Genomic DNA, 47,525 nt, shown 5'->3' with positions numbered 1-47,525 from the left:
CGCTTTCGTTTCGGCGCTGCGTCGTGCAGCGAGGGGCGAATATTAGGGGGGTTTCCGGAGCTTGGCAACACCTTTGTCGTGACGCGCTGATGACGCAGCCATGAAAAAAGCCCGCGAGCCCAGTCCAGAGCTTGGCTCGCGGGCTTTCCAGCCGCCCCAAAACCGCACCCAGCATACCCGAGACAGTTACTCGGGTATTCCCGAAGAGACGCTTCGCCGGCCCTGCTTATTGGTGCTTGAAGGCGGCCGCCCGTTTTTCGAGGAAGGCGCGCATGCCTTCTTTCTGGTCTTCCGTGGCGAACGTGGCATGGAACAGGCGGCGCTCCAGGTGCACGCCCTCGGTCAGCGTGGTCTCATAAGCCGCATTGATGGACTCCTTGATCATCATGACGGCGGGCAAGGAGAAGCCAGCGATGGTTTCCGCGGCCTGGATGGCTTCGTCGAGCAGCTTGTCGGCGGGAATGACGCGGGAGACCAGGCCGGCGCGCTCGGCCTCCTCGGCGCCCATCATGCGGGCCGTGAGGCACAGGTCCATGGCCTTGGCCTTGGATACGGCGCGCGGCAGGCGCTGCGTACCGCCTGCGCCCGGCATGGTGCCGAGCTTGATTTCGGGCTGGCCGAACTTGGCGGTGTCGGCGGCGAGGATGATGTCGCACATCATGGCGAGCTCGCAGCCGCCGCCCAGCGCGTAGCCGGCCACCGCGGCGATCACCGGCTTGCGGATGCGGCGGATGGTCTCCCAGTTGCGCGTGATGTATTCATTCCTATAGACGGTGGCGAAGTCGTAGTCGGCCATGGCGCCGATGTCCGCGCCGGCGGCGAACGCCTTTTCGCTGCCGGTGATGACGATGGCGCCGATGTTCGCGTCGGCATCGAAGGCGAGCAGCGCGGCGCCCAGTTCATCCATGAGCGCATCGTTGAGGGCGTTGAGCGCCTTCGGCCGGTTCAACGTAACAAGACCAACACGACCGCGCGTTTCGACCAGAATGTTTTCGTAGGACATGGAAGCTCCTGTTGGAATGGATGTAATATTAGCCGACCAACCGGTCGGTTAATCAATGAACCGATGACCGAGGAGGAGACAAGATCATGACGAGCCCCAGCATTCTGCTCGACTGGCATGAACACGTGGCCACGATCACGTTGAACCGGCCCGATCAGCTCAACAGCTTCACGGCCGCCATGCACGGCGAACTGCGTGACGCGCTGGACAAGGTCGAGCGCCAGAAGGCCCGCGCGCTGATCCTGACCGGGGCCGGACGCGGCTTCTGCGCGGGGCAGGATCTTTCCGAACTCAGTTTCACGCCCGGGCAGATGACCGACCTGGGCCAACTCATCGACGAGCAGTTCAACCCGCTGGTGCGCCGCCTGCGTGCCCTGCCCCTGCCGGTGATTGCCGCCGTGAACGGCGTCGCGGCCGGTGCGGGTGCGAACCTGGCGCTGGCCTGCGACATCGTGCTGGCGGCCGAGAATGCGTGCTTCCTGCAGGCATTCGTCAAGATCGGCCTGCTGCCGGATTCGGGCGGGACGTGGTTCCTGCCGCAGCGCATCGGGGTGGCGCGGGCGATGGGCCTGGCGATGCTGGGGGAAAAGCTCGACGCCAAGACGGCGCTGGCTTGGGGCCTCATCTGGGGCGTGTACCACGACGCCAGGATCCTCATGACCGAAGTGCACGCGATGGCCGAGCACCTTGCCAAGCAGCCGACCCGGGCGCTGGCCGCCATCAAGCGGGCCATGCACGCCGCGCCCACGCAATCGCTCGATGCGCAGCTGGACCTGGAGCGCGATCTGCAGCGGGAACTGGGCAGATCAAGGGACTACGCGGAGGGCGTCGACGCCTTCCTCAACAAGCGCGTGGCGCATTTCACCGGCGAATAAGGGATCAGCGTGACCGAGACTGCCCTCCAAGATGCGCAGGCGCTGGCCGAGGCCGCCTGCCGATCCATGTATGACGCCGATGCCTGCACCCGCTGGCTGGGCATGCGGCTGGAGGCCGTCGGGCCCGGCTACGCCCGCCTCTCGATGACGGTGCGGCCCGAGTTCCTCAACGGGCACCGCACCTGCCATGGCGGGCTGATCTTCACGCTGGCGGATTCCGCCTTTGCCTTTGCGTGCAACAGCCACAATCACAACACGGTGGCGGCGGGCTGCAGTGTGGAATTCCTGCGGCCCGCGCAGGGCGGGGACGTGCTGACCGCCGAGGCCGCCGAGCAGGTCCTGTCCGGCCGGCACGGGGTCTACGACGTGCGCGTGTCGAATCAGAACGACGAGGTGGTGGCCATGTTCCGCGGCAAGTCCGCGCAGATTCGCGGCCACGTCATTCCTGTTCCCGGCAGCCCGGAACCGTAGTCCGACGCGATAGAAGACCCCCGACACCGCACACCATCATTAGAGGACGCCCTAGAACCTGTTCACGATCCGTAGCGAGCGGCCCGACTCGGCCCGAGAGGCGCCACCGTGCATGGGTACGGTGCGCATCGCAGGGCCAAGATCGGGACGCGAAGTACGATCTTAAGCAGGTTCGCACGACGGCGCCCCGGAGGAGACCTGCATGCGCCCCCGCTCGACCGACCTGCCTCTCGACCCGATCGAGACCGCCAGCCGCGACGCCGTCCAGGCACTGCAGCTGGAACGCCTGAAACGCAGCCTGGCTCACGCGTATGAAAACGTGCCCGCCTACCGGGCCAAGTTCGATGCGGCCGGCGTGCACCCGTCGGACCTGGGCTCCCTGTCCGATCTGGCCAAATTTCCATTCACCACCAAGAGCGATCTGCGCGAGAACTATCCGTTCGGCATGTTTGCGGTGCCGCAGGACCGGATTGCGCGCATCCACGCATCGTCGGGCACGACGGGCAAACCCACGGTGGTCGGCTACACGCTGGCCGATATCGAGACATGGGCCGGGCTGGTCGCGCGCTCGATCCGTGCGGCCGGGGCACGGCGCGGGGACAAGGTCCACGTCAGCTACGGCTACGGCCTCTTTACCGGCGGGCTGGGTGCGCACTACGGCGCCGAGCGCGCGGGTCTGACGGTGATTCCGTTCGGCGGCGGCCAGACCGAGCGGCAGGTGCAGCTCATCCGTGATTTCGAGCCGCAGATCATCATGGTGACGCCCAGCTACATGCTCGCGATCGCGGACGAATTCGAGCGCCAGGGCATGGACCCCGCCGCATCCAGCCTGCAGATCGGCATCTTCGGCGCCGAGCCCTGGACGCCCGAGATGCGCGCGGCCATCGAGGCCCGCATGGGGCTGTCGGCCGTGGACATCTACGGCCTGTCGGAAGTGATGGGCCCCGGCGTGGCAAGCGAATGCGCCGAAACCAAGGACGGCCCGACCATCTGGGAGGACCATTTCTACCCCGAGATCATCGACCCGAACACCGGCAACGTGCTGCCCGACGGCGAATTCGGCGAACTGGTCTTCACGTCGCTGACCAAGGAGGCGATGCCGGTGGTGCGCTACCGCACGCGCGACCTCACCCGCCTGCTACCCGGCACCGCGCGGCCCGGCTTCCGTCGCATGGAAAAGATCACCGGCCGCTGCGACGACATGATGATCGTGCGCGGGGTGAACGTGTTCCCGTCACAGATCGAGGAATTGATCCTCAAGCACGCGGCGCTGTCCCCGCATTACCAATGCGTGCTCGGCAAGGAGGGGCCGCTGGATACGCTGACGGTGCGCATTGAGGCCGCCCTTGGCGCACCGGCCGACGCCGCCGCATCGGCGAGCCGCCAGCTGGCGCATGACATCAAGTCGCTGATCGGCGTGACTGCTGCGATCGAGATCCTGGCCACCGGTGGCATCGAGCGCTCCGTCGGCAAGGCGCGCCGCGTGGTCGACTTGCGGCGCGGATAGGTCGCGCCCTGGAACGGGCTCACGCTCCGTAGCGAACGCGCCTGATCGGCTCAGAAAGCACAGCGGTGCACCAACCAGTATGGCAAACACGCATTTGGCAAGTCGGAGCCAAGCGGGCCCCGCCGTAGGATCGTGAGCGAATTAACGGGCGGCGACGCCGACGCTGCCGCCTTTGGGTACCAGCACCCACAAGCGGCCGGCCTGCTTCATGCGCCCGGCCAGATCGCCGGCGGCGTCGCCGTGGCCGAAGTAATAGTCGGCACGCACAGCGCCGCGAATGGCCGAGCCCACGTCCTGCGCGAACACCAGCTTCTGGATCGGCTCGGCCGACAGCGGCTTGGTCGTCGACAGGAATACCGGCGAGCCCAGCGGGATGTACGTCGGGTCCACCGCAATCGAGCGCTCATCCGTGAGCGGCACACCCAGCTTGCCGATCGGGCCGGCGGTGTTGCCTGGCGTTTCGGCAAAGAACACGTAGCGCGGGTTGATGTTGAGCATCTCTTCCACGCGGGCGGGGTTGGCCCGCGCCCAGGCCTTGATGCCCTGCATGGTGGCCTGCTGAGGCGTGATCTCGCCCATGTCGAGCAGCCAGCGCGCGAAGGAGCGGAACGGCTGGTTGTTGGTGCCGCCCACGCCCAGGCGCATGATGCCGCCCTCTTCCAGCTGGACTTGTCCGGAACCCTGGATCTGCAGGAACGCGGCCTCCACCGGGTCATCCACCCAGACGATTTCCTGGCCTTGCAGCGCCGGGCTGCGGATCAGTTGCGCGCGCGCCGGCAGCGTCTTGCCGCGCCACGCGGCGGGCATGCGATACAGCGGCGTCTGGTACGGCCCGTGCCGATAGCGCGAGCCGCGCAGCAGGGGTTCGTAGTAGCCGGTGATCAGACCGCTGTCGGTGCCGTCGTCCTTCACCACGCGATACGGCGTGAAATTCTCCTCAAAGAAGACACGCATGGCGATCGGGTCGCCAGCGTCGACCATCAAGCCGGCGGAACAGACGCGCGCCCAGTCGGCGCGGCGCTTCATCGCCTGGCAGTTGGATTGCAGCGCCGGCCAGGCGGTGGCGAGATCGTCGGCGGTCCAGCCCGCCACGTCGGCCCAGGTGGCGGGCGTCAGATGGCCGCCCAGCGTCCCGGTGGGGGCCTGCGGCGTTTCGACGCGCGGCGGCGGGCCGCTGGTGCACGCCGCCAGCAGGGCGGCAACGAGCGTGGCGGCCAGGCCGGCCCATCGGCGCGAAGCCGTGCCACGGGCAGGCGTCAATACGTCGGGAGTTGCTGCTGTCATGCCTGTTTCATCCTGTCCGGCGAGGCGGCGGGCTTGGCTACAATGCCCCGCATCCGCGCACCCCGCCGTCGATCATGAGCGAATTCTTTGAAAACCATCCTATGATGCTGTTCGGCCTGGAGGCCGGTGTGGCGCTGTTCCTGCTGATCTTCATCGTGGTCTGGACGATGTCGGGCGCCAAGAAGCACCCTCGCCCGCTGCGTGCGCCCCCCGAGCATCCGTCGCGCCAGGGCTCGGGCTCCAGTCCTTCGGAATCGACCGACGCCAAGCCGGAAGATTCGCAGCCGCCCAAGGCTTCAGCGTAATCAGTGCAGCATGCGCGGCATTGCCAGCGCAAACTCGGGGATCGGCGCCTCGAAGCGGTGGCCGTCCTCGGCCACGCAGAAGTATTCGCCGCGCATCGTCCCAACGGGTGTGTTGATGGTCGCCCAGCTCGTGTATTCGAACGATTCGCCCGGCGGCAGCAGCGGCTGGTGACCGACCACGCCCAGACCGCTGACCTCCTGCACACGGTTATCGGCGTCGGTGATCACCCAGTGGCGCGAGATCAGCTGGCTCGGCACGTCGCCGGTATTGCGGATGGTGATGGTGTAGGCAAAAGCGTAGTTGCCCTGCTCCGGCTCGGATTGCTCCGGCAGATAGCGCGTCCGGACCTGGACGGTGAGTTCGTAGCTCGGCATGTCGATCCACAATCAGAATTGGCGCCCATTGTGGGGCATGGCCGGACCAGCGGCAAGGCGCGGCCGGGCCACTGAACCCGGCTAAAATGGCGGCCTTCTTCCTGCATCCGCGTTCAATCAGCGCTCCATCATGCCTGTCGCCATCGACCCGTCCGGTTTCCGCATCGCTCCGTCCATCCTGTCCGCCGACTTTGCCCGCCTGGGCGAAGAAGTGCGCCGCGTGCTCGAATCGGGCGCCGATTGGATCCACTTCGATGTGATGGACAACCACTACGTGCCGAACCTGACCGTCGGCCCGCTCGTGTGCGAGGCCATCCGGCCGCACGCACAAAAGGATGGCAAGCCGGTGCCGATCGACGTGCACCTCATGGTGCGCCCGGTCGATCGCATCATCCCCGACTTTGCCAAGGCCGGCGCCGACCTGATCACGTTTCACCCGGAAGCGTCCGAGCACATCGACCGCTCGCTGGCGCTGATCCGCGACAACGGCTGCAAGGCCGGCCTCGTCTTCAACCCGGCCACGCCGCTGCATTACCTGGATCACGTGATGGACCGCCTGGACATGGTGCTGATCATGTCGGTCAACCCCGGCTTTGGGGGCCAGTCGTTCATCCCCGAGGCGCTGAACAAGCTGCGCGCCGTGCGCCAGAAGCTCGATGCGTACCAGGAAAAGAGCGGCCGCAAGATCCTGCTGGAGATCGACGGCGGCGTGAAGGCCGACAACATCGCCGAGATCGCCCAGGCCGGCGCCGACACATTCGTGGCCGGTTCGGCCGTCTTCGGCAAGCCCGATGCGGACGGCGGCTACCGCGGCACGGTCGGCGCACTGCGCCAGGCGCTGGCGGGCGTGGGGGCCTGATGCACAGGCCCGTGCGCGCCGTCATCGTCGACCTGGACGGCACGATGGTCGACACGGCCGGCGACTTCCACGCCGCCATCAACGCCATGCTTGAGGCGCTCGGCGCCACGCCGGACATGCCGGTGGAGGAAGTCGTCAGCTACGTCGGCAAGGGTTCGGAGAACCTCGTGCGGCGCGTGCTCGACGCGCGCCTGCCGCCGGCCCAGGCCAACAGCCGCTTCGCCGAGGCGCTGGATGCCTACCAGCGCGCGTACATCGCCATCAACGGCCAGTACGTGCGCGTCTATGACGGCGTGCGTGAAGGGCTGGCGGCACTGCGCGACATGGGCCTCGCCCTGGCATGCGTGACGAACAAGCCACGCGACTTCACGCAACCGCTGCTGGCGCAGCTCAGCCTGGACACCTATTTCGACCTCGTCTACCCGGGCGACGCCTTCGCCTACCGCAAGCCCGATCCGTACCCCATGCTGCGTGTGGCGGAGGCCTTCGGCGTGAATCCGACCGAAGTGGTGGCGATCGGCGACTCGGAAAACGACGCCCGCGCGGCCCGCGCCGCCGGCATGCGCGTGCTGGCAGTGCCGTATGGCTACAACCACGGCCAGCCTATACAGCACGCCGGAGCCGATGCTATAGTCGACACACTTTTTGCGGCAGCCGAGTGGATCCGGCCCCATGCGGAGCCCCACAACGCCGTCTCTGCCGCTTCCAACTGACGATCCATGTTCCTGAATCGCAAACGCATCTTCGCTCGTGGTGACCGGGGGGCCTGGCCCTGGCGACCCTGGCACGCCCTCGCTCGGGCGTAAGCGTTTGACCGGCTGCTGATCGTTCTTCCCCCGGTTTCGGCGTACCCTGCCAGAACCACCTCTGTATCTCCTGCCCCAAACGCTGACCGCCCGCCGGTCTTCCGTTGACTGCCCTGTCGGCTTGCGGATGGCCCTTGCGGGATCGCATGGTGTTTCGCGTTCCCATCCCTCATGTTCTGCTAACGTTCCGACGGCACAACGCGCTTTGCCGTGGAGCGAACGCATGCCGGTGCGGGCAATAGCACGTGCCGGCGAATCGATCTGACCGCTCATGACCGAACTCGAATTCAAATCGCTGGCCGACCAGGGCTACAACCGCATCCCGCTGATTGCCGAGGCACTGGCCGATCTGGAGACGCCGCTGTCGCTGTATCTGAAGCTGGCGCAATCGCACGACCGTGGCACCAACACCTTCCTGCTGGAGTCGGTGGTGGGTGGCGAGCGCTTCGGGCGCTACTCCTTCATCGGCCTGCATGCGCGCACGCTGCTGCGCGTGAAGGGCAACCGCACGGAAGTCGTGACCGACGGCAAGGTCGTCGAGACGCACGAGGGCAACCCGCTGGACTTCATCGCCGCCTTCGAGCGTCGCCAGAAGGTGGCGCTGCGCCCGGGCCTGCCGCGCTTCTGCGGCGGCCTGGCCGGCTATTTCGGCTACGACGCCGTGCGCTTCATCGAGCCCCGCCTGGCCGAAACCGCCCCGCCCGACGATCTGCAGCTGCCCGACATCCAGCTCATGCTCTGCGAAGAGCTGGCCGTGATCGACAACCTGTCCGGCAAGCTCTACCTGATCGTCTACGCCGATCCGTCGAAGCCCGAGGCGTATTCGCACGCCAAGCAGCGCCTGCGCGCCCTACGCACCAAGCTGCACCAGCCGGTGGATGTGCCGGTGACATCGCCGTCGGTGCGCACCGACACCATCCGCGAGTTCGACAAGGCGGACTACATCACCGCCGTGCTCAAGGCCAAGGAATACATCGCTGCCGGCGACATGATGCAGGTGCAGATCGGCCAGCGCCTGGTCAAGCCGTTCCGCGATGCGCCGCTGTCGCTGTACCGCGCGCTGCGTTCGCTGAACCCGTCGCCGTACATGTACTTCTACAACTTCGGCGACATGCAGATCGTCGGCGCATCGCCGGAAATCCTGGTGCGCCAGGAAGAGCGCCGCATCCCGGCATCCACCAACGGCAACGGCGCCGACGAATCCGCCCGCATCGTGACGATCCGCCCGCTGGCCGGCACGCGCCCGCGCGGCAACACGCCCGAGCGCGACGCAGAACTCGCCACCGAGCTGCTCAACGACCCGAAGGAAATCGCCGAACACGTCATGCTGATCGACCTGGCGCGCAACGACATCGGCCGCATTGCCGAGATTGGCTCGGTCAAGGTGACGGACCAGATGGTCATCGAGAAGTATTCGCACGTGCAGCACATCGTCAGCTCCGTCGAGGGCCGCCTGAAACCGGGCATGACGAACATGGACGTGCTGCGCGCGACCTTCCCCGCGGGCACGCTGTCGGGCGCGCCCAAGGTGCGCGCGATGGAGATCATCGACGAGCTGGAGCCGGTCAAGCGCGGCATCTACGGCGGCGCGGTGGGCTATCTCTCGTTCTCGGGCGAGATGGATCTGGCAATCGCCATCCGCACCGGCATCATCAAGGACGGCAATCTCTATGTGCAGGCCGCCGCCGGCGTGGTGGCCGATTCGGACCCGGATGCCGAATGGAGGGAGACCGAACACAAGGCGCGCGCCGTGCTGCGTGCGGCCGAGCAAGTGCAAGACGGCCTCGACGCCGATTTCTGAGGTTAAGGAGACCACCATGCTGCTGATGCTCGATAACTACGACTCCTTTACCTACAACATCGTCCAGTACTTCGGCGAACTCGGCCAGGATGTGCGCACGGTGCGCAACGACGAGATCACGATCGAAGAGATCGAAAAGCTGAATCCGGAGCGCATCTGCCTGTCGCCCGGCCCGTGCACGCCGACGGAAGCCGGCATCCTGGTTCCGGCGCTCAAGCACTTTGCGGGGCGCGTGCCCATCCTGGGCGTGTGCCTTGGACACCAGGCGATTGCCGATGCGTTTGGCGGCCGCGTGATCCGCGCGCAGAAAGTGATGCACGGCAAGGTCAGCACCATCGAAAACACCGGCGTGGGCGTGTTCGCCAACCTGCCGCGGCATTTCAAGGTGACGCGCTATCACTCGCTTGCCATTGAGCGCGAAACGCTGCCCGACTGCCTGGAAATTACCGCCTGGACCGAAGACGGCGAAATCATGGGCGTGCGCCACAAGACGCTGCCGGTGGAGGGTGTGCAGTTCCACCCGGAGTCGATCCTGTCGGAACACGGCCACGCGCTGCTCGCCAATTTCCTGAAGGAACGCGTCTGATGCGCCGCGCATGGGCGATCGCGGTCGCGATGATGGCGAGCCTTCCGGCGATGGCCGGTACGCTGGAAGCCTGCCGCGCCGCCCAGCCCGAGGCCGGCGACGTGTCGCGCTGCGTGCAGGCTGCCCGCAAGGCGGCCCTGGCGGAACTGGCCTCCGCCGAATCGGCACGCCGCACCGCGCTGCGCGCCGGCATCGCGGCCAACAACGGCACGGACAAAGGCGCCGCCATGGCGTTCGACCGCACCGTGCGCGCCCACCAGCTCTACCGGCAGGCCGAATGCGACCTGCACCGCCGCCTGGCCCGCAATACCACCGATGCCGACCTGGCTGAAGCCGCATGCGAGGCCGACCTCTTGCGCGAGCGCATCGGCGCCTTGCGCCAAGCTGTGCCGGCAACCCCGGCCCCGGCGTCCTCCAACTGAATCCCGAACGACCATGCCCATCACCCCGCAAGAAGCGCTCGTCCGCTGCATCGAACACCGCGAAATCTTCCACGACGAAATGCTGCACCTGATGCGGCTGATCATGCGCGGCGAGATGTCGCCCGTCATGGCCGCCGCGCTCACCATGGGGCTGCGCGTCAAGAAGGAAACCATCGGCGAGATCGCGGCCGCCGCCACCGTCATGCGCGAATTCGCCACCAAGGTCGAGGTGCCCGCTGAGGTGTCCGACCACTTTGTCGACATCGTGGGCACGGGCGGCGATGGCGCCAACACGTTCAACATCTCCACCGCCTCGATGTTCGTGGCGGCGGCGGCCGGTGCGCGCATCGCCAAGCACGGCGGACGCGGCGTCAGCTCCAAGTCCGGCAGTGCCGATGTGCTCGAAGCGCTGGGCGTGAACATCATGCTCACGCCCGAGCAGGTGGCCGAGTCGATCGAGACGGTCGGCATCGGCTTCATGTTCGCGCCCAACCACCACCCGGCCATGAAGAACGTCGCCCCGATCCGCAAGGAACTGGGCGTGCGCACGATCTTCAACATCCTGGGGCCGCTGACCAACCCCGCCGGCGCGCCGAACATCCTGATGGGCGTGTTCCACCCCGACCTGGTCGGTATTCAGGTGCGCGTCATGCAGCGCCTCGGTGCAAAGCACGCCGTGGTGGTCTACGGCAAGGACGGCATGGACGAAGTGTCGCTGGGCGCCGCCACGCTGGTCGGGGAACTGAAAGACGGCGTGGTCACCGAATACGAAATCCACCCGGAGGACTTTGGGCTGCAGATGGTGTCGAACCGCAACCTGAAGGTGGCCGATGCGGAAGAATCCAAAGCCATGCTGATCGACGCGCTGGAAAACAAGCCGGGCACGCCGCGCGAGATCGTCTCGCTCAATGCGGGTGCGGCGCTGTATGCCGCCAACATTGCCGGCTCCATCGGCGACGGCATGAAGCTTGCGCGCGAGGCCATCGCCAGCGGCGCGGCGCGTGCCAAGCTCGACGAGCTCGTGCGCGTGAGCAACCAGTTCAAAGCCTAAGCCTGTTCACCATGTCCGACATCCTGAACAAGATCCTGGCCGTGAAGGCCGAAGAAGTCGCCGCCGCGCGCAAGCATCGTGACCTGGCCAGCGTGCGCGCCGAGGCCGAAGCCAACCGCAGCGACAGCGCCCTCGGCCCGCGCGGCTTTGCCACGGTCATCCGCGAGAAGATCGCCGCCGGCCACGCCGCCGTCATCGCCGAGGTGAAGAAGGCCTCGCCGTCCAAGGGCGTGCTGCGCCCGGACTTCAACCCTGCCGACATCGCCCGCAGCTATGCGGAGCACGGCGCCGCGTGCCTATCGGTGCTCACCGACGAGCAGTTCTTCCAGGGCCACGCCGATTACCTGCGCGAGGCGCGCGCGTCCTGTGCGCTGCCGGTGCTGCGCAAGGACTTCATGGTCGACTTGTACCAGGTGTACGAAGCGCGCTCGTGGGGCGCGGACTGCATCCTGCTGATCGTTGCCGCACTGGACCAGGGGCTGATGGTCGAACTCGAAGCGTGCGCGCTCGAACTGGGCCTCGACGTGCTGGTGGAGGTGCACGACGGCCACGAGCTGGACCGCGCGCTGCGCCTGCAGACCCCGCTGGTCGGCGTGAACAACCGCAACCTGCGCACGTTCGAAACCTCGCTCGACACCACGCTTGGCCTGCTCAAGCACATGCCGGATGACCGCATCGTCGTGACCGAATCGGGCATCCTCACGCCTGACGACGTGCGCAAGATGCGCGCCGCCGCCGTCAACGCCTTCCTCGTCGGTGAGGCATTCATGCGCGCCGACGACCCGGGCGCCGAACTTGCCCGCCTGTTTGCCTGATCGATGGCCCGTGAAATCGAACTGAAGCTGTCCGTGCCGGCGGGCGCGCACAATGCGCTGGTGGGCTGGCTGGATGCGAACGCCAAGGCGTCAGGCTCCGTGGAGTTGGCAAACGTCTATTACGACACGCCCGACCAGACCCTCGCGCGCAACCGCGCCGCGCTGCGCGTGCGCCGCCAAGGCAACCAGTGGCTGCAGACACTCAAGACCGCAGCAGTAAGTACGGCGGGATTGAGCGCCCGGCATGAATGGGAAGTGCCGCTGCAAAGCGATGCGCTGTCGGTCGATGCCTTCGTGACGCACGACGCCGCCGAAGCCGCCGACTATGTCCGGCCCCATGCCGCCGCACTCGCCCCGCTGTTCCGCACCGACTTCACGCGCCGCCTGTGGCGCGCGGCAGTGGAGGACGGCGAGATCGAGATTGCGCTGGACGCCGGCGCCATCCTCATCCCCGGCCCCCAGGCACGCGAGCCGATCGACGAACTGGAACTGGAGTGGAAGCCGGCCGCCGGCACCACGCTCGGCGAAGAGGCGATCGCCCAGCGCCTGCACGCATGGACGCGCACGCTGCGCGCCGCAGTGCCGGGCCTCACGCCGCTCGACATCAGCAAGGCGCAGCGCGGCTACCACTTGCGTGCAAAGACCATCGAGGGCCAGGCATGACGCGACGCGCCCATCCCGCGCAAGCCGCCCTCTTCGATGAGCCCGCTGCGGACACGGCTGCCGTGGGCTTCACCCCGCTGGCCCGGCAGTTCGATGCCCTCCCCGCCGACTGGAAGGCGCTGCTCACGCCGTGCATCGCGCAGACCAACTGGCCGGGGCTTTGCGCTTTCGTCGACGGGGAGCGCGCGTCGGGCAAACCGATCTTCCCGACCGAGGTTTTCCGCGCGCTGCATCTGACGTCGGTGGACGATGTGCGCGTCGTCATCCTGGGTCAGGACCCGTATCACGGCACCGGCACGGTCGATGGCCGCGAGATTCCGCAGGCGCACGGCCTGGCCTTTTCGGTACCCGCCGGCGTGCGCGTGCCGCCGAGCCTGCGCAACATCTACAAGGAAATCGAAGCGGAATACGGCTGCAAGCTGCCAGGCACGTCGGGCAACCTCGAGGGCTGGGCGCGGCAAGGCGTGCTGCTGCTGAACACCGTGCTCACGGTCGAGCAAGGTCAGGCCGCCAGTCACGCCAAGCGCGGCTGGGAACGCATCACCGATTGCCTGCTGGAACAACTCGCGCGCGTCGGCCACAAGCGCGTGTTCATGCTGTGGGGCAGCCACGCGCAGGCCAAGCGCGCGCTGCTGCCGGACGGGCACCTGGTGCTGGAAGCGCCGCATCCGTCGCCGCTGTCGGCGCATCGCGGGTTCTTGGGGTGCGGGCATTTCAAGCGGGCGAATGAATGGCTCGCGGCACAGGGCCAACCCGCGATTGACTGGCTGAAGCCCCAGGCAGCCTGAGGGCGCGCCCCGCCTAGTCGCGGGCGACCCGCAACGCGCGACCCAGCGCCCCACACCGCAGCGCGATCTTCGCCGTATCGGCGCGCAGCGCCTGCAGGCGCCGCTCCAGCAAGTGCGCGGCCGACAGCGACTCGGACTGCGTGGCCGCCTCCACCATGCGGGAGCGCGCCGACTTGTCGGCGAAATCGGCAGCGCCGAGTTCCTGCGTATCTCGCGGGCGCACGCCCCAGCCGCCTTCGTGCACGGCCTGGTCGAAGCGCTCCTTGGCGCGGGCGAGGCTTTCGAGCGCCGCCTCGGCGGTCTGCTCGACGAGGGCGCGCGTGTCGGCTTCGTCGAGCTCCTGCGCGCGCTGGCGCACGAGGATGCGCACCGCCGCCACATGCGCCGCCACCAGGTAGTTCTGCACGATGAAGCGGTTCAGGTTGTCGACGGCGCGGTGGCGGCTCTTGGGCTCGTCGAGCATGCGGGCGAAGGCCGAGATCAGCCCCGTGAGCGATTCCATGTACTGCTTGCGCTGCACGCGATACGCAAAGTCGTCCTTGAGCGTGCCGAGCAGCAGATCGCGCGCGGCCTCGATGAAGCGGCGGTTGGTGCGCAGCACGTCGTCCACCAGCTTGGGCAGGTTGCGATATTCCCAGCTGGGCAGCACGTAACTGAAGACGGTGGCGATGGCCGCGCCGATCAGCGTGTCGACCAGGCGCTCGCCGATCGCGCCCTTGCTGCCTGGCAGCAGCAGGTTGATCTGGATGAGCACCTGCACGCACGCCGCAATGGCGGTATAGCGGTAGCGCACGGTGACGAACGCCGCACTGGCCGCCGTCGACAGGTACAGCACGCTCATCAGGATCCACGTCGAATGGGTGAACCGCAGGATCACCGCAGCGATCACGCAGCCGATGAGCGTACCCAGCACGCGGTCGACGTTGCGCTGACGCGTCATGCTGAAGGTCGGCTTGAGGATCACAACGATGGTCAGCAAGACCCAGTAGCCGTGCGAGCTGTACGGCAGGCGGTCGGCAATCCACAGCCCGGCCGCCACGGCCATGGAAATGCGCAGCGCAAAGCGCAGCACCGGCGAGCGCCATGTCAGCTCCTCCAGCACCAGCCGCAGTTCGTACTTCTGGCGCGTGAGGAACGGCGTCATGTCGGGGCGCAGCAGCACCTGCGACAACTCGACCGGCGTGGCGGTTGCAGCATGCAGCTGCGCCATGAGGCGGATCGCGCCCTGCACGGTCGCCACCGATTCTTCCAGCGCGGCAATCGCCTCGATCGGCACACCGTGGTGGTTGCGCTGCAGTTCGTGCAACGCCGCCTCGATGGCGGCCATCTCCTGTTCGTAGGACATCGGCGTGGGCGACGGCCGGTCGCGGCCAACAGCATAGGCCACGCCTTCGATGTCCATGCGCATGCGCTCGATCACGTCGCGCAGCAGCCGCATCACCTCGGCGTCGGCCAGCCACTGGCGCAGCACGGGGTAATCGGTGTTGGACGACAGCAGGTACTCGTAGAGATCGAGCATCCGCATGTGGATCTGCACGAGACGCCCGTCGCTGGCGGTGCGGTTGTCGCGGAAAACAAAGTCGCGCGCCACCTGCTGCTTGTCAGCCACCGAAATCTGCTGGCGCACGAGCGCGTTGAACTGCTCGTCGAAATCCTTGGCGGCATCGTAGAAACCGGCCTTGCGCTCCACGTAGACGGCCAGTTCATACAGGCATTCGGCCAGCACCTGCTCCTTGATGCGGCGCCGCTGCACCCACGCGACCACCAGGGCGAACGCCATGTAGCCGCTGGCCCCGAGGAAGAACTGCAGCGTGTGCTCGACCGCCTCCCGAAAGGCGAACTCCTCGGTGAAGGTCAGCGTCATGACGAACAGCGCCGCAAACTGCAGCGGCATCGTCTTGTTGCCGTACGCCACCATCAGCCCGGCCAGAAAGGCCACCGCCACGATCACCACGGGCAGCACCGCGTACGGCGTGGCCACCGCCACGATGAACGTGACTGCGGTGGTCAGCAGCACGCACGCCATCATCTCGTTGAACTTGTGCCGCAGCGGGCTGGGCAGGTCCATGAGACTCGTGCACAACGCCCCGATGGAGACGACCATCGCGCCCTGCAGGTCCATCACCAGCAGCGCGAGCAGCGTCAGGCCGATCACGCCCGTGGCCGTGCGAATGCCGCGTGAAACGTAATGGCTGTAAAGAAACGTGCGTGGATCGTGGACGTAGTCCATTGGGCTGCGCAGCTCAGGCCGACTTCCCGCGCGCCGAACGCGTGCTGCGCGCCGCCGCCCGCTTGCCGAGCCACGCCGAGCGCAGCGGCGAGGGCTCCGGGGCCAGCGCCAGCGTGAACTGCGGCGTCGCATCGGTGGCCAGCTTCACGTTCAGCTGCATCAGCTCGTCGCGGCGGAACACGTGCACGGGGACGGTGTCGCCGGCGCGGTAGCGCGTCAGGGTCTTGTCGAGCTGGCCCGCCGGCACCCGCAGGCCGTCGACTGCGACGATCAGATCGCCGGCCGACAGGCCGCCGCGCTGCGCCGGGCCGCCGTCGAACACCTGCTGCAGCTTGACGAAGCCGTTTTCGACGCCCGCCTTGACGCCAAGCGCAAGCGCGGAATCCACCGCCTTGCGCGTCGCGCTGACGCCCATCGCCTTGAAGAGCGCCGGCAGCGGCAGGTCATCGCGGCCTTCGGTGGCCTGGCGCACCAGCGTGCGCAGGCGCAGGCCGGTGATCTCTTCCATCAGGGCGATCAGCTCGGCTTCGGTCACGCCACGCTGCACATGGCCGGGCGCATAGAAATCGCGGCCGTAGGCGGCCCAGAGAGCGCGCATCACGTCGTCGAGCGAGCGTTCGCCGCCGGTCTGCGTGCGGATCGTCAGATCCAGCGCCAGCGCCACCAGCGAACCCTTGGTGTAGTAGCTGACGATGGCGTTGGGCGCGTTCTCGTCCTGCCGGTAGTACTTCGTCCACGCGTCGAACGAGCTCTCGGCCACGCTCTGCTTGAGGCGACCGCTGCCGCGCAGCACGCCATTCCATGTCTTGGCGATCATCTCGAGGTACTGCGCCTCGGAAATGAGCCCCGAGCGCACCAGCATCAGATCGTCGTAGTAGCTCGTGAAGCCCTCGAACAGCCACAGCAGCGGCGTGTGGACCTCGCGGTCGAGCGCATACGGCACGAAGGCCGCGGGCTTGATGCGCTTGACGTTCCAGGTGTGGAAATACTCGTGGCTGACGAGGCCGAGGAAGGTGCGGTAGCCCTCGGTGGTCTCGTCGCGGCCGACGACGGGCAGATCGTTGCGCGCGCACATGAGCGCGGTGCTGGAACGGTGCTCCAGCCCGCCATAGCCGTCGGTGGTGACCATCGTCATGAAGACGTAGCGGCGGTTGCTGTCGAGAAACGGCGCGGTGGCCGTCTGCGGCTCGAACAGGCGGATCTGCGCCTCGCAGATGCGCTTGAAGTCGCGCGCAATGCGCTCCAGGTCGAGGTTCGGCACGCGGCCCGTGAAGACCGCGTCATGCTGCGCGCCGCACGCTTCGAACGACACCAGATCGAAGGTGCCCATCTCGACGGGATGGTCGATCAGTTCGTCGTAGTCGACGGCTTCGTACCAGCCGAAGCCGTAGCGCTTGGCCCCCGCCCTGCCGTTGATGCGGCCGCTGGCTTCGCGCAGCGCCGTGGCCACGCGCCAGCTGCGGTAGGCGTCTCCGGCGGGCGGCTGGATGTCGACCAGGCAGCGCTGCGCATCCGCGCCCTCGACGCGCAGGAACACCGACGTGCCGTTGAAGAAGCCATGCGTGGCATCGAGGTGTGCGGCCCGCACGGAGAGGTCCCAGGCGTAGACGTCGTACGACACCGTGAGCGGCCCGCTGCACGGAGCGGCCTGCCAGCTGTGCTTGTCCAGCTTGGTGAGCCGCACCGGCTTGTCGCCGGACGACGCCTCGATGCGCACGATGTTGCGCGCGAACTCGCGGATCATATAGCTGCCCGGAATCCACGCCGGCAGCGAGAAGCGCTGGCCCTGGCCGTCAGGCGAATCGACCGTGACCGTGACGGTGAACACGTGCGCCTCGGGCGCGCTCGGAACGATGGTGTAGCGGATCGGCTTCATGGCGAGCATTGTAGCGTTGCCGCCCCATGTTACCGACGGCCACCGCGCGCAAATCGTCCGCGAATCGGCCTATCGATTGACGTCGACGACCACGCGCCCGCGCATCTTGCCGGCCATGATGTCGTGCGCCGCGTCGATGGCGCCCGAGAGCGTCACCTCGCGCGTGATGGCAGCGAGGCGGTCGCGCAGCAGGTCGACGGCCAGGCGCTCCCACGCGGCCTGGCGCAGGGCGCGCGGCGCCATCACGCTGTCGATGCCGCACAGCGTCACGCCGCGCAGGATGAAGGGGGCGACGGTGGCCGGAAAATCCATGCCTTGCGCCAGCCCGCACGCGGTGACCACGCCGCCGTAGCGCACCTGCGCGCACGCGTTGGCGAGCGTGTGCGAGCCCACCGAATCGACCACAGCGGCCCAGCGCTCCTTCTGCAGCGGCTTGCCGGGCGCGGACAGTTCCGCGCGGTCGATCACGTCGGTCGCGCCCAGCGCCCGCAGAAAATCGGCCTCGCCCGTCTTGCCCGTGGAGGCCACCACGCGATAGCCGAGCTTGCCCAGCAGCGCGATGGCGATCGACCCCACGCCGCCCGACGCACCCGTCACCAGCACCTCGCCGTCGCCCGGCTTCACACCGGCGCGCTCGAGCGCCAGCACGGACAGCATCGCCGTGTAGCCCGCCGTGCCGATCGCCATGGCCTGGCGCGCATCGAGCCCCGCCGGCAGCGCCACCAGCCAGTCGCCCGACAGGCGCGCCTGCTGCGCGAGGCAGCCCCAGTGCGTCTCGCCGACGCCCCAGCCGTTGAGGATGACCGCATCCCCCGTCCGCCAATCCGGATGCGACGACTCCAGGACGACGCCAGCGCCGTCGATGCCCGCCACCATCGGCCACTTGCGCACGACCGGCCCCTTGCCCGTGATGGCCAGGCCGTCCTTGTAGTTGATGGTCGACCAGTCCACGCGGATGAGCACGTCGCCGGCCGTCACCTCGTTGGCGCGCGCCTCTGGCGTGGACAACGCCGCGTCGTCGAGGTCAACGATATGGGCCAGCGGCCCGCCGTCCTGCTTTTCCAGCATCAGGGCGCGAAACGACATGTCGGTCTCCCAGCGTGTTGTGAATGCAAATGCCCAAAGAAAAAGCGCCGGACGAAACCGGCGCTCTTTGCGGCATGGCTTACGACTTCTTCAGCGCGGCGAACTTGCGCTCCAGCGTGGCCGCGTCGATCAGGCCCGGCGCGCGCGAGCCATCCGGGAAGATGATCGCCGGCGTGCCGGTCACGTTCAGCTGCTGCCCGAGCTTCAGGTTGGCCTCGAGCGGCGTGTCGCAGGTGCCCGTGCCGCCCGGCGCGGTCTTGGCCGTCATCCACTCGCGCCAGGCCTTGGCGCGGTCGGCCGAGCACCAGATCTGCTTGGCCTTGGTGTTCGAGTCTTCCGACAGGATCGGGAAGAGGAAGGTGTAGACCGTGATGTTGTCGACCTGCGTGAGCATCTGCTCGAGCTTGTGGCAGTACGGGCAGTTCGGATCGGAGAACACGGCGATCTTGCGCGAGCCATTGCCCTTGACCCACTTCACGGCGCGGTCCAGCGGCAGGTCCGACCACTTCACGCGGTTCAGCTCGGCCAGGCGCTCCTGGGTGATGTTGGTGGCGGTCTGCGTGTCGAGCAGGTCTCCGTTGAGCACGTAGCGGCCGGTGGCATCGGTGTAGATCACCTGGCTGCCGAGGTTCACTTCGTACAGTCCCGCCAGCGGCGACTTGGCCACGCTCTTGATCTCCACGTTGGAGCCCAGCGCCTTCTGCACGGTGGCCTTGACCTTGTCCAATGCGGGCTCGGCGGCACCGGCGCTCAATACGTAACTCGCGCCAATGGCCGCCACAGCCACCGCAGAGGCGATGGCCGCCACCCGAATACGAAACGACATAAAAGCTCCTGAAACCCCGAGAAATCGCACCAGAGGCTGCTGACTCAACCCAGCGCGTGCTTGATCAACAAGCGTTTGATGAATGGCGTCATCCCGACCAGCGCCATGCCCGCGTTGCGTACCGTGCGGGGCAGCGCGCCGGGCAGGGCGAACAGCCGATGCAGGCCGTCCGTGGCGGCCGTGAGCGAGAGCAGGTCTTCGCGGCGGGCACGCTCGTAACGGCGCAGCAACCTCAGATCGCCATGATCGCGCATGGTTTCCCGTTCGGCCATCACACGGCCGATTTCGGCCACATCCCTGAGGCCGAGGTTCATGCCCTGCCCGGCCAGCGGATGGATCACATGGGCCGCATCGCCCACCAGCGCCACGCGCGGCGCAACCAGCCTGCTGGCGTGCTGCAGCACAAGCGGAAAGCCTTGCGCCGGCGTGATGTTCGTCAGGCGCCCGAATCGCGCGGCCACGGCTCCGCCTGCGGCGGCCTCCACGGCCCGGCACAGCGCCTCGGGCGGCAGGGCCAGCAGTTCGCGGGCGTGCGCCTCATCGGCCGACCACACCATCGAGACCCGCCGATCGGGTAGCGGCAGCATGGCGAGGATCTCGCCGCGCGCTGGCATGGCGTCGCCTGCTGCGGCGGCCCGCTCGGCAGGGGTGCCGAGAAACCACTGCCAGGCGGTGTCCTGGTGCCAGTGCTCGGCCTGGAAGTTGGCCACCACGCCCAGCTGGCCGTACGGCTTGGCTTCGGCCTGGATGCCGGCCTGCTCGCGCACCCACGACTGCTTGCCGTCGGCGCCGATCACGCATTCGGCGCGAATCGGCTGTCCGTCTGCCAGCGTGAGGCGCACCGCGTCGGCGTCCATCTCGAAGCCGGTGGCGGCGTGCGGGAAGGTCTGCACGGTGTGCGCAAAGCGCAGCGCCGTCTCCAGCGCACGCTCGACCAGCGACGATTCAGCGATCCACGCCAGCTGCGGTGCGCCGGCTGCGTAGGCGGAAAAGTGCAGGTCGGCGTGGGCGTGCTCGCCGCGCGCGGCCGCGTCGTCGCCAAAGATGCGCATGTCGTGCGCAGGCTGCACCCGTGTCATGTCGAGCGCGGGCCAGATGCGCAATTGCTCCAGCAGCGCCTGCGAACTGGCAGAGAACGCGTAGACGCGCGCGTCCCAGGCGTCCGGCCCCGCGGGAGCAGACGCCGGCGCCGGCGGCGCGACGTGCGCGACACGCAGGCCGATCTGCGCGAGCCGCAGCGCACACGCCCGCCCGACGATGCCGCCGCCGACCACGGCGATGTGGTACGCCACGGCGTCTTTGGCAGCCGCCCGGGAAGAGGAAAACGCGGGTGTATTCATGGTGGGCCGATTATAGCGGCGGGGGTGGGCCCGGCTTTGCTGGCGCGCAAATGCGTCGCGGCAGCCGTTTGACGGGCTGCCGCGGGATCGGCGCAAGTCAGAGCGATTGGCCCGCCGGCTAGTAGTAGGACACCGCCGCGTAGGCCTGGCGCACGCCGATGGCGCGGCGCTCGCCGCTGGCCAGGCGCATCAGTTCGTCCTGCCGCGGGCAGACGAGCGCACGCACGCGGGCGTCGTTGGCAAGGATGCGCATCATCAGGTCGCGCTTGCGGCGGACGTCTTCCACCGACAGGGCCGGACGCCGCGCGTGGCCCAGGCGCTCCATGTGGGCGGCGCATTCGCGTTCGAGCCGGCTCACCTCTTCCCAGTCGGCGCGCTCGGCTGCGTCGACCATGTCTTCGGACAGGCCGGCGATGGCTTCGTAGCAGGCGAACATGCCGGCGCTCTCGGAAACCGCGGGGGTCGGGTGGATGCGGCCGGTCGAGGTGGTGGTGGCGACGGTCCAGGACATGCTGTGCTCCAGAGGCGTATTGTTGTTCTGGAGCGAGGCAGTGCAATAGGTGTGCCTGGCCTCAAACGCGGTCGCTCCGCTTGGGGCCGGAAGGGCCGTCAGGCCTTGTCGGACTTGGCTACGCGCGATATGGGGCGGCCATGCAACTGCTGGGCCGCCCCCCCGAAAGACCATCGCCAGGTGCGAAGTTGTTACGTCGATGGAACGTAACGCGTAACGGCTTCGTAACGCGCACATCACCCGTGGCAAGCGCGGCCCGGCACCATGAAAGCGGGCGTAGGCAACGCCCCTACGGCGGTCTGACCGGAGCCGGACCGGTTACAATCACGCCTTTCCGTGAACGACGCGCGCAGCCCCGGTTCCGCTGTGCTGGCGCCTCCCCCAGCGTCACGCAACCCCTTGATTTAGAGCCTTTTTCACCATGAGCCTCCAATGCGGCATCGTCGGTCTGCCCAACGTCGGCAAGTCGACCCTGTTCAATGCCCTGACCAAAGCCGGCATCGCCGCCGAGAACTACCCGTTCTGCACGATCGAACCCAACGTGGGCGTGGTGGAAGTACCTGACGCCCGCCTGCAGGCGCTGGCCGAGATCGTCAAGCCGGAGCGCGTGCTGCCGGCAGTCGTCGAGTTCGTCGACATCGCGGGCCTGGTGGCGGGCGCATCCAAGGGCGAAGGCCTGGGCAACCAGTTCCTCGCCAACATCCGCGAAACCGACGCCATCACGCACGTCGTGCGCTGCTTTGAAGACGAGAACGTCGTGCACGTGGCGGGCAAGGTCGACCCCATCGCCGATATCGAAGTCATCAACACCGAACTGGCCCTCGCTGACCTGGGTACGGTCGAAAAGGCCCTGCAGCGCTACACCAAGGCCGCCAAGTCGGGCAATGACAAGGAAGCCGCCAAGCTGGTTGCCGTGCTGGAAAAGGCGCAAAAGGTGCTCGACGAGGCCAAGGCCGTGCGCACGCTGAGCCTGACCGACGAGGAATGGGCGCTGCTCAAGCCGCTGTGCCTGATCACCGCCAAGCCGACGATGTATGTGGCCAACGTCAAGGACGACGGCTTCGAGAACAACCCGCACCTCGACGCCGTGCGGGCCTACGCCGCCCAGACGAACTCGCCCGTGGTGGCGGTGTGTGCGGCCATCGAAGCGGAAATCGCCGATCTGGACGACGCCGACAAGGCCGAATTCCTCGCCGACATGGGCATGGACGAACCGGGCCTGAACCGCGTGATCCGCGCGGCCTTCAAGCTGCTCGGCCTGCAGACCTACTTCACGGCCGGCGTGAAGGAAGTGCGCGCCTGGACGATCCACATCGGCGACACGGCCCCGCGCGCCGCGGCGGCCATCCACACCGACTTCGAGCGCGGCTTCATCCGCGCACAGACCATCGCCTACGACGACTTCATCCAGTACAAGGGCGAACAGGGCGCCAAGGAAGCCGGCAAGATGCGCGCGGAAGGCAAAGACTACATCGTCAAGGATGGCGATGTGCTGCACTTCCTGTTCAACGTCTGACCAGGCGAGCGCAACGACAAAGCCCCGCAATGCGGGGCTTTTTTCATGGGCTGCCCGAAACGCCGGCGGGCGGTTTTCAGCGGAGTTCAGCGCCCTTCAGTTCAGGGATGAGGAAGAACGTCGCCAGCATGTCGAGCACGTAGATGCCGGCCAGCAGCGCGATCGCCACCTGGAACGAATACGCGGACGCCAGGCTGCCGATCGCGATCGGCCCGAATCCGCCGATGGCGCGGCCGATGTTGAACAGCACGTTCTGCGCGGTGGCGCGGGCGGCTGTCGGATAGGCCTCGGAGATCAGCGCGCCGTAGCCGCCGATCATGCCGTTGACGAACAGGCCCATGACGGCACCGGCCCACAGCATCGCGACGGGATCGTTCAGCCGCGCGTAGGTCAACACCATGGCCACGGCACCGGACTGGAAGATCAGGAACGTCGGCTTGCGCCCGATGCGGTCGGCGAGATGGCCGAAGGCAAAGATGCCCACCATCATTCCGACGATCGTGACGGAGGTCCACAACGCCGACTTGGTCAGCGAGAAACCGAGCGTCTTGCCGAGGTACGTCGGCATCCAGATCATGATGCCGTAGTAGCCGAAGTTCTGGACGGCGCAGAGGACGACGATGCCCGCGCTGGTGCGCGTGGTGCGCGCATCGGCCACCAGCAGCCTGAACGCGTTGCGCTTGCGGCCGGCGGTGTCGACGCGGCGCACAAACACCTCGGGTTCGTGCAGCGTCTTGCGGACGAGCCAGGCCACCAGCGCGGGCGCCATGCCCAGCACGAACATGCCGCGCCAGCCGATCAGCGGCAGCAGCAACGGCGTTAGCAGCGCGGCCAGCAGCACGCCCGCCTGCCAGCCCAGCGCCACATACGACGACACCCGCGCCCGCTTGTGCGCCGGCCATGCCTCCGCGGCCAGCGCCATGCCGATGCCGAATTCGCCGCCCAGGCCGATGCCGGCGATGGTGCGGTAGACGAGCAGATCGCTGAAACCCTGCGCGAAGGCGCACAGGCCGGTGAAGACGGCAAACAGCACGATCGTCCAGGTCAGCACGCGCACGCGGCCGTAGACGTCGCTGAGCGCCCCGAACACGATGCCGCCGGCCACGGCGCCGACCAGTGTCCAGGTCACCAGTGCGCCTGACTGGCTTGGCGACAACGCCAGTGCCGCGCTGATGGCCGGCAGCATGAAGCCAAGGATCAGGAGGTCGAAGCCGTCCATCGCATAGCCGATGGCCGAGCCTGCCAAGGCCTTCCAGGCGTAGGCCGAGCTCTGCGCCGGGAAAGGCGCCGACGCCCCGGACCCGGCGGCCGACACGCTTGCATTCGCTTCCATGCCCGGCCCCTTACAACACTCCGCGCGGCAAAGCGCGCGCGACAAACGCGATCGTCATCTCGTCCCCCGGTCCACGATATGGCTCCGCCCTGCCGGCCGAACGCCGGTCGCTGTGCGGTCGTCCACGGGCCCTGGGCAAAGGCGGTGATGATACTCCCGCGCGTTCGCCCGACGGGCGCAGCGGGTGCGCGGCAGACGTTACAACCCGAGCCGAGCCGGGGTCACTTTTTTACAAGGCCGTCCGATCGAAAGGCGCCCTTGCAGGCGCGCCGCGCCACCCCAAGCGCCGGAAAAACCCGGCAGGCACGGCGATTGCTCGACCCCTGCAAAGATGGATTGAACCTTGCTCGACATGCGGCATGCCGCGACCGTGGGTCTGCATGGTCGGCCCGGCGCTTCCCTTCCCCAGAACATGAGTTTGCATTCGCCCCTGATCGCCGATGTCGATGCCGTGCACGGCACCAGCCTTGAGGCCACGATCCAACCGCGCGGCGTCCTGCTGTGCCTGTCCGAGCCCGACCTGCAGATCTGCCAGGTGAGCGCGAACCTGGAGGCGGCGCTGGATACGGCGGTGCAGTCGGCGTTGCAGGCGCCGGTCGAGCTCGTGATCGGCATGGCCGGCCGCGAGGCACTGGAGCGCGCCCTGACCATGCACAGCGTGGACGATCACCCGCTCTACTTCGGCACCGTGCATACGCCGCGCGGGCAGGTGCTCGATGCCGTGGTGCATCGGCACAAGGGCGTGCTGATCCTGGAGCTGGAGCCTGCGTCGCATGCCGCCGCCGGGGCGTTTGCGTCGATGTATCCGCTGGTACGCACCTTTGTGAGCAGCCTGCAGGCGGTCAGCAGTGTCGATACGGTGGCGGAACTGGCGGCGCGCGAAGTCCATCGACTGACCCACTTCGGGCGCGTGGTGGTGTGCCGCCTCGAGGGCGATGGCGCCCTGCGGGTGCTGGCCGAGGCGCGGGACGCGGCCATCGGCTCGCTGCTCGGCGCGCACCTGCCCATCAGCGACGTGTCGCCGGACGTGCCCGCGCTGCATGGGCGCAATCCACTGCGGCTCGTGGCCGACGTCCACGAGGCCCCCGTGGGCCTGGTGCCGCCGCTGAACCCGTTGACCGACGCGCCCACCGATCTGACATATGTGGCGCTGCGCGGGGCCTCCCCGGCCGAGCGCGACGCGATGCGGCGCGTGGGCGCAGCCGCGTCGCTCACGCTGGCACTGACGGTGCGCGGCCAACTCTGGGGCGTGATCGCCTGCCACCACGCACGGCCGTGCCCACTCTCGTTCGAAGTCCGCACGGCGTGCGAGCACTTGGCGCAGATCCTGGCGCTGCAGATCGAGGCCAAGGAAGACCGCGCCGAGATCGCCCACCGGCTGGAGCTGCGCCGCATCCTCGTGCGGCTGCTGGCCGCCATGACGGATCGCGAGAACTTCCAGGACGGCCTGCTGGAACACCCGAGCGACCTGCTGCGCTTTGCCTCAGCCAACAGCGCGGCCATCGTCCGCCGCGACGAATGCGTGCGCGTGGGCGCGGCGCCCGATGCGCAGAGCATCCTGCGGCTGACCGAATGGCTTGCGCGCGAACACCCCGGCGAGATCTTCCACACGGACCGCCTGGCCGCCCTGTATCCCGACGGCGCCGCCCTGCTGCCGCAGGCCAGCGGGGTGCTGGCGGTCCAGGTGTCGCAGCTGCATCGTCACTATGTGTTGTGGTTCCGCACCGAGGCGCCGCACAGCGTGCCCCGCCCGGCCGGTCCGCTCGAAGGGGCCGACGACGCGCACGACGCAGATGCCGAGATCGCGGCCGCCCCCGCCTCCGTAGAGCCGCGGCGCAGGCAGGTCGCCCGCGCATCGCGCCCATGGCGCACGAGCGAAGTGGAAACCGCCGCCGAGTTCCGCTACGCGGTGCTCAACATCGTGCTGCGCCGCGCCGAGGAAGCGGCCGAACTGGCCGGCGAGCTGCGCCGCGCCAACCACGAGCTCGAAGCGTTCTCGTATTCGGTGTCGCACGACCTGCGCGCGCCGCTGCGCCACATCGCCGGCTATGCAGAACTGCTGGACGAGACCGAGGGCGACCACGTCTCTGCGCGCGGCCGGCACTTCCTGCAGACGATCTCGGAGTCGTCGCGCTTTGCCGGCAAGCTCGTCGACGATCTGCTCACGTTCTCGCAAATGGGCCGCGGTGCGCTGCGGCTGGCCGACGTCGACCTCACGCAACTGATGCGCGGCATCGCGCGCGACGTGTCGGCCGACCAGCAAGGCCGCCACATCGAATGGCACATCGCCCCACTGCCCGTGGTGCGCGCCGACCCCGCCTTCCTCCAGCTGGCCGTGCGCAACCTGCTCTCCAACGCCGTGAAGTACACGCGCGACCGCAATCCGGCCCGCATCCGGATCGAGGCCGAAGACACGCCCACCGAAACCGTCGTACGCATCGCCGACAACGGCGTGGGCTTCTCGATGGAATACGTCGACAAGCTGTTCGGTGTGTTCCAGCGGCTGCACCGGATGGACGAGTTCGAGGGCACGGGCATCGGCCTGGCGAACGTCCGGCGCATCATCGAGCGCCACGGAGGCCGCACCTGGGCCGAAGGCGAGCTCGACCGCGGCGCCACGTTCTATTTCACCCTGCCCCGCACGCCCGAGCCGCACGAGGCCGCAGAGCCGGGCGCCGGGCGGCCGTCTGTCCGCGGTCTCGCCTGACCGCCCGTTTCAAGCGCAACGCCATCATGCTCAAACCCATTTTGCTCGTTGAAGACAACCCGAACGATCTGGAGCTGACCCTGCTGGCCCTTGAGCGCAGCCAGCTCGCCAACGACGTGGTTGTCGCCCGTGACGGCGCCGAAGCGCTGGACTATCTCCATGCGCGCGGTGCCCATGCCAGCCGTGTGCCCGGCAACCCGGCCGTGGTGCTGCTCGACCTAAAGCTGCCGAAGATCGACGGCCTCGAAGTGCTGGCCGAGATCCGGGCCACGGCCGCGCTCAAGAGCCTGCCCGTCGTGATGCTCACGTCTTCGCGCGAAGAGACCGACCTGCTGCGCAGCTACGAACTGGGCGTGAACGCCTACGTCGTCAAGCCGGTCGAATTCCGCGCGTTTGTGGATGCCATTGCCGACCTCGGGGTATTCTGGGCGGTGCTCAACGAACCGCCGCCCGGCTCCACACGGGCGCGCCGTCCATTACAGGCGGCAGGCTAGCCGTCATTTCCGGAGCATCCGTTCTCATGCCCAACCTGCAACTGCTGCTGGTCGAAGACAACCCGCTCGATGCCGAACTCACGCGTGCACGGCTGGAGGCAGCCAACCTGCCCGCCGACACCGTCCTCGTCGACAACGAGACCGACTTCATCGCCCAGCTCAGCGCGCGCACGTTCGACGCCATCCTGGCCGACTACATGCTCCCGCAGTTCACTGGCGCCGAGGCGCTGGACATTGCGCGGCGCATGGCCCCGCAGACGCCGTTCATCTTCGTGTCGGGCGCGCTGGGCGAGGAACACGCCGTCGACATGCTCAAGCGCGGCGCCACCGACTACGTCATCAAGCAGCGCCTGCAACGCCTGCCGGTGGTACTGCTGCGCGCGCTGGCCGAAGCCGCCGAGCGCCGCCAGCGCATTGCCGCCGAAGCCGCGCTGCGCGAGACCGAGACGCACTTCCGCCTGCTCATCAACGCGCTCAAGGAGCATGCCGTGCTCTCGCTCGATCCGCAGGGCATCGTGCGCACCTGGAACGCGGCCTCGCACAGCATCCTGGGCTACGCGCGTGAAGACATCCTCGGCAAGTCGGCCGAGATCCTGTACCCGCAGGCCGCGCGCGAGGCGGGCGACTTCCAGCGCAAGCTCGAGCGCGTGCGCCGCGAGGGCAGCCTCACCGACGACCGCTGGATGCTGCGCAAGGACGGCACGCCGTTCTACGCATCGAGCGTGGTCACCGCGATCCATAACGAGAACGGGCAGCTGATCGGCTTTTCGAAGATCATCCGCGATGCCACCGAGGAACGCGTGGCGGCCGACACGCTGCGCCGCGCCAAGGAAGAAGCCGAGACGGCCAACCACGCCAAGGACCACTTCCTCGCCGTGCTGTCGCACGAACTGCGCACGCCGCTCACGCCCATCCTCACGGCCGTGCACCTGCTGGAACTGCGCCAGGACCTGCCCCAGTACGTGGTCGCCCAGCTGGAGGTGATCCGGCGCAACGCCGAGCTCGAAGCCCGCCTGATCGACGACCTGCTCGACATCACCGGCATCTCGCGCGGCAAGCTGGCCGTGAGCTTTGCGCCGGTCGACCTGTATGCGTTGCTCGAGAGCACGCTCGACATGTCGCGCAACGACATGCAGAGCAAGCGGCTGTCGCTCAAGACGCGCTTCGAGGCCAGCCGCAGCCGCCTCTTCGCCGACGGCGCGCGCATTCAGCAGGTGATCTGGAACCTTGTGCGCAACGCGGTCAAGTTCACGCCCGAGGGCGGCGCCATCGAAGTGCGCGTGTGGAATCCGGGCCCGACGACCATCGCCGTGGCGGTCAAGGACAACGGCATCGGCATCGAGCCCGAAGCGCTGCCGCGCATCTTCTCCGCGTTCGAGCAGGCCGACGCGTCGATCACGCAGCGTTTTGGCGGCCTGGGCCTGGGCCTGGCGATCGCGCATGCGCTGGTGCAGAAGCACGAGGGCTCGCTGACCGCCGAAAGCGCCGGCCGCCATCAGGGCGCGACCTTCACGCTCACGCTGCCGCTTGCCGCCGCAACCGCAGAGCCGGAAACGCCGCCCGCTCCACCCATGCCGCGTCCGCAGCCCACGCGGGGGCTGCACGTGCTGCTGGTGGAAGACAACGTCGACACCGCCGAAGCCATGTCGCAGATGCTGGAGATCCTGGGCCACACCGTCACCGTGGCCAACGGCGCGCGCACGGCCATGCAGGCGGCGGAATCGGGCACCTTCGACCTGCTCATCAGCGACATCGGCCTGCCGGACGGCAGCGGCCTGGACGTGGTGGGCGTTTTTGCCGAACGGCAGGCCGCGCCGTCCATCGCCATCACGGGGTACGGCATGGAAGATGACATCGCGCGCTGCCGCGAGGCCGGCTTCACAGACCACCTGACCAAGCCGGTGGACTTCAAGCGCCTGGAGGCGCTGCTGGCCGGCTATCTGGCCGCGCGCGATGCGCGGACCGCCGGCGCCCACGCGGGCTGACCGCGCAAGAATGCCGCACCGGGCACCGCCGCAGGCCCGGCCTTAGCGGCGCACGAGGCCCCACACCGCCGGCAGCAGCATGGCGCCCACCACGGCAGCCGTCCATGCCAGGATCTGGCCGTCGGCATACAGGTGGGCGAACTGGCCCCCGTAGTACCCGAGCAGCGCGCCGAGGGCACCCGTGCACAGCGCCGGCCGCCACCCCATCCGCCGCCCGCCCGCATGGGTGGGATGCAGCCAACGCGCCGCCGCGCCCACCGCCAGACCGATCCACAGCGGCCCAATCCACCCCATTTGCCTGTTCTCCGTATTGCCGGTTCGACTCAATTGGACGCGTACCTTAGCGCAGGACGGCACGGAAGGCCAACGGTCAGGCCAGGAGTGCCCCGCGTGATGCATAACCTACATTTGGCGCCGGGGCCTGGCGGCGTGCGCGCCGCGCCCTGCCGTGGCGGGGCCCCGGCGTTATAATTCTGCGTGCTCAAAATTTGTGCCGTTTCGTAAAACCGGCCGCCCCACATGCAGTTGCTCACCCTTGGAATCAATCACCACACAGCGCCGCTTTCCCTGCGCGAGAAGGTGGCGTTTCCGCTTGAGCAAGTGGGACCGGCGCTCGCCACCCTGCGCCAGCACCTGCCGCACCGCAAGCGCACCGCCGAAGCGGCCATCCTGTCCACCTGCAACCGCACCGAGCTCTACTGCGCCACCGACGGCAACCTGCCCGAAGACACCGCGCACGAGCACGCGATCCGCTGGTTGGCGCATCACCACAACATCGACGCCGCAGAGCTCGCCCCGCACGTGTATTCGCTGGGCCAGTCGCAGGCCGTGCGGCACGCGTTCCGCGTAGCCAGCGGGCTCGACTCGATGGTGCTGGGCGAGACGCAGATCCTCGGCCAGATGAAGGACGCCGTGCGCACCGCCACTGAAGCAGGCGCGCTCGGCACCTACCTGAATCAGCTGTTCCAACGCACCTTTGCGGTTGCCAAGGAGGTGCGCGGCACGACCGAGATCGGCGCGCACTCCGTATCGATGGCCGCCGCAGCCGTGCGCCTGGCGCAGCGCATCTTCGAGTCGATTGCCGAGCAACGCGTGCTGTTCATCGGCGCCGGCGAGATGATCGAACTGTGCGCCACCCACTTCGCCGCGCAGACGCCGCGCGAAGTGGTGATCGCCAACCGCACGCTCGAGCGCGGCGAAAAGCTGGCCGAAGCGCTGTCGAACCAGGGACTGAACGCCCGCGCCGTGCGCCTGGCCGAGCTGCCGACCAAGCTGGCCGAGTTCGACATCGTCGTCTCGTGCACGGCGAGCACACTGCCGATCATCGGCCTGGGCGCCGTGGAGCGCGCCATCAAGCAGCGGCGCCACCGCCCGATGTTCATGGTCGACCTGGCCGTGCCGCGCGATATCGAGCCGGAAGTCGCACGCCTGTCCGACGTGTTCCTCTATACCGTGGACGACCTCGGCGCCATCGTGCGCGAAGGCAATGCGCTGCGGCAGGCTGCGGTGGCGCAGGCCGAGGCCATCATCGAGACGCGCGTGCAGAACTTCATGCACTGGCTCGATGCGCGCAGCGTGGTGCCGGTGATCCGCGACCTGCACGCGCACGCTGAAACACTGCGCCAGGGCGAGCTGGAACGCGCCCAGCGCATGCTCGCGCGCGGCGACGATCCGGCGCAAGTACTGGAAGCGCTGTCGCACGCACTCACCAAGAAATTCCTCCACGGCCCGACGCACGCGCTGAACCACGCGCAGGGCGAAGGCCGCGAGCAGCTCATCGACCTGCTGCCGGCACTGTTCCGCCAGTCCAGCCACTCCGAACGCTAGCGGCGCTTCCTCGCATGCGCGCCGCTGCTGCGCGCTCCACATGGCGCGGTATCATCCGCGGCCCGCGCCGTCCGCCGCCTTCGGCACCTCTTTCGCGATTGCCCGAATGAAGCCCAGCATGCTGTCCAAGCTCGACCAACTGGCCGAGCGCACCGTCGAAATCAACGCGCTGCTCGCGCGCGAAGACGCCACCGCCAATCTCGACCAATACCGCAAGCTCACGCGCGAGCACGCCGAGCTCGAGCCCGTGGTTGCGCAGTACGCAGCGTGGAAGCAGGCCCAGGAAGACGTCGCCACCGCCCAGGAGCTGCTGGCCGATCCCGACATGAAGGCCTTTGCCGAAGACGAGATCCGGGCCGCGCGCGAACGGATGGCGTCGCTCGAAGGCGAACTGCAGCGCCTGCTGCTGCCGAAAGATCCGAACGACCACCGCAACATCTTCGTGGAAATCCGCGCCGGCACGGGCGGTGATGAATCGGCCCTCTTCGCCGGCGACCTGCTGCGCATGTACACGCGCTTTGCCGAACGCCAGCGCTGGCAGGTGGAGATCGTAAGCGAATCGCCGTCGGACCTCGGCGGCTACAAGGAAGTGATCGCGCGGCTGGTGGGCGAAGGCGCGTACTCGCGGTTGAAGTTCGAATCGGGCGGGCACCGCGTGCAGCGCGTGCCGGCCACCGAGGCGCAGGGGCGCATCCATACATCGGCCTGCACCGTGGCGATCATGCCCGAGGCCGATGCACTGGCCGACATTCAGATCAACCCGGCGGACCTGCGCATCGATACGTTCCGCGCGTCGGGCGCGGGCGGCCAGCACATCAACAAGACCGATTCGGCCGTGCGCATCACGCACCTGCCGACCGGCCTGGTGGTGGAGTGCCAGGACGACCGCAGCCAGCACCGCAACAAGGACCGCGCCATGCAGGTCCTGGCGGCGCGCCTGAAGGACCGCCAGGAGCGCGAGGCGCAGGCCAAGGAAGCGAGCGCGCGCAAGAGCCTGATCGGCTCGGGCGACCGCTCCGACCGCATCCGCACGTACAACTTCCCGCAAGGCCGCGTGACCGACCACCGCATCAACCTGACGCTGTACAAGATCGATGCGATCATGGACGGCGACCTCGATGAACTGCTCGGCGCGCTCGCTGCCGAGCATCAGGCGGAGCAGCTCGCCGCGCTGAGTGACGAGAACTGAGCCGGCGAATTGTTAAAAAGCGCCGGCCTCGTAACATCCGCTTGCGTTTGATACAGCTTTGCGCGGTGGCGTGACGTCCACCCGTTCCTATAATCGATCCGATCGCGCCGAGTGCGCCGCTGGTCGCATCCGGTGGCCTCCCATCCAGACAGGCGCGGCAACCACCACGACGATCAGGAGAATCGCAATGCGTACCCAACTGCTGGCCATCACTGTTGCCACCACCCTCGCACTCGGCCTGGCCGCCTGCGGCAAGAAGGACGATGCCGCCGACCAAGCCGCGAAGAGCGCGCTGGAACAATCGAAGGATGCGGCCAAGCAGGCGGTCGACAACGCCGGCACCGCCGTGAGCAAGGCCGCCGACGCCGCCAAGGTCGAGCTCTCGCAAGCCGCGTCGAATGCGCAGGTCTCGGCTTCGGGCGCGCTCGCCCAGGCGAAGGACGCCGCCAAGGAAGCCGCCGACAAGACGGCCGATGCCGCGAAGGTCGCCGCCGACAAGACCGCGGAAGCCACGAAGGAAGCGGCCAACAAGGTCAAGGACGCGACCAAGCAGTAAGCGCCGCGCCTGCTTGCGCACCGACCCGCTCGCGGGCCCGCGCCACATCGGCCGGGCCCGTGTTATTTTGTGCGCCCGATTGCTGCCCGTCCGTCCGCCGTGCCGTCTGCCCCGCTCATTCCGCCCGAATCCCTCGCCCGTGTGGCCGATGCGCTGGCCGCACTCGCGCGTGCGGGCTTGCCGGCGCTCGAGGCCCGCATGCTGGTATCGCACGTGACGGGCCTCTCGCGCGTGCAGCTCATTACGCAGGACGCCTGCGCAGTGGAAGACGCCGCCCGCCGCCGGATCAGCGAGCTGGCCACGCGGCGCCTGGCGGGCGAACCCATGGCGTACCTGCTCGGCGAGCGGGAGTTCTTCGGCCGGGTGTTCAGGGTGTCGCCGGCCGTGCTGATTCCACGCCCGGATACCGAAGTGCTGGTCGAACAGGCGCTGGACCGTCTCGAAGAACGCGACGCGCCCAGCGTGCTCGACATGGGCACCGGCAGCGGCATCATCGCCGTCACGATTGCGCTGGCACGGCCCGACGCGCGGGTATGGGCCACCGACGCCTCGGCCGAGGCCCTGGCGGTCGCAAGGGACAACGCACAGGCGCTGGGCGCACCGAACGTACAGACGGCGCTCGGCGATTGGTACGGCGCGCTCGCCGCAACCGACGCCCCGCCGGCATTCGACCTGATCGTCAGCAACCCACCCTACATTGCCGCGGCCGATGCGCACCTGGGCCAGGGCGACCTGCGCTTCGAACCGGCCGGCGCCCTCACCGACGACGGCGACGGCCTGCGCCATCTGCGCACGATCGTCGCGGGCGCGCCGGCACGCCTGGCGGCCGGAGCCTGGCTGCTGCTCGAGCACGGCTACGACCAGGGCGCGGCCGTGCGTGCGCTCTTGGCGGGGGCCGGTTTCGCCGACGTCTTCACCGTGCAGGATCTGGGCGGCCAGGACCGCTGCAGCGGCGGACAATGGCGGGCAGAGAACCGCGCCTGACGAACCCCGCTAAAATGAACGGGTTTTCCAATGTGGACGCGGCTGCGCCGCTCCCCCAACGAATCGAGTTCCCCATGAGCACCACGCACGAAAAGATCGACCAGATCGTCAAAGGCCACCCCGTCGTCCTCTTCATGAAGGGCACGGCGCAATTTCCGATGTGCGGCTTCTCCGGTCGCGCCATCCAGATCCTGAAGGCGTGCGGCGTCGATCAGCCGTACACCGTGAACGTGCTGGAGGATGACGAGATCCGCCAGGGCATCAAGGAATACGCGAACTGGCCGACCATTCCGCAGCTGTATATCAAGGGCGAGTTCATCGGCGGCTCGGACATCATGATGGAGATGTACCAGAGCGGTGAACTGCAGCCGCTGCTGGCTGCCTGAGCGCGTCGACAGCGTCGTTCAGCGTGACTGCGCCCGCGCCTTCCCCCCCTGCCAATGCGGCGCGCCCGCGCCGCATCATCGTGGCGATCACGGGCGCGTCGGGGGCGATCTATGGCGTGCGGCTGCTGCAGGTCCTGCAGGGACTGCGGGAATCGGCGGGAGTGGAATCGCACCTGCTGATGTCGCCGGCGGGGCTGATGAACGTGCAGCATGAGCTGCACATGGCCCGCGAGGAAGTGGAAGCGCTGGCGCACGTGGTCCACAACGTGCGCGACATCGGTGCGACCATCGCCAGCGGTTCATTTGCCGCCGAAGCCATGGTGGTGGCGCCGTGCTCCATGAAGACGCTCGCCGCCGTGGCACACGGCCTGTCGGACAACCTCATCGCCCGCGCGGCAGACGTCACGCTCAAGGAGCGCCGCCGGCTCGTCCTCATGGTGCGCGAAACGCCGTTGAACCTGGCGCACCTGCGCAATATGACGGCCGTCACCGAGATGGGCGGCATCGTCTTCCCGCCCGTGCCGGGGTTTTATCAGCGGCCCAAGACGATCGACGACCTCGTCGACCATACGGTCGGGCGCGTGCTCGATCTGCTGGGCCTGCCGCAGACCCTGGCGCCCGGCTGGCCCGGGCTGCATTCTCCGGACTAGGGCAGGTCCGTCAGCGGTGGTAGTAGTTGAAGCGCACCGCCGGCCCCCAGTAGCCGTAACCACCGTAGTAGACCGGCGCCGGAGCCGCATAGACCGGCGCGGGCGCCACGGCCACCGGTGCCGGGTAAACGGCACATCCCCCAAGTGTCGCGGCCAACAAGGCCAGAGCCACGATTTTCATGATGAGTGTCCTTCGGCCCCTCCATTGAGGCCACGCGGACGTTATAAGCGGCGGCGCGCGACGCCTGGGTCATGCACGTGTAAGCGCTGTAACGGAAGGTGACGGACGCGTGTCGGTCACCTCACTGATGTGATGCCGAGTTCCTGCCACTCGCCTTGCCAGCCGCCGCCGGCGCAGAAGCCGCCACACCGGATGCGGGCTTGGGCGCGTCGGGGTCCACCTCGGCGCGCATCTGGTCCATCACCGCGCCGGCGCGGGGCCCCCAGAGAAACTCCACCGTGCCGTTCTGCGGCTCTTCCGGAATGGCATACATCGTGACGATGGTCTGCGCGCCGGTCCAGCGCGCACGCAGCGATTCCACCGTCTTGCCCGACCTGAGCTTGAGCGGCGCCTTGCCTTCCTGCGCCGGCTTGCCATAGCGGTCGGACAGCGCCTGGAACACACGCTGCTCCGTATCGACGCCGCGCGTCGGCACGAACAGCCCGGCAACGTTGCCTTGATCGATCAGGAGCACGGCTTGCGGGCCGTCCATCAGCTCGGGCCGCTTGGCCGACGGCACGCCAAGCGAGCGGGTGCGGCCATGCGACTCGAGCACGTCGGAGCAGTATTCGGAGACGTCCTTGCCGCCGGCCGCACGCACATCCTGGCACGAAGGCAGCCTGGGCAGCGGCTTGCCGAGCGGAAAGGCGTCCAGCAGCGCCGCCACATCGCCGGGATCGCGCGCCGCCTTGGCCGATGCTGCCTGGGGCGCGTTCTTGGCGGCAGGGGCGGCAAACGCCGCGGCCGCCAGCAGCGAAGTCGAAAAGGCAAGCGCTGCAATCGTGGCAGCGCGTCGCGTCCAGCGGGTCATGCGAACTCCATGAAAAAAAGAGCCGAGAGTGTGCCATGCGGAAACGCCGGCACGCAGCGAACCGGTTCTGACCGTAGGCCGGCGGCCCGCGTTCCCGTCAACCGAACGGCTGAGTGGCGGGGAGCCACAGCTTTACACGCGGTTTGACGCGGTTACCGGCAAGATGGAGGCGAAAACGTTATCAAAATGTTGCCACTTTTGATCTCACAAAGATCCGGCGGGTAAAATCTCGGCGGCACAGACGAATGACCGGCAGGCTCCCAGCGTCACGTTCCTTGGGCCGGCCGCATAAACGCGATCTCATTTTGAACATTCCCTCCGCTGTTCCCCCCCGTTCCCCGCTGGCGGCCCGGGCCCGCTCGGTGGCCGGCTATGCGCGGCTTGCCGTGGGCCTGCTGGCGCTGGCCTCGGCTCATGCGGCGCTCGCCTTCGGCCTGAACGACGTGGCCCTGCGCGCCCGCCAGCTGGCTGCCAAGCCGTACCAGGCGCCCGCCAACACCCTGCCGCGCGAACTGCGCGAGCTGCGCTACGACCAGTACCGCGAAATCCGCTTCAAATCCGACCTGGCCTACTGGCGCAAGGACAAGCTGCCGTTCGAGCTCGGCTTCTTCCACGAAGGCTCGTATTACGACCAGCCGGTGAAGATCAACGAGGTGTCGCCGGCCGGCGTGCGCGAGATCCGCTTCGACCCAGGCCTGTTCGACTACGGCCCCATCAAGCTGGACCCGAAGCAGCTGCACAAGCTCGGTTTCGCGGGCTTCCGGGTGCACTACCCGATGAACACGCCCAAGTACAAGGACGAAGTGATCGTCTTCCTGGGCGCGTCGTACTTCCGCGCGATCGGCAAGAACCAGGTCTATGGGCTGTCGGCACGGGGCCTGGCGATCGACACCGCGCTCAATTCGGGCGAAGAATTCCCGCGCTTCACCGATTTCTGGATCGAGCGCCCCGCCGCCAACGCGAAAGAACTCACGATCTACGCGCTGCTCAACTCGCGCCGCGCCACGGGCGCCTACCGCTTCGTCATCAAGCCGGGCACCGATACCGTGGTGGACGTGAAGGCGCAGCTCTACATGCGGGAGAACGTGAGCAAGCTGGGCATTGCGCCGCTCACGAGCATGTTCTTCTTTGGCGAGAACCAGCCGGCCGCCAACCTCGACTTCCGCCCCGAGGTGCATGACTCCGACGGGCTGTCGGTGCTCTCAGGCACCGGCGAATGGATCTGGCGTCCGCTGACCAACCCGAAGCGCCTGCTGGTGAGCTCGTTTGCCACCACCAACCCCGGCGGCTTCGGCCTGATGCAGCGCGACCGCGCGTTCTCGAGCTACGAAGAGATCGGCGACCGCTACGAGCTGCGTCCCAGCGCATGGGTCGAACCCGTGGGCAAGTGGGGCGCGGGGCGCGTCGAACTCGTGCAGATCCCGACGCCTGACGAGACCAACGACAACGTCGTCGCCTACTGGGTGCCCGAAAACCCGCCCAAGCCGCAGCAGCCGTTCAATCTCGAGTACCGCATGCTGTGGCAGAAGGAGAGCGACAGGAAGCCGGCCCTGGCGTGGGTCGCGCAGACGCGCCGCTCGCATGGCTGGACGACCAAGCGCCCGGACGAACGCAAGCCCGACGACACGATCGCCTTCGTGGTCGACTTCGAAGGGCCCGCACTGGCGAAGCTGCCGCCCAACGCACCGGTGGAGCCGGTGTTCTCTGCAGACGCCAACGGCAAGATCGAATCGATCTTCGGCCAACCCAACACCGCGACCGGCGGCTGGCGCGTGACCGTGCGCCTCAAGCGGGTCGACGACGACAAACCAGTGGAGCTGCGCGGCTACCTGCGCAGCCGCGGTACCGGACTTTCTGAGACGTGGAGCTACCTGCTACCCCCGGGCTGACCGCCCAGACCGGCGGCGCCGCGGGCCCTGCCACCACCGGCCCGGCCACGGCGCAATCCGTGGCCGATCGTTATCTTGAGGCGCTGCCGCTAGCGCCAGACGCACGCGCGGCGCTGCTGCGCGATGCCGGCATCGGCCGTGGCGACGACGACGCCGTTGCGCTGACCAAGCTCCATCGCGCCCTGGCAAAGCTCGACGCCGCGCAGACCACCTCGCTGGAAGCGCAAGCGCCCGCCTACGCATCCGTGGGCACGCGCCTGGACGCCGCGTACGGCGCCACGCGCGCGAACGCCGCATCAGCGGAGCCCGCGGCCGAGCCGGCGCCGCCCATTCAGCACGACGGCGAAGGCCGCATTCATCTGGACACGGGGCCCCAGCCCGCGCGCCGCTCGATGGTGCCTTGGCCGTGGGTGCTCGGGCCGATCTGGCGCGCGCGCAAGGCCGTCGAGCGCTGGATGCACGGCGGCAAGAAGCCGGTGCCGTATGAAGCGCCGGACTCGCCGGACCCGAAGGGCATCTGGCGCTTCGTCGGCGCGCGGCGGCGCCTGACGCTGCTTGCGCTGATGATCGCCCAGACCGTCGCCGCCACCTGGGCGATGAGCACCGTGCTGCCGTACCACGGCCGCGACTGGCTCGAAGCCGTCATCATCGTGCTGTTCGCGGTGCTGTTCTGCTGGGTCTCGGCGGGGTTCTGGACGGCCATCACGGGCTTCCTGCTGCTGGCCTTCCATGGCGACCGCTTTGTCATCTCGCGCCGCGCCGCACGCGATGCGGTGATCCCGGACGATGCGCGCACCGCCATCGTCATGCCGATCGCCAACGAAGACGTGCAGCGCGTGTTTGCCGGGCTGCGCGCGACCTACGAATCGCTGGAGCGCACGGGCCACCTGGAACACTTCGACTTTTTCGTGCTGTCGGATTCCGGTGACCCGGACATCCGCACCGCGGAGGCCGACGCCTGGCTGCACCTGTGTCGCGCGCTGAACGGCTTCGGCCGCATCTTCTACCGCTGGCGCCGCCACCGGGTGAAGCGCAAGAGCGGCAACATCGACGACTTCTGCCGGCGCTGGGGCGGCAAGTACCGCTACATGATCGTGCTCGACGCCGACAGCGTCATGAGCGGCGATTGCCTGACGCGCCTGGTGCAATTGATGGAAGGCGCGCCTTCGGCCGGCATCATCCAGACCGCACCGCGCGCTGCCGGCCGCGATACGCTGTATGCGCGCATCCAGCAGTTCGCCACGCGCGTGTACGGGCCGCTCTTCACGGCGGGCCTGCACTACTGGCAACTGGGCGAATCGCACTACTGGGGCCACAACGCCATCATCCGGCTGGACCCGTTCATCAAGCACTGCGCACTCGCGCCGATTCCGGGCAAGGGGTCGCTGTCGGGCGAGATCATGTCGCACGACTTCGTCGAGGCCGCGCTGATGCGCCGCGCCGGCTGGGCCGTCTGGATTGCCTACGACCTTGACGGCAGCTACGAAGAGATGCCGCCCAATCTGCTGGACGAACTGGGCCGCGACCGCCGCTGGTGCCACGGCAACCTGATGAACTTCCGCCTGTTTGGCGCCCCAGGGTTCCATCGCGTGCATCGCGCGGTGTTCATCACCGGTGTGATGGCGTACCTCTCGGCGCCGCTGTGGTTCCTGTTCCTGCTGCTGTCGACGGCGCTGCTGGCCAAGCACACGCTGATCGCGCCGGAGTACTTCACGCAGCCGCGCCAGCTGTTCCCAATCTGGCCGGAATGGCACCCGGAAAAGGCTGCGGCGCTGTTCTCGGCCACGGCCACGGTGCTGTTCCTGCCGAAGATCCTGAGCGTGCTGGTGCTGTGGGCGCAGGGCCCGAAGCGGTTCGGGGGTGCGCTGCACCTGGCGCTGTCGATGGCGATCGAAGCGGCGTTCTCGGTGCTGGCTGCGCCGGTGCGCATGCTGTTCCACACGCGTTTCGTGACGGCGGCATTCCTCGGCTGGAAGGTGCACTGGAAGTCGCCACCGCGCGAAGACGCACAGACCCACTGGAGCGACGCCTTCCGCCACCATGGGCTGCACACTCTCATCGGCATCGTGTGGGCCGCGCTGGTGTACTGGCTGAACCCGAGCTTCCTGTGGTGGCTGTCGCCGGTGGTCGGGGCGTTGGTCATCTCCATTCCGCTGTCGGTGTTCTCGAGCCGAGTCAGCCTGGGCCGGCGCATGCGCCGCCTGCGGCTGTTCATGATTCCCGAAGAGGTGCGTCCGCCGCGCGAGCTGCGCGCCATGCGCAAGCACCTGCGCAATGCGCCGCCGATGCCGGACTTCCGCCAGGCTGTCGTCGATCCCGTCACGAACGCCCTGATGTGCGCGATCGGCACGGCGCGCTTTCCACACGATCCGCGCTTGGTCGCCGTGCGGGAGGCGACGGTGCGACACGCGCTGGAAGTGGGCCCGGACAAGCTCACGGGCAAGCAGAAGCTGGTACTGCTCTCGGATCCGTTCTCGCTGTCGGCGCTGCATCTTGCGGTGTGGTCGTCACCCGAACAGCGTGCAGCGTGGCGACCGCCCGCCCAGGCCTGAACACGACGCAGGCACGAAACGCCGCGCCCCATCCGGCTCTTGCCGATGGGGCGTTTTAACTTTCCGTTACATCGGTAGGATTTGCGTATCACCTGAACCGGGCTCCGATTCATAGAATGGCATCACGAACTTGATATACGAAGTCGACGGCACAACGGCCCGGCCTCGCAACCGTAAGGAGAAGCATCATGAAACGCACACTGCTCGCATTCGTTCTGGGTGGCGCCGCGCTGTGCGCCTCGACGGCCGCGCTGGCGCACGTGGACGTTGGCGTGTCGATTGGCGTGCCGGCACCGGTGTATGTCGCCCCGGCGCCTGTATATGTGCCGCCGCCCCCGGTCGTGTATCGCCCGGCGCCGGTCTACGCGCCCGCCCCTGTGGTCTACGGCGGTTACTACCGCGACGATTGGCGCGAACGTGCCTGGCGCCGCCACGAATGGCGTGAGCACGCCTGGCGCGAACACGAATGGCGCGAACGCCACGGCTGGCGCTGAACCGCTCCAGTTCGACGTCCTGCCCGGGCCGCTCATCTGAGCGGCCCGATGCTTTTGTGCCCTATCCTCGCACCAGCGCGAAACCGACCTATGCTGACGTAGCGGCCACAGCAATTCCGCCGCGGGCCGCCAACCCATACGGGAGGACGCCATGTCGATCTCCAGCACCCTCGACAGCTGCCTGCGCAGCAAAGGCTGCCTGTACGAGGTGATTCGCCATCCGCACAGCCACACCAGCACTGAAACCGCGCAGGTCGCGCACGTGCCCGGCGACCGTCTGGCCAAGACGCTGCTGCTCGAAGACAAGCTCGGCTACGTGGCGGCCGTGCTGCCCTCGACGTACCACCTGCATCTCTCGGAACTGCAAAAGGAGTCGGGCCGTCAGGATCTGACGCTGGCCGACGAATCGGAGCTGCGCGAAGTCTTCAAGGACTGCGACGTGGGGGCCGTGCCGCCGGTGGGCATGGCCTACGGCATGCCGACCTACATCGATAGCAGCCTCATGACCCACGGCGATGTGTACTTCGAAGCCGGCGACCACGAGAACGTGGTCCACATGGACATGGACCAGTTCATGGCGCTGATGCGCGATGCCAAGCCCGCGCGCTTCGCCTATCGCATGCAGGGCGTGCTGTTCTGAGCTGTTCGCAGGAGGCCATCATGGCCGACGACGCGGTCGTCACGGTCCGCAACAACGGGCCGTGTCACATCAAGGGAAGCTTTCGGATCGTCACCCAGAACGGGCGCGAGTTGACAGTGGCAGCAGACCAGGTCTGGCTGTGCCGATGCGGGCATTCGTTGAACAAACCGTTCTGTGACGGCTCGCACAAGCGCATCGAGTTCGACAGCAACCTCGACGCGTTGCCGCCGGTCGAGGCCGACCGGTCGCCTTAAAAAGGAGCGCGGGCCGGCAAGCCCGCGCGTTTCCTTTAACGAACGACCGGCTTGTAGCGGATGCGCTTGGGCTTGGCGCCCTCTTCGCCCAGGCGCTTTTTCTTGTCGGCTTCGTATTCCTGGTAGTTGCCCGGGAAGAATTCGACGTGCGAATCGCCCTCAAACGCGATGATGTGCGTGGCGATCCGGTCCAGGAACCAGCGGTCGTGCGAGATCACCATCACGCAGCCGGCAAACTCCAGCAGCGCGTCTTCCAGCGCACGCAGCGTTTCCACGTCGAGGTCGTTCGACGGCTCGTCCAGCAGCAGCACGTTGCCGCCCGAGATCAGCGTCTTGGCCAGGTGCAGGCGCCCGCGCTCGCCACCCGAGAGCGTGCCGACCTGCTTCTGCTGGTCGCCGCCCTTGAAGTTGAAGCGGCCGATGTACGCACGCGACGGCGTTTCGTACTTGCCGACGGTCAGGATGTCGGCGCCGCCGGAGATCTCTTCGAAGACGGTCTTGTCGGCGGACAGCGCATCGCGGCTCTGGTCCACGTAGGCGAGCTTGACGGTCGGGCCGATCTTGATGGTGCCGGAGTCCGGCTGCTCCTTGCCGGTGATCATGCGGAACAGCGTTGACTTGCCCGCGCCGTTCGGACCGATGATGCCCACGATGGCGCCAGGCGGAATCGTAAAGCTGAGGTTGTCGATCAGCAGGCGGTCGCCGTAGCTCTTGCTCACGTTCTGGAATTCGATCACCTCATTGCCCAGGCGCTCGCCGGCGGGAATGAAGATTTCCTGCGTTTCGTTGCGCTTTTGATATTCCTGGCTGTTGAGCTCGTCAAAGCGGGCCAGACGCGCCTTCGACTTGGCCTGGCGGCCCTTCGGGTTCTGGCGCACCCATTCGAGTTCCTTCTTCAGCGCCTTCTGGCGGGCCGATTCCGTGGCCTCTTCCTGCTTCAGGCGCGTCTCTTTCTGGTCGAGCCACGAGCTGTAGTTGCCCTTCCAGGGGATGCCGTGGCCACGGTCCAGTTCGAGGATCCACTCGGCGGCGTTGTCGAGGAAGTAGCGGTCGTGGGTCACGGCCACGACGGTGCCCGGGAAGCGCGTGAGGAACTGCTCGAGCCAATCCACCGATTCGGCGTCCAGGTGGTTGGTCGGTTCGTCCAGCAGCAGCATGTCGGGGCGCGAAAGCAGCAGCTTGCACAGCGCGACGCGGCGCTTTTCACCGCCCGAGAGGTGCTCGATCCTGGCATCCCACGGCGGCAGGCGCAGCGCGTCGGCGGCAATTTCGAGCTGCAGTTCGACGTTGTCGCCTGCACCGGCCGCGATGATCGCCTCCAGGCGCGCCTGTTCTTCGGCCAGCTTGTCGAAATCGGCGTCGGGCTCGGCATAGGCGGCGTAGATGGCTTCGAGCTGCTTCTGCGCGTCCATCACTTCGCCCATGCCGCTTTCGACTTCCTCGCGCACGGTCTTTGCCGGATCGAGCTGCGGCTCCTGCGGCAGGTAGCCGATGTTCAGGTTCGGCATCGGCGTGGCTTCGCCTTCGATGTCCTTGTCGATGCCCGCCATGATCTTCAGCAGCGTCGACTTGCCAGAACCGTTCAGGCCCAGCACGCCGATCTTGGCACCGGGAAAGAACGACAGCGAGATGTCCTTGAGAATCTGGCGCTTGGGCGGAACGATCTTGCCCACGCGGTTCATCGTGAAAACGTACTGTGACATAGGTAAAAAGCGGGCGTAAAAGCGGAGAAAACCGCTCGAATTGGGGAACCTGCGGAGTGTAGCAAAGCCAGGATGCCAAGCCGCATGGGCAAAAGAAAAGGCGCCCGCTCGGGGCGCCCTTCCGGCGTTGCAGGAGGCCAGGCCTGCGTTACATCGTCATCATGTTGGCATTCATGTTGTGCATGACCCACAGCGAGCCGACGATCACAATCGCCAGGATCAGCAGCGTGAACAGGAAGGCCATCACGTTCCAGCGCTGAGCCGACGAGCCGTCCAGGTGCAGGAAATAGATCAGGTGCACGACGATCTGGACCACGGCCAGGGCCATCACCGTCACCAGCACGGTCTGGTGCGAATAGCCGCCGTCCATGACCATCTTGAACGGGATGACGGTCAGGATCACGGCCAGCACGAAGCCGATCAGGTAGCCCTTGACCGTGGCATGGCCTGCGCCGCCGGCGGCATGGCCTTGGGCGTCATCATGCGCGACGACGGTCGTTGCGTTGGTCTGTTCCATTTACATCGCTCCCAGCAGATACACGACGGTAAACACGCCGATCCACACCACGTCCAAGAAGTGCCAGAACAGCGACAGGCACGCCAAGCGCGTCGATTGCGTCTGCGTCAGGCCCTTGCGGCTGATCTGCCACATCAGGACGGCGATCCACAGCAGGCCGCTCGCGACGTGCAGACCGTGCGTGCCGACCAGCACGAAGAACGACGACAGGAACGCGCTGCGGTTCGGACCCGCGCCTTCCGCGATCAGGTGGTGGAACTCGTTGATTTCCATGCCGACGAACGCGGCGCCCAGCAGGAACGTGATGCCCAGCCACAGCATCACCTGATCCTTGCGGCCGTTCTGCAGGCTGATCATCACCATGCCGTAGGTGATGGACGACACCAGCAGGATGCCGGTTTCGATCGCCACGTACGACAGATCGAAGAGCTCCTTGCCCGTCGGGCCGCCCGCCGTCGCACCGCGCAGCACGCAGAACGTGGCAAACAGCGACGCGAAGATGATCAAGTCGCTCATCAGGTACACCCAGAAGCCGAAGACCTTGGTGTCTGCGGCATCGTGGTGGTGCGCATGGTCATGCGCGTGGCCATGCGCGGCGGCGTGCGCCGCGTGGCCGTCTAGAACATTGGTAGCCATGGTTTACGCCTGCGAACCGATACGTTGGGAGTAGGCCGACTCGGTCTCGTGGACCTCGTGAGCGGGCACGTAGTAATCGATGTCGTCGTTGTTGCTGCGGAGGATGAAGCTGACGATCATGCCGGCCAGGCCAAGCACGGCCATCCACCAGATGTGCCAGATCAGCGCGAAGCCCATCACCACCGAGAACATGCCGATGAAGAACCCGGCGCCGGTGTTCTTCGGCATGTGGATCTTCTCGTAGCTGGCCGCGGCCTGCGTCGGTACTTCACCGCGCGCCTTCATGTCGGCGAAGGCGTCGATGTCGCGCACGACGGGCAGCACCGGGAAGTTGTAGTGCGCCGGCGGCGACGACGTCGCCCATTCCAGCGTACGGCCGCCCCACGGGTCGCCGGTCACATCCGCCAGTGCGTGGCGGTTGCGGATACTGACGAAGATCTGGATCAGCTGCGAAGCGATACCACAGGCGATGATCGCGGCGCCGATCACGGCGACGATCAGCCACGGCTGCCATGCCGGGTTGTCGGTATGGTTCAGACGGCGCGTCATGCCCATGAAGCCCAGCACATACAGCGGCATGAACGCCGTGTAGAAGCCCACGAACCAGCACCAGAAGGCGCGCTTGCCCCACTTCTCGTCCAGCTTGAAGCCGAAGGCCTTCGGGAACCAGTAGGTGATACCAGCCAGGTAGCCGAACACCACGCCACCGATGATGGTGTTGTGGAAGTGAGCGATCAGGAACAGGCTGTTGTGCAGCAGGAAGTCGGCGCCCGGCACGGCCAGCAGCACGCCGGTCATGCCGCCGATCACGAAGGTGGTCATGAAGCCGATCGTCCACAGCATCATCGAGTTCAGCTCGACGCGGCCGCGGTACATCGTGAACAGCCAATTGAAGATCTTCACGCCCGTCGGGATCGAGATGATCATCGTCGCGATGCCGAAGAACGCGTTGACGTTCGCACCCGAGCCCATGGTGAAGAAGTGGTGCAGCCACACCAGGAACGACAGCACGGTGATGCCGGCGGTTGCCCACACCATCGACGTGTAGCCGAACAGCTTCTTGCGCGAGAACGTCGAGACGATTTCCGAGAACATGCCGAACGCCGGCAGGATCAGGATGTACACCTCGGGGTGGCCCCAGATCCAGATCAGGTTCACGTACAGCATGGCGTTGCCGCCCAGTTCGTTCGTGAAGAAGTGCATGTCGAGGTAGCGGTCGGCGCCCAGCAGCGCCAGCGCCACGGTCAGCACCGGGAAGGCGGCCACGACCAGGATCATCGAGCACAGCGAGGTCCAGGTGAAGATCGGCATGCGCATCAGCGTCATGCCCGGCGCGCGCATCTTGAAGATGGTCGCGACGAAGTTCACGCCGGTCAGCAATGTCCCGAGGCCAGATATCTGCAACGCCCAGATGTAGTAGTCGACCCCCACGCCGGGGCTGTAAGCCAGCTCCGACAGCGGTGGGTACGCCAGCCAGCCGGTGCGGGCGAATTCGCCCACGCCCAGCGACACGTTGATCAGCACCACACCGGCAGCCGCCAGCCAGAACGACAGCGTGTTCAGGAACGGGAAGGCCACGTCGCGCGCGCCGATCTGCAGCGGCACGATCAGGTTGATCAGGCCTGTCATCAGCGGCATGGCCATGAAGAAAATCATGATCACGCCGTGCGCGGTAAAGATCTGGTCGTAGTGCTCAGGCGGCAGATAGCCGGCACCGCCGCCCGAGGCGACTGCCAGTTGCGAGCGCATCATGATGGCGTCGGCAAAGCCGCGCAGCAGCATCACGATGGCCAGAATGCAGTACATCACGCCGATCTTCTTGTGGTCGACCGAGGTGATCCACTCATTCCAGAGATACGACCACTTCTTGAGATAGGTGATCAGGCCCACCAGCCCTGCCCCACCCAGCAGAATGGCCGACACCGTCACGACCACGATGGGCTCGTGCAGCGGAATGGCCTCCAGACTCAACTTGCCAAACATCGTCAACTCCTAGGAATTCTTGCGCACTGCGTTGGCAGCGGCGGGGGCCGGCAGGGCCGACTGCACCGGGGCCGGCGTCGCAATCGTCTCGGCCGTTTCCACGGTGCAGGCGCCATTGCCCAGCGCCTCGTCGAGCGTCAGGACCTTGTCCGAGTCGCCCATGTATTTGTGCAGAATGCTGTGGTACAGCGTCGGGTCCACCGAGGCGTACATCGCCGGCGGCACCTTCTCGCTCGGCTTGGCCAGCGCTGCGTAGCCTTCCTTGGTCAGGCTCTGCGACGACGCGCGGACCTGCTTGACCCAGGCGTCGAATTCTTCGTTGGTCATGGCCGTGGCCTTGAACTTCATGCCCGTGAAGCCGGAGCCGCTGTAGTTCGACGACATGCCGTCAAACACACCGGTCTCGTTGGCGATCAGGTGCAGCTTGGTCTGCATGCCCGCCATGGCGTACACCTGGCTGCCGAGTTGCGGGATGAAGAACGCGTTCATCACCGTGTCGGACGTGATCTTGAAGTTGATCGGGGTGTTGGCCGGGAACGCGAGCTGGTTGACCGTCGCGATCTTCAGCTCCGGATAGATGAACAGCCACTTCCAGTCGAGCGAGACGGCCTCGACCGTGATGGGCTTCACATCCGATTCGATCGGCTTGTACGGATCGAGCGCGTGCGTGGACTTGTACGTGATCCAGCCCAGGACAACGATGATCAGGCACGGGATCA

46 protein-coding genes are annotated in these 47,525 nt (G+C 67.2%); 28 read left to right on the top strand and 18 right to left on the bottom strand.

Annotated features, from left to right (window positions below; all coding sequences use genetic code 11):
* Positions 1–226 precede the first annotated feature (226 nt).
* Positions 227–1,003, bottom strand: coding sequence for an enoyl-CoA hydratase (locus A6M56_RS09970; protein ID WP_045784930.1), 777 nt, complete (start codon positions 1,001–1,003; stop codon positions 227–229).
* An 86-nt stretch (positions 1,004–1,089) separates the two neighbouring features.
* Between A6M56_RS09970 and paaG the strand changes: the two genes are divergently transcribed.
* The 3 genes from paaG to paaK all read left to right on the top strand — a co-directional run bounded on the left by paaG (position 1,090) and on the right by paaK (position 3,856).
* Positions 1,090–1,878, top strand: a complete 789-nt coding sequence (gene paaG, locus A6M56_RS09965) for a 2-(1,2-epoxy-1,2-dihydrophenyl)acetyl-CoA isomerase PaaG (protein WP_045784931.1) — start codon at positions 1,090–1,092, stop codon at positions 1,876–1,878.
* Positions 1,879–1,881: 3 nt separating this feature from the next.
* Positions 1,882–2,349, top strand: a complete 468-nt coding sequence (gene paaI / locus A6M56_RS09960; RefSeq protein WP_226946993.1) for a hydroxyphenylacetyl-CoA thioesterase PaaI — start codon at positions 1,882–1,884, stop codon at positions 2,347–2,349.
* A 202-nt stretch (positions 2,350–2,551) separates the two neighbouring features.
* A complete protein-coding gene (gene paaK / locus A6M56_RS09955; RefSeq protein ID WP_045784933.1) occupies positions 2,552–3,856 on the top strand; it encodes a phenylacetate--CoA ligase PaaK in 1,305 nt (434 codons plus the stop codon).
* 141 nt (positions 3,857–3,997) lie between these two features.
* On the opposite strand, the gene mltA is transcribed toward paaK, so the two are convergent.
* Positions 3,998–5,140, bottom strand: coding sequence for a murein transglycosylase A (gene mltA, locus A6M56_RS09950; RefSeq protein ID WP_062739487.1), 1,143 nt, complete (start codon positions 5,138–5,140; stop codon positions 3,998–4,000).
* Between the two features lie 74 nt (positions 5,141–5,214).
* On the opposite strand from mltA, the gene A6M56_RS09945 reads away from it, so the two are divergent.
* Complete coding sequence (locus tag A6M56_RS09945) at positions 5,215–5,445, top strand: hypothetical protein (RefSeq protein ID WP_045787670.1); 231 nt, start codon at positions 5,215–5,217, stop codon at positions 5,443–5,445.
* Here the strand turns inward: A6M56_RS09945 and apaG are convergent, their stop codons facing one another.
* Complete coding sequence (apaG, locus tag A6M56_RS09940; RefSeq protein WP_045787671.1) at positions 5,446–5,820, bottom strand: Co2+/Mg2+ efflux facilitator ApaG/CorD; 375 nt, start codon at positions 5,818–5,820, stop codon at positions 5,446–5,448.
* Positions 5,821–5,950: 130 nt separating this feature from the next.
* On the opposite strand from apaG, the gene rpe reads away from it, so the two are divergent.
* The 9 genes from rpe (at position 5,951) to A6M56_RS09895 (ending at position 13,611) form a co-directional block, all read left to right on the top strand.
* Entirely contained in the window at positions 5,951–6,679 is a 729-nt protein-coding gene (rpe, locus tag A6M56_RS09935; RefSeq protein ID WP_045784935.1) for a ribulose-phosphate 3-epimerase, read from the top strand.
* Positions 6,679–7,392: a phosphoglycolate phosphatase gene (locus A6M56_RS09930; RefSeq protein ID WP_045784936.1), complete on the top strand. Its 714-nt coding sequence runs from the start codon at positions 6,679–6,681 to the stop codon at positions 7,390–7,392. Before rpe ends, A6M56_RS09930 begins: the two co-directional genes overlap by 1 nt.
* Positions 7,393–7,756: 364 nt before the next feature.
* Positions 7,757–9,286: an anthranilate synthase component I gene (gene trpE, locus A6M56_RS09925; protein WP_062739486.1), complete on the top strand. Its 1,530-nt coding sequence runs from the start codon at positions 7,757–7,759 to the stop codon at positions 9,284–9,286.
* Between the two features lie 16 nt (positions 9,287–9,302).
* Entirely contained in the window at positions 9,303–9,872 is a 570-nt protein-coding gene (locus tag A6M56_RS09920) for an aminodeoxychorismate/anthranilate synthase component II (protein WP_045784938.1), read from the top strand.
* Entirely contained in the window at positions 9,872–10,294 is a 423-nt protein-coding gene (locus tag A6M56_RS09915) for a lysozyme inhibitor LprI family protein (protein WP_102080142.1), read from the top strand. Before A6M56_RS09920 ends, A6M56_RS09915 begins: the two co-directional genes overlap by 1 nt.
* 13 nt (positions 10,295–10,307) lie before the next feature.
* A complete protein-coding gene (gene trpD / locus A6M56_RS09910) occupies positions 10,308–11,345 on the top strand; it encodes an anthranilate phosphoribosyltransferase (RefSeq protein ID WP_045784940.1) in 1,038 nt (345 codons plus the stop codon).
* Positions 11,346–11,356: 11 nt separating this feature from the next.
* Positions 11,357–12,160, top strand: coding sequence for an indole-3-glycerol phosphate synthase TrpC (gene trpC, locus A6M56_RS09905; protein ID WP_045784941.1), 804 nt, complete (start codon positions 11,357–11,359; stop codon positions 12,158–12,160).
* A gap of 3 nt (positions 12,161–12,163) precedes the next feature.
* A complete protein-coding gene (locus tag A6M56_RS09900) occupies positions 12,164–12,823 on the top strand; it encodes a CYTH domain-containing protein (protein WP_286758091.1) in 660 nt (219 codons plus the stop codon).
* A complete protein-coding gene (locus tag A6M56_RS09895; protein ID WP_045784943.1) occupies positions 12,820–13,611 on the top strand; it encodes a uracil-DNA glycosylase in 792 nt (263 codons plus the stop codon). The genes A6M56_RS09900 and A6M56_RS09895 overlap by 4 nt, the downstream gene beginning before the upstream one ends.
* 13 nt (positions 13,612–13,624) lie before the next feature.
* Here the strand turns inward: A6M56_RS09895 and A6M56_RS09890 are convergent, their stop codons facing one another.
* The 6 genes from A6M56_RS09890 to A6M56_RS09865 form a co-directional block, all read right to left on the bottom strand.
* Positions 13,625–15,841, bottom strand: a complete 2,217-nt coding sequence (locus A6M56_RS09890) for an FUSC family protein (RefSeq protein ID WP_102080144.1) — start codon at positions 15,839–15,841, stop codon at positions 13,625–13,627.
* A 13-nt stretch (positions 15,842–15,854) separates the two neighbouring features.
* Entirely contained in the window at positions 15,855–17,717 is a 1,863-nt protein-coding gene (locus tag A6M56_RS09885; RefSeq protein WP_102080287.1) for a M61 family metallopeptidase, read from the bottom strand.
* A 69-nt stretch (positions 17,718–17,786) separates the two neighbouring features.
* Entirely contained in the window at positions 17,787–18,803 is a 1,017-nt protein-coding gene (gene acuI / locus A6M56_RS09880) for an acrylyl-CoA reductase (NADPH) (protein ID WP_045784945.1), read from the bottom strand.
* A gap of 79 nt (positions 18,804–18,882) precedes the next feature.
* Positions 18,883–19,629, bottom strand: coding sequence for a DsbC family protein (locus A6M56_RS09875; RefSeq protein ID WP_045784946.1), 747 nt, complete (start codon positions 19,627–19,629; stop codon positions 18,883–18,885).
* 44 nt (positions 19,630–19,673) lie between these two features.
* Complete coding sequence (locus A6M56_RS09870) at positions 19,674–20,969, bottom strand: UbiH/UbiF family hydroxylase (RefSeq protein ID WP_102080145.1); 1,296 nt, start codon at positions 20,967–20,969, stop codon at positions 19,674–19,676.
* 118 nt (positions 20,970–21,087) lie between these two features.
* The gene (locus A6M56_RS09865) at positions 21,088–21,480 is read right to left on the bottom strand and encodes a flagellar protein FliT (RefSeq protein WP_045784948.1); all 393 of its coding nucleotides are present in this window, start codon (positions 21,478–21,480) and stop codon (positions 21,088–21,090) included.
* Between the two features lie 421 nt (positions 21,481–21,901).
* Between A6M56_RS09865 and ychF the strand changes: the two genes are divergently transcribed.
* Complete coding sequence (gene ychF, locus A6M56_RS09860) at positions 21,902–22,996, top strand: redox-regulated ATPase YchF (RefSeq protein WP_045784949.1); 1,095 nt, start codon at positions 21,902–21,904, stop codon at positions 22,994–22,996.
* A 76-nt stretch (positions 22,997–23,072) separates the two neighbouring features.
* Here ychF and A6M56_RS09855 read toward each other — a convergent pair whose 3' ends face one another.
* Positions 23,073–24,329, bottom strand: coding sequence for an MFS transporter (locus A6M56_RS09855; RefSeq protein WP_045784950.1), 1,257 nt, complete (start codon positions 24,327–24,329; stop codon positions 23,073–23,075).
* Between the two features lie 412 nt (positions 24,330–24,741).
* On the opposite strand from A6M56_RS09855, the gene A6M56_RS09850 reads away from it, so the two are divergent.
* From A6M56_RS09850 to A6M56_RS09840, 3 genes are read left to right on the top strand one after another with little or no spacing between them, the layout of a single operon-like run.
* Positions 24,742–27,036, top strand: a complete 2,295-nt coding sequence (locus tag A6M56_RS09850) for an ATP-binding protein (protein WP_286758090.1) — start codon at positions 24,742–24,744, stop codon at positions 27,034–27,036.
* Positions 27,037–27,062: 26 nt separating this feature from the next.
* Positions 27,063–27,530, top strand: coding sequence for a response regulator (locus A6M56_RS09845; protein ID WP_102080147.1), 468 nt, complete (start codon positions 27,063–27,065; stop codon positions 27,528–27,530).
* A 26-nt stretch (positions 27,531–27,556) separates the two neighbouring features.
* Positions 27,557–29,515 carry a response regulator gene (locus A6M56_RS09840; RefSeq protein ID WP_045784953.1) on the top strand — a complete coding sequence of 653 codons (1,959 nt, stop codon included), beginning with the start codon at positions 27,557–27,559 and terminating at the stop codon, positions 29,513–29,515.
* Positions 29,516–29,557: 42 nt separating this feature from the next.
* Here A6M56_RS09840 and A6M56_RS09835 read toward each other — a convergent pair whose 3' ends face one another.
* Positions 29,558–29,809 (bottom strand): GlsB/YeaQ/YmgE family stress response membrane protein, encoded by a 252-nt coding sequence (locus A6M56_RS09835; RefSeq protein ID WP_045784954.1) that lies wholly within the window; start codon positions 29,807–29,809, stop codon positions 29,558–29,560.
* Positions 29,810–30,034: 225 nt separating this feature from the next.
* On the opposite strand from A6M56_RS09835, the gene hemA reads away from it, so the two are divergent.
* The 6 genes from hemA (at position 30,035) to A6M56_RS09805 (ending at position 35,107) form a co-directional block, all read left to right on the top strand.
* Positions 30,035–31,342, top strand: a complete 1,308-nt coding sequence (gene hemA / locus A6M56_RS09830) for a glutamyl-tRNA reductase (RefSeq protein WP_045784955.1) — start codon at positions 30,035–30,037, stop codon at positions 31,340–31,342.
* A 106-nt stretch (positions 31,343–31,448) separates the two neighbouring features.
* Positions 31,449–32,531 (top strand): peptide chain release factor 1, encoded by a 1,083-nt coding sequence (gene prfA, locus A6M56_RS09825; RefSeq protein WP_045787673.1) that lies wholly within the window; start codon positions 31,449–31,451, stop codon positions 32,529–32,531.
* A 187-nt stretch (positions 32,532–32,718) separates the two neighbouring features.
* Positions 32,719–33,087 (top strand): hypothetical protein, encoded by a 369-nt coding sequence (locus A6M56_RS09820; protein WP_045784956.1) that lies wholly within the window; start codon positions 32,719–32,721, stop codon positions 33,085–33,087.
* A gap of 99 nt (positions 33,088–33,186) precedes the next feature.
* A complete protein-coding gene (gene prmC, locus A6M56_RS09815) occupies positions 33,187–34,071 on the top strand; it encodes a peptide chain release factor N(5)-glutamine methyltransferase (protein WP_062739492.1) in 885 nt (294 codons plus the stop codon).
* 74 nt (positions 34,072–34,145) lie between these two features.
* Positions 34,146–34,457 carry a Grx4 family monothiol glutaredoxin gene (gene grxD, locus A6M56_RS09810; RefSeq protein ID WP_045784958.1) on the top strand — a complete coding sequence of 104 codons (312 nt, stop codon included), beginning with the start codon at positions 34,146–34,148 and terminating at the stop codon, positions 34,455–34,457.
* 23 nt (positions 34,458–34,480) lie between these two features.
* Entirely contained in the window at positions 34,481–35,107 is a 627-nt protein-coding gene (locus A6M56_RS09805) for a UbiX family flavin prenyltransferase (protein WP_045784959.1), read from the top strand.
* 10 nt (positions 35,108–35,117) lie between these two features.
* Here A6M56_RS09805 and A6M56_RS09800 read toward each other — a convergent pair whose 3' ends face one another.
* Entirely contained in the window at positions 35,118–35,288 is a 171-nt protein-coding gene (locus tag A6M56_RS09800) for a hypothetical protein (protein WP_045784960.1), read from the bottom strand.
* A 121-nt stretch (positions 35,289–35,409) separates the two neighbouring features.
* Positions 35,410–36,138: a hypothetical protein gene (locus tag A6M56_RS09795; protein WP_102080148.1), complete on the bottom strand. Its 729-nt coding sequence runs from the start codon at positions 36,136–36,138 to the stop codon at positions 35,410–35,412.
* Between the two features lie 362 nt (positions 36,139–36,500).
* Between A6M56_RS09795 and A6M56_RS09790 the strand changes: the two genes are divergently transcribed.
* The 5 genes from A6M56_RS09790 to A6M56_RS09770 all read left to right on the top strand — a co-directional run bounded on the left by A6M56_RS09790 (position 36,501) and on the right by A6M56_RS09770 (position 41,967).
* Complete coding sequence (locus tag A6M56_RS09790) at positions 36,501–38,027, top strand: glucan biosynthesis protein G (protein ID WP_164491291.1); 1,527 nt, start codon at positions 36,501–36,503, stop codon at positions 38,025–38,027.
* Entirely contained in the window at positions 38,000–40,579 is a 2,580-nt protein-coding gene (mdoH, locus tag A6M56_RS09785) for a glucans biosynthesis glucosyltransferase MdoH (protein ID WP_102080149.1), read from the top strand. The genes A6M56_RS09790 and mdoH overlap by 28 nt, the downstream gene beginning before the upstream one ends.
* A 188-nt stretch (positions 40,580–40,767) precedes the next feature.
* Positions 40,768–41,073, top strand: coding sequence for a hypothetical protein (locus A6M56_RS09780; RefSeq protein ID WP_045784964.1), 306 nt, complete (start codon positions 40,768–40,770; stop codon positions 41,071–41,073).
* A gap of 151 nt (positions 41,074–41,224) precedes the next feature.
* Complete coding sequence (locus A6M56_RS09775) at positions 41,225–41,713, top strand: aminoacyl-tRNA deacylase (RefSeq protein WP_045784965.1); 489 nt, start codon at positions 41,225–41,227, stop codon at positions 41,711–41,713.
* A gap of 20 nt (positions 41,714–41,733) precedes the next feature.
* Positions 41,734–41,967 carry a CDGSH iron-sulfur domain-containing protein gene (locus A6M56_RS09770; protein WP_045784966.1) on the top strand — a complete coding sequence of 78 codons (234 nt, stop codon included), beginning with the start codon at positions 41,734–41,736 and terminating at the stop codon, positions 41,965–41,967.
* 35 nt (positions 41,968–42,002) lie between these two features.
* On the opposite strand, the gene ettA is transcribed toward A6M56_RS09770, so the two are convergent.
* The 5 genes from ettA to A6M56_RS09745 all read right to left on the bottom strand — a co-directional run.
* On the bottom strand, positions 42,003–43,670 hold the full coding sequence (ettA, locus tag A6M56_RS09765) for an energy-dependent translational throttle protein EttA (protein WP_045784967.1): 1,668 nt from the start codon (positions 43,668–43,670) through the stop codon (positions 42,003–42,005).
* A 148-nt stretch (positions 43,671–43,818) separates the two neighbouring features.
* Positions 43,819–44,187: a cytochrome o ubiquinol oxidase subunit IV gene (locus A6M56_RS09760; RefSeq protein ID WP_045784968.1), complete on the bottom strand. Its 369-nt coding sequence runs from the start codon at positions 44,185–44,187 to the stop codon at positions 43,819–43,821.
* Positions 44,188–44,823: a cytochrome o ubiquinol oxidase subunit III gene (gene cyoC, locus A6M56_RS09755; protein ID WP_045784969.1), complete on the bottom strand. Its 636-nt coding sequence runs from the start codon at positions 44,821–44,823 to the stop codon at positions 44,188–44,190. It lies immediately after the preceding gene.
* Positions 44,824–44,826: 3 nt separating this feature from the next.
* Positions 44,827–46,806: a cytochrome o ubiquinol oxidase subunit I gene (gene cyoB, locus A6M56_RS09750; protein WP_286758089.1), complete on the bottom strand. Its 1,980-nt coding sequence runs from the start codon at positions 46,804–46,806 to the stop codon at positions 44,827–44,829.
* Between the two features lie 9 nt (positions 46,807–46,815).
* The coding region (locus tag A6M56_RS09745) for a COX aromatic rich motif-containing protein (RefSeq protein ID WP_286758088.1) at positions 46,816–47,525 on the bottom strand (710 nt) is incomplete at its 5' end.

It is taken from the genome of Ralstonia sp. RL (assembly GCF_001683835.1).
In the GTDB taxonomy this organism is placed as follows: Bacteria; Pseudomonadota; Gammaproteobacteria; order Burkholderiales; family Burkholderiaceae; genus Ralstonia; species Ralstonia mannitolilytica.
Note: the sequence above shows the minus strand (reverse complement) of the source record. Positions and strands in the feature narration are given on the sequence as shown.

Bases quoted from the DNA above. Each gene is read 5' to 3' on its own strand.
- A6M56_RS09770 (WP_045784966.1), top strand. From the start codon at position 41,734: ATGGCCGACGACGCGGTCGTCACGGTCCGCAACAACGGGCCGTGTCAC.
- ychF (WP_045784949.1), top strand. From the start codon at position 21,902: ATGAGCCTCCAATGCGGCATCGTCGGTCTGCCCAACGTCGGCAAGTCG.
- A6M56_RS09890 (WP_102080144.1), bottom strand. From the start codon at position 15,841: ATGGACTACGTCCACGATCCACGCACGTTTCTTTACAGCCATTACGTT.
- A6M56_RS09895 (WP_045784943.1), top strand. From the start codon at position 12,820: ATGACGCGACGCGCCCATCCCGCGCAAGCCGCCCTCTTCGATGAGCCC.
- A6M56_RS09795 (WP_102080148.1), bottom strand. From the start codon at position 36,138: ATGACCCGCTGGACGCGACGCGCTGCCACGATTGCAGCGCTTGCCTTT.
- A6M56_RS09855 (WP_045784950.1), bottom strand. From the start codon at position 24,329: ATGGAAGCGAATGCAAGCGTGTCGGCCGCCGGGTCCGGGGCGTCGGCG.
- A6M56_RS09915 (WP_102080142.1), top strand. From the start codon at position 9,872: ATGCGCCGCGCATGGGCGATCGCGGTCGCGATGATGGCGAGCCTTCCG.
- A6M56_RS09775 (WP_045784965.1), top strand. From the start codon at position 41,225: ATGTCGATCTCCAGCACCCTCGACAGCTGCCTGCGCAGCAAAGGCTGC.
- A6M56_RS09840 (WP_045784953.1), top strand. From the start codon at position 27,557: ATGCCCAACCTGCAACTGCTGCTGGTCGAAGACAACCCGCTCGATGCC.
- hemA (WP_045784955.1), top strand. From the start codon at position 30,035: ATGCAGTTGCTCACCCTTGGAATCAATCACCACACAGCGCCGCTTTCC.
- A6M56_RS09780 (WP_045784964.1), top strand. From the start codon at position 40,768: ATGAAACGCACACTGCTCGCATTCGTTCTGGGTGGCGCCGCGCTGTGC.
- A6M56_RS09885 (WP_102080287.1), bottom strand. From the start codon at position 17,717: ATGAAGCCGATCCGCTACACCATCGTTCCGAGCGCGCCCGAGGCGCAC.
- A6M56_RS09875 (WP_045784946.1), bottom strand. From the start codon at position 19,629: ATGTCGTTTCGTATTCGGGTGGCGGCCATCGCCTCTGCGGTGGCTGTG.
- trpE (WP_062739486.1), top strand. From the start codon at position 7,757: ATGACCGAACTCGAATTCAAATCGCTGGCCGACCAGGGCTACAACCGC.
- A6M56_RS09900 (WP_286758091.1), top strand. From the start codon at position 12,164: ATGGCCCGTGAAATCGAACTGAAGCTGTCCGTGCCGGCGGGCGCGCAC.
- A6M56_RS09850 (WP_286758090.1), top strand. From the start codon at position 24,742: ATGAGTTTGCATTCGCCCCTGATCGCCGATGTCGATGCCGTGCACGGC.
- prfA (WP_045787673.1), top strand. From the start codon at position 31,449: ATGAAGCCCAGCATGCTGTCCAAGCTCGACCAACTGGCCGAGCGCACC.
- A6M56_RS09800 (WP_045784960.1), bottom strand. From the start codon at position 35,288: ATGAAAATCGTGGCTCTGGCCTTGTTGGCCGCGACACTTGGGGGATGT.
- paaK (WP_045784933.1), top strand. From the start codon at position 2,552: ATGCGCCCCCGCTCGACCGACCTGCCTCTCGACCCGATCGAGACCGCC.
- A6M56_RS09760 (WP_045784968.1), bottom strand. From the start codon at position 44,187: ATGGAACAGACCAACGCAACGACCGTCGTCGCGCATGATGACGCCCAA.
- A6M56_RS09870 (WP_102080145.1), bottom strand. From the start codon at position 20,969: ATGAATACACCCGCGTTTTCCTCTTCCCGGGCGGCTGCCAAAGACGCC.
- A6M56_RS09865 (WP_045784948.1), bottom strand. From the start codon at position 21,480: ATGTCCTGGACCGTCGCCACCACCACCTCGACCGGCCGCATCCACCCG.
- A6M56_RS09820 (WP_045784956.1), top strand. From the start codon at position 32,719: ATGCGTACCCAACTGCTGGCCATCACTGTTGCCACCACCCTCGCACTC.
- A6M56_RS09920 (WP_045784938.1), top strand. From the start codon at position 9,303: ATGCTGCTGATGCTCGATAACTACGACTCCTTTACCTACAACATCGTC.
- A6M56_RS09930 (WP_045784936.1), top strand. From the start codon at position 6,679: ATGCACAGGCCCGTGCGCGCCGTCATCGTCGACCTGGACGGCACGATG.
- trpC (WP_045784941.1), top strand. From the start codon at position 11,357: ATGTCCGACATCCTGAACAAGATCCTGGCCGTGAAGGCCGAAGAAGTC.
- mltA (WP_062739487.1), bottom strand. From the start codon at position 5,140: ATGACAGCAGCAACTCCCGACGTATTGACGCCTGCCCGTGGCACGGCT.
- apaG (WP_045787671.1), bottom strand. From the start codon at position 5,820: ATGCCGAGCTACGAACTCACCGTCCAGGTCCGGACGCGCTATCTGCCG.
- trpD (WP_045784940.1), top strand. From the start codon at position 10,308: ATGCCCATCACCCCGCAAGAAGCGCTCGTCCGCTGCATCGAACACCGC.
- paaG (WP_045784931.1), top strand. From the start codon at position 1,090: ATGACGAGCCCCAGCATTCTGCTCGACTGGCATGAACACGTGGCCACG.
- ettA (WP_045784967.1), bottom strand. From the start codon at position 43,670: ATGTCACAGTACGTTTTCACGATGAACCGCGTGGGCAAGATCGTTCCG.
- grxD (WP_045784958.1), top strand. From the start codon at position 34,146: ATGAGCACCACGCACGAAAAGATCGACCAGATCGTCAAAGGCCACCCC.
- A6M56_RS09970 (WP_045784930.1), bottom strand. From the start codon at position 1,003: ATGTCCTACGAAAACATTCTGGTCGAAACGCGCGGTCGTGTTGGTCTT.
- A6M56_RS09835 (WP_045784954.1), bottom strand. From the start codon at position 29,809: ATGGGGTGGATTGGGCCGCTGTGGATCGGTCTGGCGGTGGGCGCGGCG.
- cyoB (WP_286758089.1), bottom strand. From the start codon at position 46,806: ATGTTTGGCAAGTTGAGTCTGGAGGCCATTCCGCTGCACGAGCCCATC.
- A6M56_RS09845 (WP_102080147.1), top strand. From the start codon at position 27,063: ATGCTCAAACCCATTTTGCTCGTTGAAGACAACCCGAACGATCTGGAG.
- A6M56_RS09945 (WP_045787670.1), top strand. From the start codon at position 5,215: ATGAGCGAATTCTTTGAAAACCATCCTATGATGCTGTTCGGCCTGGAG.
- rpe (WP_045784935.1), top strand. From the start codon at position 5,951: ATGCCTGTCGCCATCGACCCGTCCGGTTTCCGCATCGCTCCGTCCATC.
- acuI (WP_045784945.1), bottom strand. From the start codon at position 18,803: ATGTCGTTTCGCGCCCTGATGCTGGAAAAGCAGGACGGCGGGCCGCTG.
- cyoC (WP_045784969.1), bottom strand. From the start codon at position 44,823: ATGGCTACCAATGTTCTAGACGGCCACGCGGCGCACGCCGCCGCGCAT.